The following is a 57671-nucleotide window of genomic DNA, read 5'->3' on the forward strand; positions in this document are numbered from 1 at the left end:
TCGGGATTGGCTTGTGCAGCGCTCATGCCAGCGTCTCGATGTCCGTCGTAAAGCATTGAAAGCTGTCGTATCGAGGATGTTTCGCGGCTTTTGGCTATTGGCGGTGCTCAGGGCCGTGCATCAGCGCGCCTCCCATTGGGGCAGGCCGAGCACTCACGCCACTGCTCTTTTCGCACCAGGTCACTCCAGGTAAAGCCAGTCTTTACGCTTTCTTTATGGGGCCCCCACCCCGTCGATCTCGCTCCTTTACAGGCTCCCTGCGGACAATGGCGGCATTCGCGGCAAGCGCCGTACCTCGGAGACATTCCATGAGCATTCTGGATGCAGTGTCGCTGCTGTTGGCGGTGGGCCTGTTCGTTTATCTACTGGTTGCGCTGTTGCGCGCGGATCGGAACTAGGAGCTGCGGTTATGCACAGTTATGACTATTGGCTGATCCTCGCCTTCTTGGCATTGGTATTGGTGCCTGCACCCTGGCTGGGACGTTTCTACTACAAGGTCATGGAAGGACAGCGAACCTGGCTGACCCCGATCCTCGGACCGGTGGAGCGCGCCTGCTACCGGGTGGCCGGTGTCGATCCCCAGGTAGAGCAGAGTTGGAAGAAGTACGCCCTTGCGCTGCTCGCCTTCAACTTGGCCGGGTTCGTCCTGTTGTTCGCAATCCTGCTGTTTCAGGGCGCTCTGCCGCTCAACCCGCAGCACCTGCCCGGACAGGAGTGGACACTGGCGTTCAACACCGCAGTGAGTTTCATCACCAACACCAACTGGCAGGCCTATAGCGGTGAAGCCTCCCTGAGCTACCTCAGCCAGATGGTCGGCTTGACGGTGCAGAACTTTGTCAGCGCCGCCACCGGCCTGGCCGTATTGGTTGCCCTGTGCCGGGGCATTGGCCGGCGTTCGGTACGTACCCTGGGCAACTTCTGGGTCGACATGACCCGTGCCACCCTCTATGGCCTGCTGCCGCTGTGCCTGTTGCTGGCTCTGTTCCTGGTCTGGCAGGGCGTGCCCCAGACCTTTGCCCACTACGTTGATGCGCTGACCCTGCAAGGCAATGACCAGGTGATCCCCCTGGGGCCGGCGGCCAGTCAGATCGCGATCAAGCAGCTGGGGACCAACGGCGGCGGCTTCTTTGGCGTCAACTCGGCGCATCCCTTCGAAAACCCTACCGCCTGGAGCAACCTCTTCGAACTGGTGTCGATCATCCTGATACCGGTGGCCCTGGTGTTCACCTTCGGTCACTACGTCAAGGATCTGCGACAGAGCCGGGCCATCGTTGCCTGCATGTTCGTCCTGTTCCTGATCGGTGGTGCCACCTCGCTGTGGGCGGAGTACCAGCCCAATCCGGCGCTGCAAAACGCTGCTGTTGAGCAGACCGCGCCGCTGGAAGGCAAGGAAGCGCGTTTTGGCACCACGGCCACGGTGCTCTGGGCGGTCACCACCACGGCCGCTTCCAACGGCTCGGTGAACGGCATGCATGACAGCCTGAACCCTCTGAGCGGGATGGTGGCGCTGATCAACATGATGGTGGGCGAAGTGATCTTCGGCGGCGTCGGTGCCGGTCTCTACGGCATGCTGCTGAACGTGTTGATCGCGGTATTCCTGGCTGGCCTGATGATCGGCCGCACTCCGGAGTACCTGGGCAAGAAGCTCCAGGCCAGGGAAGTGCAGCTGCTGGTGCTGACCTTGATGGTGATGCCCATTGGCGTCCTGGTCCTGGGGGCCCTGGCCGCCAGCCTGCCCGGGCCTGCCGGTGCCATCAGCAACCCGGGGCCCCACGGTTTCAGCCAGTTGCTGTACGCCTATACCTCGGCCAGTGCCAACAACGGCTCGGCATTTGGTGGCATGGGGGCCAACACACCGTTTCACAACCTGATGCTGGGCCTGGGCATGTTGATCGGGCGCTTTGGTTACATCCTGCCGGTGCTGGCCCTGGCCGGCAGCCTGGCGCTGAAGAAGGCCGTGCCCATCGGCCAGGACAGCTTTCCCACCCACGGCCCGTTGTTCGTGGCCTTGTTGAGCGTGACCATCTTGCTGGTGGGCGGCCTGACTTTTCTGCCGATCCTGGCGCTGGGCCCGATTGCCGAACACTTGAGCATGGGCTTCTGAGGACCTGATGATGAATATGCATGTTCCTGCCTCGAACAAGACCGCTGATGCGGCCGCCAAGGCCACGCATTCCCCTGTGCAGTCCTCGGGTACCGCGATCTCGGCGCTGTGGCGTCCGGCGCTGATCCAGGCCTTCGTCAAGCTCGACCCACGCCAGTTGCAACGCTCGCCGGTGATGCTGGTGGTCGAGTTGACGGCGATCCTGACCACCGTGCTGTGTTTTGTCCCGGACAACGCCGTACCAACCTTCGTTGCCGGGCAGATTGCCCTGTGGCTATGGTTCACCGTGCTCTTCGCCAACTTCGCCGAAGCCCTGGCCGAGGGCCGAGGCAAAGCCCGGGCTGACAGCCTCAAGGCCGGCAGCGAAGGCCTCAGTGCCCGGCGCAGAACGGCAGAGGGCGCCTACCAGGTAGTGCCGGCCACCAGCCTGCGCAAGGGTGATGTGGTGCGCGTTGCCGCCGGAGAAATGATCCCCGGCGACGGCGAGGTGATCGAGGGCATCGCTGCGGTCAACGAGGCGGCGATCACCGGTGAGTCGGCACCGGTGATTCGTGAGTCCGGCGGTGATCGTTCGGCGGTGACCGGCAATACCCGGTTGGTCTCCGACTGGTTGCTGGTACGCATCACTAGCAACCCTGGAGAGTCGACCCTGGATCGGATGATTGCGCTGGTGGAAGGCGCCAAGCGCCAGAAGACCCCGAACGAAGTCGCCCTGGATATCCTGCTGATCGGCCTGACCCTGATCTTCCTGTTGGTGGTGGTGACCCTGCAGCCGTTCGCTCATTTCGCCAATGGCAGCTTGCCGCTGGTGTTCCTGGTCGCGTTGCTGGTGACCCTGATTCCCACCACCATCGGCGGATTGCTGTCGGCCATCGGGATTGCCGGGATGGATCGCCTGGTGCGCCTGAACGTGATTGCCAAGTCCGGGCGTGCGGTGGAGGCCGCAGGGGATGTGCACGTATTGCTGCTGGACAAGACCGGCACCATCACCTTCGGCAATCGTCGCTGCAGTGCCATTCACCCGGCCCCCGGGGTGACTCCGCAGGAGATGGCCGAGGCTGCGCTGCTGGCGTCCCTGGCGGATGACACCGCCGAAGGCAAATCCATCGTCGAGTACCTGCGTGAACGTTATCCACAGCCCGAGCCCGGTAGCGAACTGCTGACTGCCGTGCCCTTCAGCGCGCAAACCCGTCTTTCTGGCGTCGACTACCAGGGGCGAATCTATCGCAAGGGCGCAGTGGACTCGGTGCTGGGTTTTGTCGGCCTCCAGCGCGGCGACCTGGCGCCGGCCCTGTCCCGGGAGATCGACCGGATCGCCCAGAGCGGTGGCACTCCGCTACTGGTGTGCGCAGAGGGCCGGTTGCTCGGAGCCATTCACCTCAAGGACGTGGTCAAGCCGGGTATCCGCGAACGTTTTGCCGAGTTGCGCAAGCTGGGGATCCGCACTGTCATGGTGACCGGCGACAACCCGTTGACTGCTGCCGCGATTGCCGCGGAGGCCGGGGTCGACGATGTGCTGGCTGAAGCCACGCCGGAAAAGAAACTGGCGCGCATCCGCCATGAACAGGACGACGGGCGCCTGGTGGCCATGTGCGGTGACGGCGCCAATGACGCCCCGGCGCTGGCCCAGGCCGATGTCGGCATGGCAATGAACGATGGTACCCAGGCGGCACGCGAGGCGGCCAACATGGTCGATCTGGACAGCGATCCGACCAAGCTGCTGGACGTGGTACAGATCGGCAAGGAACTGCTGGTGACCCGTGGCGCCCTGACGACCTTTTCCATCGCCAACGACGTGGCCAAGTACTTTGCCATCCTGCCGGCGCTGTTCGCGGTGATTTATCCACAACTGGGGGTGCTCAACATCATGCACCTGGCCAGCCCGCAGAGCGCGATCCTCTCGGCGATCGTGTTCAACGCCTTGATCATCGTGGTGCTGATTCCCCTGGCGCTGCGAGGGGTGCGGGTGCAGGCGGCGAGCGCTGCGCACCTGCTGCGGCGCAACCTGCTGATCTACGGCGTGGGCGGAATCGTGGTGCCCTTTGTCGGGATCAAGCTGATCGACATGCTGCTGACTGCCCTGCACCTGGTGTAACGCCCCTGGACGCGGGGCCGGGGAACCGGCTCCCGCAGGACTGAACGAACCGAGGAACTGATGATGAGCACTGTATTGCGTCCGGCCCTGAGCCTGATCGTGTTGATGACGTTGATCACCGGAGTGGCCTATCCGCTGGTGGTGACCGGGGTGGCCCAGGTGGCGTTCCCGGAACAGGCCAACGGCAGCCTGGTGCGTGACGCCGAGGGCAAGGTCCGGGGTTCGGCGCTGATCGCCCAGGATTTCACCGGCGATGCCTGGTTCCATCCACGGCCTTCGGCGGGTGCCTTTGCCACGGTCTCCAGCAGCGCCAGCAACTTGGCTCCGAGCAATCCGGCGCTGGCCACGCGGGTGATCGACGATGCCAGCAAACTCCTGGTACCCGGCCAGGGGCCGGTGCCGCTGGCGTTGCTGACCACTTCGGGCAGCGGTCTCGATCCGCACTTGCCACCGGAGGCAATTAACTATCAACTGGCGCGCGTTGCCGCGACGCGCAATCTGCCGCTGGCCAAGGTGCAGGCACTGGTGGACGCCCATATCGAACGCCCTCTGGTGGGGCCGCCGGTGGTCAATGTGCTGGCCCTGAACCTGGCGCTTGAAAGGCTTTGATGGGCTCGGTAAGAGGTTTTGCCCATTGTGCCCGGCACATCGGGTTGCCGTTGCGAGTGGCTGCTGCCGTAGTTGCCGCCATGATTGACGCTTGGCCGACTGCCGCTGTGGTAGCGGCTACAGTGTGCTCGTCAGACTGTTCAGCCCAAGAGAGATCCGCCCATGAGTGATTCCGGCCGCGCCGATGCGCTGCTCGCTGACCTGCCCCGCGATGGCCGCGGCCGGCTCAAGGTCTTTCTCGGCGCCGCACCTGGCGTCGGCAAGACCTACGCCATGCTCCAGGCCGCCCACACGCAATTGCGCCAGGGGGTCAAGGTCCTGGCTGGGGTGGTGGAGACCCATGGTCGTGCCGAGACCGAGGCGCTGCTCGGTGGCCTGCCGCAGCAGCCTCTGGTGCGTTCGGAATACCGTGGGGTGATGCTGGAAGAAATGGACCTGGACGGCTTGCTCAAGGCCGGGCCGAAGCTGGTGCTGGTGGACGAACTGGCCCACAGCAATGCCCCGGGCAGTCGGCACGCCAAGCGCTGGCAGGACATTCAGGAGTTGTTGGCGGCAGGCATCGACGTCTTCACTACGGTCAATGTCCAGCACCTGGAAAGCCTTAACGATCAGGTACGCGGCATTACCGGCGTCCAGGTTCGCGAGACCTTGCCCGACTGGGTGCTGCAGGAAGCCTACGAACTGCTGCTGGTGGATTTGCCTCCCCGCGAGTTGCTGGAGCGCTTGCGGGACGGCAAGGTCTATGTGCCGGAGCAGGCGCGGGCGGCGATCGACGCGTTCTTCACCCAGACCAATCTCACCGCCTTGCGTGAGTTGGCGATGCAGACCGCAGCGGCCCAGGTGGACAACGATCTGGCTCAGGGCTATCGCCAGTTGGGGCAGGCGGCACCAGCGGTGCGTGGGCGTTTGCTGGTGGGCATCGACGGCGATGCCCAGGCCGAGCGCCTGGTACGCCACGCCAGTCGAGTGGCCCAGCGTCGACATCTGCCCTGGAGCCTGGTGCATGTGGACAACGGGCGGCTGCGTGACGAGCAGTCGCGATTGCGACTGCAGGCAGCCCAGCAACTGGCCGAGCGCCTGGGCGGAGAGGTGGTTCAACTGCGGGCTGGCGAAGTTGCCAAGACCCTGATTCAGCACGCCTCAGAGCGTCGTGCCAGCTTGTTGCTGGTGGGGCAGTCCAGCCGTGGCTGGCGCCGTCGCTGGTTGGGGGGCGGATTGGCCGCGCGCCTGCTGCGCAATGCCGATGGCTTGGAGATCAACGTCCTGGACTGCGAGCCACAGCTCCATCAGCCGGGCGTGCGGGTCAAGCACTCGTTGGCGTGGTTTGACTATGGCCTGGCGGTGCTGGCAACACTGTTGGCCAGTGCCCTGGCCTGGGGCGTGGCCAGTGTTTTGCCGTTACCGAACATTTCCCTGGTGTTTCTCGCTGCGGTATTGCTGGTGGCGGTGCGCAGCAGCCTGGGGCCGGCGCTGGCCTGCGCCGCGTTGTCGTTCCTGAGCTACGACTTCCTGTTCATTCCACCGAATTTCTCCCTGTCCATCCAGCGTGAAGAAGATGTGCTGACGCTGCTGTTCTTCCTGCTCATGGCGGCGCTGACCGGCAACCTGGCGGCGCGCCAGCGGCGGCAGTTGCAGGCGTTGCGCGATACCCAGGAGGAAACCGGCGAACTGCTGGACCTGTCGCGCAAGCTCACGGCGGCCACCGACCGGCAGGCAGTGATCAGTGCCGCAGCGCAGCACCTGCATGGAGGGGACGAGTTGCGTATCTGCCTGCTCAACCGCGATGGGCAGGGCGACTGGAAAGTCGAGACCGGTGGTACGCTACAGTTCTCCGAGGCTGAGCGTGCGGCGGCCGACTGGGCCTGGCAGCATGATCAGCCGGCAGGGCTGGGAACTGGAACCTTGCCCTTCGGTCGTTGGTGGTGGTGGCCGTTGTCGGTGGAAGACGGTCCTCTGGGGCTGCTCGGTGTCTGTCCTCGGGAAGGTGCGGTCTTCAGCGGCCAGCGCCGACGCTTGCTCACCGCCCTGAGCCAGCCGCTGGCCCAGGCCCTGGCGCGGGCACGCCTGGCCGAGGACCTGGAAGCGGCGAGACTGCATGGTGAAACCGAGCAGTTGCGCAGCGCCTTGCTGGCCTCGGTGTCTCATGACCTGCGCACACCACTGACGTCGATGCGAGGCAGTATCGATAGTCTGTTGGCGTTGGGTGAGGCGATTCCCCTTGAGGATCGTCGTGAGTTGCTGGAGGGGACCCGCGATGAGGCCGAGCGCCTGGATCGCTATATCCAGAATCTGCTGGACATGACCCGGCTCGGCCATGGCGCATTGAAGCTGGCCCGTGACTGGGTGGCGCCGGGGGACATTGTCGGCAGCGCCCTGAACCGCCTGCGTGCTGTGTTGGCCCCCTTGCGGGTGAGTACCGATCTGCCGTCAGACCTGCCGTTGCTGCATGTGCATGCGGCCTTGATCGAGCAGGCCCTGGTCAATGTGCTGGAGAATGCGGCGCGTTTCTCGCCGGTCGAGGGCCGGCTGCAGCTAAAGGTCAGTGCCGACGAGCGGGAGTTGAGCTTCGCCGTCAGCGATGAGGGGCCTGGTATTCCCGAGGAGGAGCGAGCAAAGATCTTCGATATGTTCTACACCGCGGCCCGCGGCGATCGAGGCGGGCAGGGCACGGGCCTGGGGCTGGCCATCTGCCAAGGCATGGTCGGAGCCCACGGTGGGCGTATCAGTGTGACCGAAGGCATCGATGGTCACGGTACGTGCATCACCCTGCATCTGCCGTTGCCGACCCAGCCGGAGCTTGAGGATGAATAGCTGTAGAGTGCGGCGCTGTCTTGCCGCGCATGGAGCCCTCGGGACTCGGCATGCCTTGAGCTACTCTTTTGCCTCTTACTGATCTTGAACTGAAACCATGAGCCAGACCGCGACCATCCTGGTCATCGACGACGAACCGCAGATCCGCAAGTTCTTGCGCATCAGCCTGGCGTCCCAGGGATACAAAGTGATTGAAGCCGGTACCGGCAGCGAGGGCCTGGCCCAGGCGGCGCTGAACCAGCCCGACCTGCTGGTGCTCGACCTGGGGTTGCCGGACATGGACGGCCAGCAGGTCCTGCGCGAGTTCCGCGAGTGGTCGGCGGTGCCGGTGCTGGTGCTTTCGGTGCGTGCCAGCGAAGTGCAGAAAGTCGAGGCCCTGGACGGTGGGGCCAATGACTACGTGACCAAGCCTTTCGGGATCCAGGAGTTTCTCGCGCGTATCCGCGCCCTGTTGCGTCAGGCGCCAGGCGGAGAGGTGCAGGAGGCGGCGCTGCAAGTCGGGCCGCTGACAGTCGACTTGGCGTACCGCCGGGTGCTGCTGGACGGTGCCGAAGTGGCATTGACCCGCAAGGAATACGCAGTGCTGGCGCAATTGGCGCGGCATCCGGGGCGGGTGATTACTCAGCAGCAACTGCTCAAGGATATCTGGGGCCCGACCCATACCGAGGACAGTCACTACCTGCGGATCGTGGTCGGGCATCTGCGTCAGAAACTGGCCGACGATCCGACCCGGCCACGCTTCATCGTCACCGAGGCGGGTGTCGGTTATCGCCTGGTGGGCGCCGAACCTTGAGCCCGCCGGGTCATGGTTTCAGATACTACAGCTGTTCCTGTTCATAACGATCCAAGGTATCGCTGGCGATTTCGCGGCCCAGGGCAATCAACTCCGGCGCCTTGTAGAACTCGAAGAACCGGCACACGCGTTTTGGCACGTTGATCAGGATATCCGGCGGATAGCCGGCGATCTTGTACTGAGCCAGAGAGGTCTGCATGACCTCGAAGCTCTGGTTGACCAGATCCAGCAGCGAGGCCGGGCCGACGTTGTCGATGATGAACGAGCCGCTGGCGGATTTGGGCGCGCCATCGGCTTGCGGTGCCGCAGCCGGTTGCTGGGACTCGGGCTCCGCCCCTTCGACCCAGGGGTTGATCTCCGCGGCCTCGCTCTTGAAGGCCTCTTGCTCGAGCAGCAGCAGTTGTTCGGCCTGTTTGCGGCGGAACGGCAGGTGCGAGCCGAGGGAGTTGATCAGGCTGTCGAAGCGGCTCTTGAACGCCGGCGGGCGCTGGATCACGGGCAACTGATAGTGGCGCTGGTTGGTCGAATTGAGGTTGACCGCAATGATCAGGTCGCAGTGGCTGGAAACCACCGGCACGATCGGCAGCGGGTTCAGCAGGCCGCCGTCCACCAGCATCCGGTTGCCTTGCATCACCGGGGTGAACAGGCTGGGGATGGCGGCGGATGCCCGCATGGCTTGATGCAGGCAGCCTTCCTGGAACCAGATTTCCTGTTGATTGGTCAGGTCGGTGGCCACCGCTGTATAGGGAATGCGCAGGTCTTCGATGTTGATCTCGCCGACTATCTTGCGAATCTGGCCAAAGACCTTCTCGCCACGAATCGCCCCCAGGCGGAAGCTCACATCCACCAGGCGCAGCACATCGAGGTAGTCCAGGCTTTCGATCCATTCACGGTACAGGTCGAGCTTGCCCGCCGCGTAGATACCGCCCACCACCGCGCCCATGGAACAACCGGCCACGCAGGCAATGTCGTAACCGCGTTTTTCGATTTCCTCGATGACGCCGATATGGGCATACCCGCGGGCGCCCCCGGAGCCCAGGACCAGTGCAACACGTTTGTTCATGATTCGTCCCTTCGACAAACAGGCTGCAACAATGCACCCATAGCGCCCCAGGGTTCAATTGCTGATGCTGTCGGGTGTTTGCGCGCGGTTTTTTCTAGGGCCTTGCAGGCTGCGCGGCTATGCTCCTGCGGCTATATTTTTCCAAGGTGGGGGGCCGGCACTTTTTTCCGTCGCTACCGTCTTAACCTGTACGACTGTTTCTCTTTTTGAGGTGTGATTGATGAAAGCCTGGATCTGCTTGCCCCTGATTGCCCTGGTCCTCACCGGTTGCGCTGGCAAGACTGCCTATCGTGACAGCTGCGGTACTCAGCTGGACGCCGCCTGGCATGAACTGGACCTGGCCAAGGCCGAGGGGTTCGCCGGAACCGTGAGCTACTCCAAGGCACTGTCGCTGTTGACTGGAGCCAAGACGCAACAGCAATTCGAAGCCTTTGAAGGCTGCACCAACAAGGCCGAAAAGGCACGTTTCTACATTCGCGAGTCCCGTGCCGGGCGTTGATCCGCGCCAGCCGCTACGCTGCTGAGGCAACAATCATCACCTTGGGCCAATGACCTGACGCAATGCCGGTTACGGGCCCTCGGTACCATTCTTGAACTGGATGAGCCGAAGCTGGCTTGTAAGTCGTGTTGGGGAATCCGTGATGTCTGTCCTGGTTGATCGTTTGGTGGCTCAGATCCTGGGCCTGGAAGTGCGTTTGCTGGCTTGTCAGGCGCGCCTGGCGGCAGCAACGGATGCCGAGGCCCTGCACGATCTGCGTATTGGCGTACGGCGCTTGCGCAGCCTGTTACGGCCATTGCGTGGCTTGCCCGGGGTCGAACAGCTGGAGGCCGCAGCCAGCGAGGTGGGGCGTATGACCACGCCGATCCGTGATCGCGAGGTCCTGGCCGCCTATTTGCACCAGCATGGGCTGCATGCTGCTGCCGATCGACGCACCGCCCAGTTGGCCGACGAGTATTCGCAGGTAGCGTCGGGATCGCAGCTGGCGCAATTGTTCCTGGTGCTGGATGCATTCCCGCGGTTCCTCCGCGCATCGGCGCGTCAAGGCTTGCTCCAGGGGTTGCGCGGACGGATCGAGAAGCGTTTGGCCAAGCAGTGGAGCGCCCTGGGCGAGGCCTTGCAGGATCCTGCCCACGACCGCCATCGTCTGCGCCTGTTGATCAAGCGCGTGCGCTATGCCGCCGATGCTTATCCCCAGTTGGATCGCTTGCCGTCCCAGGCGATGAAGCGTCTCAAGGCGGCTCAGGGTGCGCTGGGTGATTGGCATGATTGCTGGCAGTGGCTGGCGCAGGCCGAACAGCAGTCGGATCTGCGGCCCTGCGTGGCGGTCTGGGAAAGCACCATGCTCAAGGCCCAGGCTCGCGCTGATGAGGTGCTGGACAAGCTGCACCGAGATTGCTTCAAGGGGTGACGGCTGCGCAGCGGCCTTTCTGTCCGCTGCTTTGGCCGGAATAGTTGCTGTAGGCCTCTGCGACGCTGGTTAAGATCCCTCAGTCAACTTTTCTTCCCCGAGGTGCTCATGCGTTTCTACGATTTGCTCGAAGCCGTTCGCAGCCAGCCCCAGGCACTGACCATCCCGGCAGAGTGGGCTCAGGGGCGCGCCAGCTTCGGTGGCCTGGTGGTGGCCCTGCAATATGAGGCAATGCGGGCCAAGGTGCCGGCGGACCGTCCAGTACGGTCCCTGGCGATCACTTTCGTCGGTCCGGTGGCGCCCGATGTAGCGGTCAGTTTTGAAGTGGATGTACTGCGCGAAGGCAAGGCCGTCAGCCAGGTGCTGGGTCGGGTCATGCAGGAGGGCCAGGTGGTGACCCTGGTACAGGGCAGCTTCGGCGCCTCTCGGGAGTCCTGTGTCAGTGTCATTGCCCAGCCTGCGCCCGAGATGAAGCCTTGGGATGATTGCCAGGAGTTGCCCTACATCAAGGGCGTGACACCGGAGTTCATGCGCCACCTGGCGATGCGCTGGAGTATCGGCGGCTTGCCATTCACCGGCAATCGCTCCCGGGAAATGGGCGGTTGGGTACGTTTGCGCGGCGACGTGAAGGAAGAGCCACTGACCGAAGCGCACATCCTGGCGCTGGTGGATGCCTGGCCGCCTGCCTTACTGCCACACCTGACCAAGCCTGCCGCCGGCAGCACCTTGACCTGGACCATCGAGTTCGTCCAGCCGCTACTGGAGCTGAGCACCCTGGACTGGTGCCGGTATCGGGTGGAAATCGAGCACGCCCGCGACGGCTACGGGCACGCTGCCGCCGCGCTGTGGAGCCCCGATGGGCAGTTGATCGCCTTGAGCCGGCAGACGGTGACCATCTTCGCCTGAGTGTTCAGCGTCGGTGGCGTTGTCGCCAGGCCCGCCACCAGGCACCGCTGAGGACAAAACGCGGGAAGGTCACGAACTGCTCGACCAGCAGGCGTTGCACTGCATCCTTGCGATCGCTGAACGGTTCGGAAGCTTGGGTTTCCAGGCTATGGCCGTGGCGCTGCAGGCCCAGGGCGGCGAGGACGCCGATCACTCCGATTGCCAGGTTCAACAGGTTCAGGGAGAACACCCCCGAGGCGATCAGCAGGAAACCGACAATGAACAGCGGCACGGCAATCAGGTGCAACACCAGGTTGGTCGGGTGCTGGTGGCTTTGCGGGTAGACGCGCCACTGCCAGGCGGGAAGGTTGGGGTGACGTTTGCCCATGTTGATCATCCTTAGTGCTTGAAAACTCGTGAACCAAGGATAGGACGCGGGCGGTGGGTCGGCGAATCAAGGCTGGCTATGGGGCCGATAGCCAGCGCAAAGGGGGTCAAAGGGGGGCGAGGTGCTCCGGTGCGAAAGACAGGAGCCGGCTCAGAGCTTCAGTTGGCCAATGGCCTTGCTCAACTCGCCCGCCAGGGTAGCCAGCTCGCCACTGGTGGTGGCAGAGGAAACGGTCTGCTGCACGGTGTTTTCCGTCACGTCGCGAATACTTACCACGGCGCGGTTCATTTCTTCCGCCACCTGGCTTTGCTGTTCCGCAGCGACCGCGATCTGGGTGTTGCTTTCACGCATCTGGGCCACGGCACTGGTGATCTCCGCCAGCGCCGCCCCGGCTTCCTGAGCCTGCTGCACGCAGTCGTCGGCCTTGAACGAGCTCTCCTGCATAAAGTCCACCGCATCACGGGTGCCAGCCTGCAGGGCGGAAACCATGCTGGTGATTTCGTCGGTGGAGGCCTGGACACGCTTGGCCAGGTTGCGTACTTCATCTGCGACCACGGCAAAGCCTCGACCCATTTCACCCGCTCGGGCGGCTTCGATGGCGGCGTTGAGCGCCAACAGGTTGGTTTGCTCGGCGATGCTGTGGATAACGTTGACCACGCCGTTGATCTTCTGGCTGTCCTCGGCGAGCTTCTGAATCATCTCGGCAGTCTGCTGCACGCCGTTGGACAATCCGGCGATGGACTTCTGCACCCGTCCGACCACTTCGTGCCCGGTGCCGGCCAACGTGTCGGCTGTCTGTGACAGATCCCGGGTCGCCCCGGCATGCTGGGCAATGTGGTAGACCGTGGCGGACATCTCATTGATTGCGGTGGCGGCCTGATCGGTTTCACTCTGTTGGCCGAGCATGCCGTGGCGTACATCGTTCATGCTCGACGCCAGGCGAGCAGCGCCCTGGTCCAGTTGCCGAGCGGTATTGGCCACGGTGTTCACAACTCGCTGGTAACCGGCTTGCATGGCATTGAAGGCGCTGGCCATCTGGCCGACCTCATCCTTGCAGGACAGGGGGACGCGAGCAGACAGGTCGCCGGTTTTCTCCACGTGCAGCATCACGTCCTTGAGGGTGTTGAGCTGACTGAGAAGAAAGCGGATCAGCAGTTGCGAGGCGCACAGCATGGCGAACATCAGGATGAATACGGCGACCGCGTAGTTGGTGAAGCGATCGCTGAAAACCTGCGCCAGGCTGGGGGCGTAGGCCAGAACCGCAAGTTGCTGGCCATCGGCGCGCTGGATGACCTGTGCGCCCAGCAATGGATTGTCACCGAACAGTGGCAGGTGATTGATCTCGACCCAGCCATTGGCGCCGCTGAGTTGCGGCAGTGGTTGCTGGTCGAGGCTTGGGGTCTGTCCCTGGGTAAAGGTCAGCAGGTGTTCGACGCTGGGCAATGGCTGGCCGGGCGGCCAGGCGTCGAGCAGGCGAGCCTGGGCCTGGGCGCCAGCTTGTGCTGCCTGGCCACGTGCCTGTTGCTCCAATTGCACCGCATACAGCACCAACAACAAGGTGGTGACGAAGGCGACCGCATTGACTGCCCAGAATTTATATTTCAGCGAGATGTTGCTAAGCCAGGCACCCATAGAAGGTCTTCTCTGATTGAGCGAAACAGTATTGGCAAGGTGCCATTATTGTGCCGCTATGATCTCGGAAAAATCTTGATATGGGTCAAGCAATTTCTGACAAATTGAAGAAGGCTCTGGAGCAGGCGGTACTGTGGCTGGCCAGGTCTTCCGGAGTTTCCTCGCGGTGCCGTGCCACTTCGCGCAGCACCTCCGGCAGGTAGGCCGGTTCATTGCGACCGTTTTTGGGTTTTGGCCGCAGGCTGCGCGGCAGCAGGTACGGTGCGTCGCTTTCAAGCATCAGGCGCCCGCGGGGAATGTTGCGGACCAGGGGATGCAAGTGGGTACCGCGGCGTTCATCGCAGATCCAGCCGGTAATGCCGATGTGCAGATCCAGATCCAGGTAGCTGAACAATGCCTTTTGTTCACCGGTGAAGCAGTGCACCACAGCGGCCGGCAGACGGTCACGAAAATCTCGCAGGATGTTCAGCAAGCGCTGGTTGGCGTCGCGTTCGTGGAGGAACACCGGCAACTGCAGTTCGGCAGCCAGGGCCAAGTGTTCTTCCAGGACCTTCTCCTGTTGTGGGCGAGGCGAGAAATCCCGATTGAAATCCAGCCCGCATTCGCCCACTGCGCGGATTCGTGGGTCGTTGAGCAGGGCCCGCAAGCGGCGGGCGCTGTCGCTGTTCCAGTCGCTGGCGCAGTGTGGGTGCAGGCCCGCGGTGGCAGCCAGTCGTTGTCCACCGGGATCCAGTTGCTGGCACAATTCCAGGGCCTGCTCGCTGCCCTCGACACTGGTTCCGGTCAGGACCAGTTGGCAGACGCCGGCGGCATAAGCCCGATCGAGAACGGCCTGGTGTTTTTCGGCAAAACAGGGATTGGTCAGGTTGACGCCGATATCGATGAGTTGCATGGTGCTTTATCTCCGCCTGCGGCTGGAAAGCATATCAGAGCTCCAGATTTATAAGAAAAATCAAGAACTACAACGAGTTAAAGCTGTCTTTTGCTGCCGGAAGAACGTTGCGACCAGGGCTGTCTCCGTCGTTGCGCTTATCTTTCGCACCTTGCCAGCGCTCAAAGCGCTCTGTTTCTGTCGATCAATTCTTCAAAAAGCGACGAAGGGTTGAACAGCACCCTTTGCGGAGAACGGATGACCCGATCCTCGATATTGCTCGCACTGTGCCTGTCGTTGCTGTTGCCCTTGCCGGCGATGGCACGCTTGGCCGGGCCGCCGGAAACCCATGCCTCCGGCAAGGTGCGGGATCTGGCGGAAATTCGTGGCAGCCAGGTACTGCGGGTGCTGGTCAATCAGAGCCGCAACAGTTCCGGTGAAGTCCAGGGCCAGCCCATAGGTGTCGAGTACCATCGTCTGCGAGCATTCGAGCAGTACCTCAATGGCCATGCCCGTGACGGCCAGGAAATCAGCCTCAAGATCATTCCCAAAGCCAAGGATCAGTTGCTGGGCGCCTTGCAGCGTGGCGAAGGGGACCTGGTGGCTCCCGGCGAATTGCTTGAAGCCCAGCCCGGGCACGCCGTCAGCGCCAGCGATCCGATTGTCAGCAACGTGCCGTTGCTGCTGGTGGGGATCAAGGGCGAACGCCGCTACACGCGGATCGAGCAGTTGTCAGGCAAGACCCTGACCCTGACCACCGGCAGCGCGGCGGGAGAGGCGGTGAGCCAGATCAATCAGAAGCTGGCGCTGCACAAGCTGGCCCCGATCAAGGTCGAATGGGTCGATCCCAGCCTGGCGGTGGAGGATGTGCTGGAGATGGTCCAGGGTGGGATTTTTCACCTGACCATCGTCGAACAGCCGATAGCCGAGCGCTGGAGCAAGATCCTGCCCAAATTGCGCTTCGATAAGCAGTTGAAAATCAGTGAGCCGGGTGAAGAGCACTGGTTTGTCCGGCGCGATGCGTCGATGCTGCGGGCCAGTATCGATCGATTCCTCAAGACCTATAAGACCCCGTCCGATCAGGACGTGGCCTTCCTGCGCATCTATCGGCGCCAGTACCAGGTGCATTACCCCCTGGCCCGAGCCGATCGCCAGCGCCTGGAGAAATTGCGCCCGGTGTTGCAGAAGCACGCCGGGGAGCAGGGCATGGACTGGCTGAACCTGGCGGCCCTGGCATTCAAGGAATCGGCTTTGCAACCCCATGCCAGGAGTGGCAGCGGGCCCACCGGCTTGATGCAGATCACGCCGTCGGCGGCGCAGCGAGTCGGGGTCAGCAACATCCAGTCCGTGGACAGCAATGTGCAGGCCGGGGCCAAGTACCTGGCGTTGATTCGGCGCAAGTTCTTTTCCAGCCCCAAGCTCAACGAGCGCGAGCGCATGGCGTTTGTCCTGGCGGCTTACAACATGGGGCCGGAGCGGGTCCAGGGGATGCGCAGCGAGGCCCGGCGGCGGGGGTTGAATCCCAATCAGTGGTTCTTCCAGGTGGAGCGTATCGCCATGGAGCAGGTGGGAATGGGGGCGGTCAGCTATGTTAATAGCGTCAACAAATACTACCTGGCCTTTGACCGTGAACGAGACTCCCTGGAGCCTCGGGAGCGGAAAGTTGCGTCACGGAAATAATCGAAAATATTGATTGTTATCTAGGATTATTTCCGCTTTTTGTCAGCTAAAAACTGATTAATATGGCGACCAACTTCCCCACCTTACACAGGACTACACAGCATGAGCACACTGATCAAAAACCTACTGGGCACCCGCGCAGGCTATGGCTTGACTGTTTTGCGGATATTTGTCGGCATCATTTTCGCTGCCCACGGCTCACAGAAACTCTTCGGCTGGTTCGGCGGCGGCGGCCTGGCGGGAACGGCTCAGTGGATGGAAAGCATCGGTCTGGCCCCTGGCTACCTGATGGCACTGTTGGCGGGGGGCACGGAGTTCTTCGCCGGCCTGGCACTGGTCATTGGCCTGCTGGCACGTCCAGCGGCGCTGGGCCTGTCGTTTACCTTGCTGGTGGCGATCTTCTCGGTGCATATCAGCAATGGCCTGTTCATGGCCAATAATGGTTACGAGTTTGCCCTGGCACTGTTGGGCGGTACTGTCGCTGTTCTGTTTGAAGGCGCTGGCAAGTTGTCGCTGGATGCAACTATCGCCAAGTAACTCCAGCTGTTTGCTCCAGGCAGTCGGGAACGTCCCGCAGGCTCTGGATCAGCTACCGGAAAGAGTTCCAAGGCCTGCGAATGCAGGCCTTTTTCGTTGCAGCTGAATCTTGACACCCAGAGGCTGGCTTCTCTAGGATGCTGCTCATGCGCCGATTTAAACAGCTACTTGCGGGGCGCCAGGTGAATCGAAAGATCACTGATAGAAGCTATAGTCAGGCTTCGAAATACCGCTAAAGCGCTGGTTCGGTGTTGCCTCTCACCTGCCCGGCAGAAACTTGAGGCAGAGACACATTAAGATGAATGCACCACGCCCCCTTGTACGTCTTGCGCCGATCACGGCGAGCCTGTCCCAGCGCAACCCGAAAATCCTCCTCGGTGGTAAACACCAACCTACCTTGCTGCGTTACCTGGACGGCTGGCCACGACGCAGCCCGGGCCCGGCGGCGTTTCTGATTCAATTTGTCGAAGACGGCGAATCCCTGGCGCGTTTTGCCAGCGACAGTTTTGACCTGGCGGTCATTCCCGCGCCCAGTGCCGAAAACGCCGCAGAAGTCATCAAGCAACTGACCCGTGTCGCCCGCCAAGGTTTGATCATCCGCCGCTAGTGGGGCAACCGGGACAATGGCGCTGTACAAGCGGTCGCTGAGCTGCGCGCCTCTCAGATCATCTCCCCAATGAACAGATTCCGACCGGCAAGACTGGCTGCAGCGGCTGCCTGTGCAGTGCTGGCGGCATGCTCCTCAAACCACAGCATTGCGTTTTGCCAGTTCAGCCAGGGCCACCAGATTGGAAATATTGAAGCGCTTGAGCAAACGAACCTTGTAGGTGCTGACGGTCTTGTGGCTGATCAACAGCGCATCGGCGATCTGTTGGTTGTTGAGGCCGGTGGCCAGTAGTTTCAACACCGTTATCTCGCGATCGGTAAGGCGGGAAATCAACACGCTTTCCTGGCTGGCGGCATTGGTGTTCTGCTGCAGGATGTTGATGGTGTCTTCCGGGAAGTAACTGTATCCGGAGAGGATTGCCTTTACCGCATTGGCCAGTTCGTGAAGGTTTTCGGTCTTGCACAAAAAACCCGCCGCTCCGGCTTGCAGGCAGCGTAGGGCGAAGTTCTTCGAGTCGCTGGAGGTGAGTACCAGTGTTTTGACGTGTAGCTCGGCGGACTTGATATGGGCAATGACCGAAAAACCGTCGAGGTTGGGAATACCCAGATCGAGGATCAACAGGTCCGGCATGTGTTTGCGCACCAATTGGACGGCGTCCGCTCCGTTGTCGGCCTCGGCGATGATGGTGTGATGATGAGGTTCCAGCACTGACCTGATGGCCAGTCGGATCAGAGGATGGTCATCGACGATGATGATGTTGCCCATTTGGTACATTCCCTTTGGTTTTGTTTGCGGTGTAAGTGGTGGTCGGCAAGCTCTTTGGGGAGGTGGGTTTCAAGCGGTGAGATCGCAATGAGTGCAAACTGGGTTGCTGAAAATGTGTCCGAGGCCGTATGCCGCGGCTGTTTGGCCCTATGATTGGCTGACCTCTCTGAAATCTAAATCGGACAAATCTGATAGTGATATGCGCAGGAGACTAAGGAGGCGCGGTTTCACCGGCATGGCAGGGAAGGCCCCTGAATGGGGGCGGGGCACGCTTTATTGACCGGCCTGATGTTTGGGCTTTTTCGTATGGCAGGACAGCGTGTAGAAGGCTGGGAGGCGATTAGCCAATTGAGTACCAAACTCATCACACAGGATGGTTACGACGCTCTGAAACAGGAGCTGGATTATCTGTGGCGGGAAAAGCGCCCGGATATCACGCAGAAGGTCACTTGGGCTGCGTCCTTGGGCGATCGGAGTGAGAATGCGGACTGGAAGGAAGAACCCCAAGCTTGTGTACTATTCTGTCATACACAATGATTTTGCTGGTTTTTCGGAATAGTACTGTACTTTTGCGTTGTACTATTCATTGTCGGCCATCACTGCATCTGGTCTTGACATAGTGGTGGCTGATTTGGAGGCGCCTCAGGGTTTAATGACCCGGGGTGCGTCTTCCGCCTCACAGTACTCAATTTCGGTCACTTCCCAGTAGGCATCACCAGTTGGAGTCCGTACAACAATATCATCACCTGCACACTTACCAATACATGCGCGTGCCATCGGAGAGTCGATTGAGATAAAGTCTTTTCTATCGTAAATTTCATCAGCACCTACAATGCGGAATTTCTTGCTTGTATCTTCCTCGTTGACAATAGTTACCCAAGCCCCAAAAAATACTTTGCCTTCCTGAGTAGAAGAATAAGGAACTACCCGAAGATCTTCGATACGCTTACGGAGGTATCTTACACGCCGATCTATTTCCCTTAGCCTCTTTTTATTGTACTGGTAGTCAGCATTTTCACTTCTGTCGCCCAAAGACGCAGCCCAGGTTACTTTTCTGGTGATCTCCGGCCGCTCTTCGCGCCAGAGCCAATCTAGTTCATCCTTCAACGACTGATAGCCAGCTTCAGTGATGAGATTAGTATTCATTTTTGCCTGTTATTGATTCAAGGACCGATCACAATGCCCTTAGAGCCTTCTGTATCGCATCAAGTGTTCCTGGGCGAAACACCTTTGCTCCCTTCTTGTCAATCAAGTCGCCGTGCTTGCCCAGTGTGCAGCCCCATTGTAGCCTGAACTCTTCTGACATTAAATACAAAAGAGCTCTGCGTTCTATCTCTGATAATTTATTCTCGGATGAAAACGGAGTGCGATCATCAACACGGATCTCGAGATTAGGCGGCGTAATTTCTCTTAGGAGGCTTCGGAGGCGGTGGTTCTCAGCCTCTTGGGCACGCGCTAAGAATTTAGCCTTACCATCTTTTATCGCGTCTATCCAATCTGACGGTGCTCGGTCATGGTGTGCTGGGCCTGCCGCTTCTTTAAATGCTTGTATTAGCACGCGATATACTTGGCCCGAGTTATTTCGCATGCTTTGAGCGTTTGGTACACCACAATCAATTCCGAGGCGTGCAATAGCTGAAAATGAAAAGTTCTTTTCACCGTTCGATAGCATCTTAGTGCATACCTCGTACACTGCGTCTAGAGTCCGATTTTTTTTTAAGCTGCAGTTCTGCTTAAGTTTATTCAGTGTTTCAGATGGCGTCATGATTTTAAACCGGAGGCAAATTTTTTCTGTTGCTTGTAAAAGCGTCACTAATTTCCTTAAGGGAGATGCTCTCAAGTCCAATCAGTTCGGCTAGCCTAAATTTTCCTTCAATTAGTGAGTCGATACGTTCCCAGCTTCTGAGTCGTGATATCAACAGTCTTGCGATCTGATTGCCAACCAAAAGCTGCTGCTCCTTGTTGAGCCTGAACATTCGTTGCGGAGAGTTATTGTCTTCAAGCATTTTGTCCAATAGCTGGGATCTTGCGGTCAAGGCGGAGTGGGCAGAGGCGCATTCATAAATCTCGGCATTTTCACAAATCTCGCTTAATTGATGGAAGTGAGTGGTTTCTTCTAGCGCGAGCCTGAGTTCATGACCCTCTTGCACAATAAGCATAAGTGAGCCTTGAGGCTTGGAATTGGACTTTGTAAGGGTCGCCTGCTCGATTTGTTTTATAAGGCTTGCGCTTGCCTGTACATCACAAATCAAAACATCAAGCTTTTTAGCTGCGCTCTCAGCTTCGGCCAGCAGTTTTCTATGCTTAGCTTCTAGACCTGGATCTCGGCTTTCAAAGTCTTTTCCGCATTCATTTAACTCATACTCCCGCTCATCACGATTGTCAATTTCGGATCTCAATTCTTCAGCTTTGGCTTGGAGGTCGTCGTATTTTGTGAATTGAAGATTCACTTCTAAAGATATTTCATTGCCTAGAGCTAGTAGGCCACCTATGAATGCGGGACCGGTTACGAAGTGGCGACATCTTATACAGTTCTGACTGCCTAGATACCCACCTACCACTGGCAACCAAACATCACCTTTGCCGAGCGATCCTCCGTCATCACACCTAGCACCTGCGTATGGACAAAAACCGTAATCTCGAAACAAATAGCTACCAGGAGATTTTTTCTTATATATAAAGTCGAGCGCATCTTGGTTATTTGCGACTAGCTGCCCCTGAATTTGATCGATTCTGCCTTGTTCGATCATGCTCTGTGCAACAAAGACTTGATTCTGGAGCGCGCGCTTCTCACCTTCTGAAAATCGACGTTGAAATTCAATGCTGCCGATCTTTACATAGTACAAATTCATTACGATTGAACTGTGCCCAGCAATCTTCATGGTAATTTCAATGGGAAGCCCGAACTCATGGACGTATGCCGTGATAAGGCTTACCCTCATGCTGTGTGGAGTATATATAGACGAATAGCAACTTAGTTTTTCTCTGGGGCCTGTCAGCGTTGCTAATGGTAAGTCCCGAGGCTGTGAGTAATATAGTGCGGCTGCCAGTCGGGGGGTTAATATATTTGTTGGCGATCCAGGCTCTTCAGCTCCGAAGAGTCGAAACAAGAAGCAATTAGTACCTTTGGCTTGACGCTGGCTTTCATTTAGGTTAGTGCGAATACATTCAATCCATGGCATTGGGCGAATTATTGGATTATATTTTTCCTGCCACTGACGGAGCTTAATGATCCATCGGACCAAATGAGGGGGTATCCATGGCACGCTGTAACCTCTATATCCAATGCTGGTTTTATTGCTCGTAACAAACATGCCGCAATTGTCACCAGGGTATCGCTTTATGAAGCCTTGGTTTTTGGTTGTGCCTGAAAGTGGAGTTTCATTTTTAGTCCATACGACCTTGCAGTCATTATGTATTGGGATGTACTCATCGCCTTCCCCAGAATCGCAGTATGCAATTTGTCTACCTCTGGCTGGCACAGAAATTAGGGTAAGTACCTGTATCCAATACATTGGAAACCACGCTTTAAATTTCCCGCCAACCCAGCGTGTGACGAGATCAGGATCGTTGTGGTCTAGCTTAAAAATATTTAGATCGATCTCTACCCAATCAGCGTCGAAATGATGGAGATGGATTAAGTCAGAGAAGCTGGTTGCAGTATCAGGGACTACCCATTTCTGCATGGCTGCAACATATTGATAGGCCAAAGCTGGTTTAGATGTTTCGCCTGGGCCGCTATTACTTGTCGTGCCTGAGTATTCTATTTCGCTGCCGCGTAACGGATTGCTTATTCCGTCTGCGATTATTAATTCACCAGTCTCGTCATCTTCAAGCGTGAATTGTTCTCGGATAATGAATCGCATAAATTCGTTAATGGCCATGACGAAGCTTCGTCTAAGATATTCTGGGGTCGTGGCTGTTACGTAATTTTTGAAATTTTGTAACTCTATAGAGTTGTTTGAGAGGAACTCTAACGGTGTGGTGCCATATGCGTTTGGCTGCACATAAGTTGCCAAAAAACGGAAAATTGCTAGCTGTTTTCCCCGTCCGCCACGAGCCTCTTTCATGAAACTATTCAGATCTTCTAGCCACTTCGAATGGTCAGCATTTATCGAGTTTTCTGAAAATGGCTCCGTCTTTCCGAGAAATGCATACGAGGTGGTCCAGTCTCTGTAATATACTTTATCCGGACTGTACGGTAATCTACCGTCTCCTGAGGATTTCACATGTTCTCTATATTCTCTTAAGGAGTTAAAGTTAAGAGGTTGAATGAGTTTTATTGTTTCATTGAAAGTGTAGAATGTTCTGATGGAACATAAGTCATACCAGCTTTTCCATTCGTCTCGGAATACCCGTTCAGGGTGGGCTGGCAATGGAGGGTAGAGTTTATAGCGGTTGCGGTAATCTTGACTGTCTTTTATGTCAAGCCGAGTTACTGCTATTCTAAGGTCATCGAGGCAAATGTAATTGACGGGTAAGAGAAAGTTGATCCACGACTTCCATTCATTTTTGAATTGTTCCGGGTTGCTTGGAAGGCGTGGGTCGTTGTGGTAATTTAGTTCATACTGTCGCTTTGTGGTGATGCCTAATCTCTGTGCAGCTATACGCACTTCATGTAGCGTGTCATATTGCTCTGTTAGGTCTAAATAGTCCTTCCATGACGTCCATTGATTCGTGTAAGCACTTGTTGGATCTTTGCGTAGACGCCAGTCCTCCTTAAGCCTTATATAGTAATCTTTTCGTGACTTGCATTTCAGGTTGCGGGCTGCAGCTCTAGCCTCTTCAAAAGTCTCATAAGCTTTTCTAGTTTTACCAGGGTGCAGGAAATTTACCCAGCCCACCCATTGTTCTTTGTAGCGGGTCTGGGGGTGAATAGGTAGTTTCGGATCTTCCTCTCGGCGAGTGAAGTATTCACGTGAATGTTGGATTCCTAAGGATATGGCGGCTGTAGAAGCCAGCTCGTAACTTTCATAAACCGGAATTGAATGATTTGTCCCGAAAAAATGCTTCCAACTCTGCCAGTCTGGATAGATGGTGCTAGGGTTTGCAGGCAGTTTTGGGTCTGCTTTGTATCTTTTTAGCGTTGTGTATTGGTGGTAGCTATTGATACCTAGCGCAAGCGCTGCTCTACTAGCTTCGCGGAGTGATTGATAGAAATCTTTATATGTGCTTTTTCCAATAAACTTTGGCCACCCTTTAAAGTCCGGGTAAAAGCGCAAGTCGCCTGGGAGCTTTGGGTCTTTATGGTGATCAGTTGAATACTGTGCCACTGTCCATATGCCGAGGCGAGCTACAGCCTCACGTGCCTCTGCAAGTGTCAGATATTTCTCAATTGGCCTTTCACTACCACAGAGGTCGTACCATGAGTGCCAGTCGCTGGCGTAATCAATATAAGGGTTGGCCGGTAGCCTAGGATCTTCTTGCCAGCGAAGTCTGTAGGCCCTGCTATTCTTTATTCCAAGCTTTCTAACTGCGGCTTTAACTTCGAGTAAGGTTGAGTATTTTCTTTTTTCTGACATGGGGCTCACCTTAAATCCGCAGCAAATAATGATTCAGTGTAGGCTGATTTTGTCGATTGTTGACATTTTTTGTCGTATCTCTTCATGTGTTGGCTGAATATAAACTAAGCATGAGTCGGGGCTTTTATGATGCATGCATTTTTGTATTTCAATTTGATTGAATCCATTTTCTCTAAGCCTATATCCATAGCTATGCCGATGCCCGTGTTCACTTGTGCCAACTATTTTTCGGTGCAGTAGGCCAACTCGTTCCACAGCCGATTTATGTAGGCGTTGGGCGTTTTTTAGAGTTTCAGGCTCTCCCTTTGAGTTGGTGAATGCATATGGGTGGTCGTGTGCTAGATCTGGGTCAGTGCGCTGTTTTTTGAGGTAATTAATCCATACGCTTAAGAAATCTGCCGCTTTATGGGGTGGGAAAAATTGAACTGAAAAGTAACCATCTTTGTTGTCAAGTACTGGGTTTTTCCATCCTAAATGAAGTCGCTCTGTTTTCAGGTATTCAGTTCGGGGTAATAGCCCGTAATGTATTGCTAGAAATTGCTTTCTGGTAGGGTATTGCTCGTCAGGTGACTTCCCGTTAGACGGATGATAGACCCTTACAATGGCCTCGTTATTTTTATCGTCTAGAATAATGTCTGATAAGTAAAGGTGCAGTGCTTCTGACTTGCGTAAGCCACCATAATGCATGAGCAGAGTTAAGGCTTGACCTTTGTAGTCAGGTGTCGATGTACCGGGATGTTTGGTGTCCGGGATGACGAAGCCCCGTTTTATTAACAGATCAATTTTGTCTTCAGGGAATCTTTTTGCTGGGGCAATATTTGAAGGGGGGCGCTGTGGTCCTTTTACTTCGCGAATGGTGCTTAACGCTTCGGCGTGTTTGTCCGGATCCACAAGGTGATTCAGGAAGATTCTATTTCGCTTATGGTGGAAGGCGCACCAGTTCATCCGCTGTTCCGTAGAGGAGGCTTGCCTGAAAGGGTTGGCAGGCTTTATTTTGAAGTCACTTTGACGTGTAAGCCAGTCCGTATAGTTTGTTATTAGGAAAAGGAGATCTGAGCAGTGTTCGCTAGATCTTGGTAGCCAAAAGAGGTGCGAGGGATCTTTTAGGGTTCTTGGATCTACGGTACCTTCTTCTAATGCTCTTGCAAATGATGCGAGAAGCTTTGTTGTCTGCCTAAATAATCCCGCGTTTGCATTGATGTACTCTATTAGTAGCTTAACAGCTTGTGTAGACTTCTCTTTCCAGGATGAACTCTTCTTACTGTTGTCAGCAAGGTAGCGAAGGTGTGAAATTAATAGTCCGCTTTCGGTAAATAATGCAGGGAGCTTTAGAAATCGGCCGGTTTGGTCGTTTTGGTAGCGAGCTTTAATCTTTATGATGTAGGCCATTGCAAATATCTGGCAGGTGTCGTTTGGATCGTAAGCAGGTTTGTATCGCGGTTTTCTAAAGCTTCTTGAGAGAGGGTGTGCACAGAACAGTGTCCATAGTCTAGACTATATCTTGATGTGTGCAATTGAGTTGGCTTGATTTGCTTTAAATATTCGGTCTCATATATGGCTATAAGATTTCCAATAGCTCGGATCGAAACTGAACCGCCCCGGGCATCTCGGAGACTCCAACCTTTGAGGGGATGGCGCAATGAAGGCATCAACGAAGTATTCCTCAGAAGTCCGTGAACGGTCCGTCAGAATGGTGTTCGAACACCTGGCTGAATATGAATCGTAGTGGGCTGCCATCAATGCCATAGCCCCCAAGATCGGCTGTACGCCGGAAACATTACGCCTGTGGATCCGGCAGGTTGAGCGCGACAGTGGCCGGCGTGATGGACTGACCACTGCCGAGCGCGAACGGATCAAGCTGCTCGAGCGTGAGAGTCGTCAGCTACGACAGGCCAACGAGATCTTGCGCAAGGCCTCCGCCTATTTTGTCCAGTCGGCACTATTAATCTTTCGACTTCGGTGAGTTTGTACTCTCCCGAACCGCGGGCTCAAGCGGCAACTCATGCAGGGAAGCCTTGATGCACTGCCGATCCAGGAGTGGCTACAGCATTGCGGATTGGCTGTTCAGTCGCACATCTGAAAGTGTTTTATTTAATTGACATTGAATGTAGTGGCTTATTAATGTCACGCTCCTTTTTTGAGCCTTGCCGCTATTTCGAAGGACCGAACATGTATTTTCCTACCCTCGGGATGAGGTTGTGTTGTGTGTTGTCCTGCCTGGTGTTTTCGCCCGGCTCACTGAACAGTGCTTCTGCTGCCCCGCTGAACAATCCTGGTGACCAGGACCTGATCCGCGACCGGCAGAACCGCCTGCTGCAAGAGCAGCAGCGGCGCCTCGAAGAACTCAAGGAGCTGCCCGGCAAGAGCGCTGCGCCGGTGGCGCCCACGGCCCCGACCGACAGCCGCTGCTTCCCGATCAAGGACATCCAGCTCAAGGGCGCCGATTCGCTGTCCGCCAGCGAGCGTGACAGCCTGCTCAAGCCCTACATCGGCCAGTGCCTGGGGGTGGCCCAGCTCAACGAATTGCTCAAGGTCATTACCGACCACTACATCGCCAAAGGCCTGGTCACCAGTCGTGCCTACCTGCCGCAGCAGGACCTGTCCCGCGGGCACCTGCAGGTGCTGGTGGTGGAGGGCCGCCTCGAAGGCCTGAAGGCGGCCGAAGGCAGCAAGCTCACGGCGCGCGAGCTGGACATGGCGTTTCCCGGGAGTGTCGGGCAACGGCTCGACCTGCGGCAGATCGAGCAGATGGTCGACCAGCTCAACCGCCTGCCGTCGAACCAGGCACAGATGGAACTGGCCCCCGGCCAGGCGGTGGGCGGCAGCGAGGTGCTGGTCAAGAACACCCCGCAAAAGCCCTGGCGGGTCGGTCTGTCCCGCAGCAACGACGGGCAGAAGAGCACCGGCGAGCAGCAATGGGGCAGCTCCTTGGAATGGGACAGCCCCCTGGGCCTGGCCGACCAGCTGGTGCTGCGCGGCGGCCACGACGCTATCAGCGACCACCAGAAGACCTCGCGCAATGCGATGCTCTACTACAACCTGCCGTTTGGCTGGTGGAACCTCAGCTACAGCTACAGCCAGAGCGAATACCGCTCCCTGGCCCAGGGCCAGGGCTTCAACTTCAAGCAGACCGGCGACAGCCAGAACCACCAGTTGCGCCTGGAGCGGGTGATCCATCGCGATGCCCTGAGCAAAACCTCGCTGAACAGCGGCCTGAGCTACCTGCGCACCAACAACTACATCGAAGACAGCAAGCTCAGCAACAGCAGCAACCGCCTCAGCGAGGCGCAGTTCGGCATCAACCATGGCCGGCGCATCGGCAGCGGCTTTCTCAACCTCGACCTGGGGCTGCAGGACGGCATCGGCGCCTTCGATGCCCAGCGTGAAAACCAGCGCGACCGTTTCGGCAACCGCCAGGCCAACGCCCGTTATCGCAAGTACAGCGCCACCGCCAGCTACCTGCAGCCGTTCAAGCTGTGGGACGAATCCCTGGTGTTCAGCAGCCTGGTCACCGGCCAGCGCAGCGAGGACCTGCTGTTCAGCTCGCAGCGCATGAGCCTGGGCAGCCAGTCTTCGATCCGCGGCTACAAGGACCAGAGCCTCAACGGCGACAGCGGCTACTACTGGCGCAACGACCTGCGCTGGACTCGCCCGGTGGGCTGGGACTGGCTGCGCCCGGTGTTCGCCGAGTACGGCACGGGGCTGGGCTATGACTTCGGCGCGATCCGCAACGACCGCTACAACGCCGAGCAGCATGGCCGGGTGTCCAGCGACTCCATCGAGCTGTTCGCCCGTGGCAAGCACCTTGCTGCCAGCGTGACCTTCGCCCATTCCCTCGAGCGGCCAGATGCCCTGAGTGAACGCGAAGCACCGATCTACTTCCGCCTGGATCTTTTTCTCTAATTTCGCTCTTTACCCGAGATAAACGACATGGACGTTCGTCAGTTTGCCTTCCTGGCCCGCCAGCCTTCCGCAACCCTGCAACCGCGTGATTCGTTCTGGGGCCTGCCCAAGCGTGGCCTGGCGTTCATCCTGGCGAATGCGATGTTCTGGCAGCCGCTGCTGGTCATGGCCGATGGCATCGTGGTCAACGGCAGCGGCACCACGCTCGGCCAGGCGGGTAATGGCGTGCCCATCGTCAACATCGCCACGCCCAATGGCAGCGGCCTGTCCCATAACACGTTCAGCGACTACAACGTCGGCCAGCAGGGCGTCATCCTCAACAATGGCATCGACCGTACCCAGTCCACGCAACTGGGCGGGATCATCCTTGGCAACCCCAATCTGGGCGGTCGCGCGGCCAATGTGATCCTCAACGAAGTCAACGGCGGCAGCCCCAGCCAGCTCAAGGGCTACACCGAAGTGGCCGGGCAGTCGGCCCATGTGATCGTCGCCAACCCCTATGGCGTGACCTGCAACGGCTGCGGCTTCATCAACACCCCGAAAGCCACCCTGACCACCGGCAAGCCGGTGATCGAGAACGGCCAGATCCAGCGCTACCAGGTGGACCAGGGCAGCGTTGCCATCGAAGGCGCGGGCTTGAATGCCAGCAATATCGACCAGTTCGAAATCATCACCCGCAGTGCCAGGATCAACGCTCAGATCCAGGCCAAGCACCTGGCGCTGGTCGCTGGCGCCAACGACGTCGACGCCAAGACCCTCAAGGCCACCGCCCGGGCCGCCAACCCAGCGGATGCCCCGCAACTGGCCATCGACTCCTCGGCCCTGGGCGGCATGTACGCCGGGGCGATCAAGCTGGTGGGCACCGAGGCCGGGGTGGGGGTGAAGCTCGACGGCAAGCTGATCGCCAGCGGTGGCGATATCCAGCTCGACGCCAACGGCCAGTTGCGCATGGTCGACGCCACGGCCGAGAAGGGCGCGGTGGCGATCAAGTCCCAGGGCCTGGAGGCCCAGGGCGCGGTGTATGCCGGAACCGAACTGAAGGTTGAAACCCAGGGCGATCTGAATAACCGCCACAACCTGGTGGCCCGGGATCGCATCACGCTCACCAGCGGCGGCGCCCTGAACAACCAGGGCATCATCGAGGCTGGGGTCAATGCCGACAACAGCCGTAATGCCCAGGGCGACCTGACCCTGCGAGCACAGAGCCTGGACAACGCCGGCAAGAGCCTGGTGGCCAGCCGTGATGTGAGCGTGACCACGGTGCAAACCCTGGACAACCAGGGCGGCACCCTCAGCGGGCAGCGCCAGGTGACGATCAACGCCGGGACTCTGGATAACCAGAACAAGGGCCGCGTGCTCAGCGCCGGTAACGCCGACCTGACTGCCGGCCAACTGCGCAATGCCCAGGGTGGGCTGGTCAACAGCGCCGGCCAGTTGAACGTCCGGGCCGCAGCCCTGGACAACCGGCAGGGCGAACTCTCGAGCCTGGCCGGCCTGAAGCTGCAAGTGGCGACGCTGGACAACGTCGCCGGGCTGGTCACGGCCGGTACCCAGTTGCACCTGAACGTCGACGGGGCCCTGAACAACCAGGGTGGCCAGCTCACCAGTTTGCAGATCCTGGACCTCAAGGCCGGGCAGGTGGACAACCGTGACGCAGGACGCATCGCCAGCAACCACAAGCTGACGGCCAGCGTCACGGCGCTGGACCAGCGCAACGGCGGACGCCTGACCAGCACCACGGCGCTGGACCTGGATCTGAACCAGGGCTTTCTGAACAATCAGGATGGCTTGATTCGTGGCCCGCGCCTGGTGCTGAACAACCTGGCGCAGGTCAGCAACCAGGACGGCGAGATCTCCAGCGCCCAGGCGTTCACGCTGAACGCCCAGGGCCTGGATAACCGCGGCGGCGAACTGCTGAGCGACCAGGGCCTGACCCTGCGCCTGGATCAGGCCCTGAACAACGTCGGCGGCCTGATCTCGGCCAAGGGCCTGACAGTCCGGGCGGCTGCGCTGGACAACAGTTCCGGCACACTCACCAGCCATGACGCGCTGAACCTGAACCTGGACGGCGCCCTGACCAACCACGAAGGAGAGCTGTCCAGCGGCGCCGATGGCGAACTGCACGTGGCCAGCCTGGACAACCACGCCGGTAAGCTGATCAGCGAAGCGCGCCTGACGGCCATCATCGCCGGCCTGCTGGACAACCAGGGCCAGGGGCAAATCAGTGCCCAAGGAGCACTGGCGATCCAGGCGGGCAGTTTTGACAACCGTCAAGGCCACCTGATTGGCCAGGACCTGCTCACTCTCGACAGCGCGCTACTGGACAACCGCCACGGCAAGGTCAGTGCCGGGCAGCGCCTGCAACTTAACGTCGGCCATCTGGATAACCGTCTCAACGGCCTGCTGCTGGGGCGCTCGGCGGTCAACTACCTGGGCACGACACTGGATAACCGGGGCGGCTTGCTAAGCGGTGCCGGGCCGGTACAGCTGGATGCTGCGCTGGTGGAAAACGCCGGTGGCCGGGTGGCTAGCCAGGCAGACCTGAACGCCAATGTCGAACGTTTCAATCAGCAAAAAGGTGAGTTGGTGGCCCAGGGCAACCTGAGCCTGGCAGGTCGTGTCCTGGATAATCGCGAGGGCGGGCTGGTCGGCGCAACAAAAGCGCTGGAACTCAAGGTCGATGACATCGACAACCAAAGCGGGAGCCTGTCTGGTTCCACCGGGGTGAAGGTCAATGGCACGCGCCTGGACAACAGCAGCGGCAAGTTGCTGACCGACACGGACCTGACGCTGCAGGTTGCGCAACTGATCAACCAGAGCCAGGGCCTGGTCTCCGGCAAGGGCCAGGTGACCGTGCAAGGCCAGCGCCTGGATAACCGCGAAGGCACCGTCTCCGGGGAGAAGGGCCTGGCGCTGTACCTGAGTGGCAAGCTGGACAACACCCGGGGCGTGCTCACCACCGAAGGCGCCTTGGGGGCCAGGGCCGCCAGTGTGGATAACTCCACCGGCAAGTTCTCCAGCGCCGGCGCCCTGACCCTGGCCAGCAGCGGAGCCCTGGACAACCGGCAGGGTTCGATCAGCAGTGCCGGAGGCCTGGGGCTGGACAGCTCCAGCCTGGATAACCGCCACGGCCTGCTCGATGCCAAGTGCCCGGCAACGGTGACCACCGGAGCCTTCGACAACACCGTCGGCGGTCGTCTGGTCAGCCTCGACAGCCTCGAACTCAAGGCCGGGCAAGTCAGCAATGGCGCCGGCAGCCGCATTGTCAGCGATGGAGCGCTGACGGCCAGCGTCAGCGGTTTCGATCAGCAGGGCGGCCAGCTGTTCAGCAAGACCTCGCTGAGCCTGGACCTGAACAACGGTCAGTTGAACAACCGCCAGGGGCTGATCAACGGCCCGTTGCTGATGTTGAAAAACCTCAATGGCGTCGACAACCGCAACGGTGAGATCTCCAGTAGCCAGGCCTTTGTCTTGGCCGCCAACACCCTGGATAACAGCGCCGGCAAACTCATCAGCCAGCAGGCCCTGACCCTGCGTATCGAACAGGCCCTGGTCAACCTCAAGGGCCAGGTGTCCGCGGCGGCCTTGCAGGTGCGCAGTGCCAGCCTGGATAACCGCGACGGCATGCTCAGCAGCCGTGGCACGACGACAGTGGCCGTCGATGGCGCGTTGCTCAACCAAGGCGGCAGCCTGATTGGCGATGGCCTGACCCGGCTCGATGCCGCCAGCCTGGATAACACCCATGGCCAGGTTTCCAGCAAGAGCGATGTGTTAGCCCGGGTGGGGCAAGCCAGCAACCACAACGGCCTGCTGCTGGCCGATGGTTCGCTCACGCTTGAAGGCGCCGGCCTGGACAACCGCAACGATGGACTGGTCCGAGCGACCCAGGGCGTGGAGCTTAGGGTCGCCGAGATCGATAACCGGGGCGGTGAAATCTCCAGCAAGGCGAATGTGCATCTCAAGGGGCGGCAACTGGATAACAGCGATGGCGGCCAGGTGCTCGCCGGGCAGGCCTTGGACCTGACGCTGTCCAGCATTCTCAACCGTCAGCAGGGCAAGCTGCAGGCGCAGACCGCGCTGGCCGTGAGCGGGACCAGCCTGGACAACACCGGCGGCAGCTTGAGCAGCCAGGAAGATGTTACCCTGGAGCTTGCCGGGGACCTGCTCAACGATCAGGGGTTGTTGAGCAGCGAGGGCCGGTTGACGGTCAACACTGCCAATCTGCATAACAACCAGGGCGTGCTGTCCAGCGCCGGGCAGCTGGGTATCACCAGTCTTGGCCTGGTGGACAACCGAGGCGGGCAACTGGTGAGCGATGCTGGCCTGGTCTTGTACAGCGCCAGCCTGGATAACACTCGACAAGGAACCTTGAGCAGCGCCCAGGCCCTGCGGATCACCACCGGGACGTTCGACAACAGCCAGGACGGCCATGTCAGCGCTCGCGATACCCTCGATATTCAGGCCGGCCAGCTGAGCAACCGCGATGGCGGCCAGCTCACCAGCAACCAGGCGCTGAGCGCTACGGTCACTGGCCTCGACCAGCAGGGTGGCAAGCTGTCCAGCAACAGTGCTGTGACGCTCGACCTGAATCACGGCCAATTGAACAACCAGGGCGGCCTGATCAACGGCCCGCTGCTGAACCTGAAGAACCTCAAGGGCGTGAACAACCAGGGGGGCGAGATCTCCAGCGCCCAGGGCTTTGTCCTGACCGCCGAGCACCTGGACAACGGTGCTGGCAAGCTGCTCAGCAACCAGGCCCTGACCCTGCGCGTCAGCCGGGAACTGAACAACCTCAAGGGGCTGATCGCCGCCCAGTCCATCGATGGCCGCGCCGCCAGCCTGGACAACAGCGGCGGCACGCTGACCAGCCGCAGCGACCTGCTGCTGAACATCGATGGCCAGTTGGGCAATCGCCAGCAAGGGCTGATCAATGCCACCCGTACCCTGACGCTCGGCAGTACCGGCCTGGACAACCAGCAGGGCACCTTGACCGCCGCCGCCATTGGTCTCGACCTCGGCGCCGGCGACCTGAACAACAATTCGGGCCTGATCAGCAGCACCGGTGTCCTGACCCTCGAGCACCTGCGGGACCTTTACAACCGCCAGGGTGAAATATCCACCACGCAGCAGCTGCAGCTGGCCGGGCGCCGGCTGGACAACGACGCCGGCACACTGATCAGCCACCAGGGCCTGAGCCTGAACGCCGGCCAGATGAGCAACCGTGGCGGCCTGATGTCTGGCTGGCAAGGGGTGAAGATCGATGCCGCGAACCTGGACAACCGCAACAACGGTACGGTCTCCAGTCGCTACGGCAAGCTCGAGGCCCATGTCGCCAACGACCTGCTCAACCGTGACGGCGGGGCATTGGTCAGCCAGCAGGACCTGAGCGTCAGCGCCGCCAACCTCGACAACAGCGAGCGCGGCGTACTCTCCAGTGCGGGCGGACAACGCCTGAGCGTCAGCGGGCGACTCGATAACAGCCAGGGCGGCCTGATCGACAGCGGCGCCGACCTGGACCTGCAGGCCCAGACCCTGGTCAATGCCGCAGGCACGATCAACGCGCAGCAGCAACTGAGCGTGACCGGCACCCACCTGGATAACAGCGCGGGCACCCTGGCCAGTAATGGCGCGGTGACCCTCGACCTGCTGGGTGCCCTGGTCAATACCCGGGGCAAGCTGGCCAGCGCCGAGCAGCTATTGCTCAAGCGCGCCAGTCGGGTCGACAACCAGGGCGGCGAGCTGATCAGCCAGGGGCTGCTGAGCCTCGCCGCCGGCAGCCTGGACAACCGCAACCGCGGTACTGTCGCGGCCAATGGCGCCTTGCTCCTGAACATCGACGCAGCCTTGCAGAACAGCACCGACGGCTTGCTCCACAGTCGCAACGCGGACGTGAAGCTCAAGGCCGGCAGCCTCGACAACGTGGCCGGTATGATCCAGGGCCAGACGGCCCTGGACCTTGACGTACTGGGCGCCTTCGATAACCGGCGCGGCAAGGTCATCGCCGAAACCGCCGACCTGAGTCTTGCGGCCGCAACCATCGACAACCGTGGCGGCACGCTCTCCAGCCTCAAGGGCGCCTTGCAAGGCAAGGCCCTGGGGGGCTGGCTGCGCAATGACTTCGAGCAGGACAACCCACGCCAGGGCGGAATCATCCAGGCCCAGGCGCTGAGCTTGAGCAGCGCCAGCCTGAACAATCATGGCGGTCGTCTCGCGGCGCAAAGTGGCGACACGACCATCACCACCGGGGATTTCGACAACCGCGACGGCGGCGTGTATGCCAAACAAACGGTCAAGGTCAACGCCGCCAGCTTCGACAACAGCGGCGATGTGCGTGGCCAGGTCGCGGGCAACCGGATCGACTTCGACCTCAGCGGTGCGCTGAACAACCAGCGAGGCATCCTGGAAAGTGCCCAGACCCTGAACATCCGCGCCGCCAGCCTGGACAACCGCGGTGGGCAACTGCGGGCGCTGGGCGCAGAGGGCCGCACCGGCTTGCAGATCGCCGGGGCATTCGATAGCCGTGCCGGCAAGCTGGAGACCGCCAACCGTGACCTGACCCTGGATGTCGGCAGCTTCCAGAACCAGGGTGGCAGTGTCTTGCACGCCGGCACCGGCACCTTCGATATCAGCACCGACAACCTGACCCGGGCCGGGGGCAACCTCGTGACCCGGGGCGGCCTGACCCTGGACACCGACACCTGGACCAACAGCAGCGTGATCCAGGCCGGCCGCCTGACCCTCAACGTCAACACCCTCAACCAGACTGCAGAAGGCCAGCTGCTGGCGTCCGAAAGTCTGGTGGGCCGCGGCGGCAACTGGTCCAACGATGGTCTGATCGCCAGTGATGGCAGCCTCGCCCTGACCCTGGCTGGGAGCTATGGTGGCAGTGGCCGGACCAGCAGCCAGGGCAGCCTGGACCTGAGCGCCGCACAGTTGAACCTGACCAGTGCCGGCAGCCTGGCGGGTGGCGGTCGGACCTCGATCGACGTACTCGGGCAAATGAGCAACCTGGGGCGCGTGACCTCTAGTAGCGACCTGCACATCAAGGCCGACACCGTGCTCAACCAGGGCACCCTGGCCGGCGCCCAGGGCTTGACGGTGAAGGCCCGCAGCTTGAGCAACGGCAGCCTGGAAACCAACGGTGGCGGGCTGCTGTTCAGCGGCGCCGACATGGACCTGCAGGTTACCGAGCTGACCAACAACCGCAGCGACATCTACAGCCTGGGCAACCTGGTGGTGGCTGGCCGTGACAGCGCACGGGCCGCCAGGATGGAGAACATCTCCGGCACGCTCGAATCCCAGGGCAACATGCAGCTCGATGTCCAGGAGCTGATCAACCGCAAGGAAAAAATCGACTACAACAAGGAGTTCGTCTCCGGAAACATCACCGTCTCCAACTACTACTCGGGGAGCAAGCACCGGCAAACCAACTACTACGCCCGGGAGACCTTCCGCAACGTCATCAAGGAGGACTCGCCGCAGTCCCTGCTCCACGCAGGAGGCAACCTGATGGTCCGGGGCGGCGACATCACCAATACCAACAGCACCCTCAGTGCGACGGGGAACATCAGCATCGATGCTGACAACCTCCTCAACAAGGGCGACGTAGCTGGGGAATCCGTCCGTACCCGGATGTGGTATTCCGGTTGGGCCAAGAAAAAGAGCGATTACGCCTTCAGTGGCGGCTACGTTGCCTCCTACAACGCGCAGACGACCCCGACGCCTATCTCCGAGCAAGCGTTCAACAACTACACCTCCGCCTGGGGCGGCGGCCTGGTCAGTGACGTCACCACCGATTCGCAGGTCGTGGGAGGCGCGATCTCCCCGGCCATCATCCAGGCAGGCGGGGCGATCTCGATCAAGGCCAGCCAGACGCTGGTGAACAGCTCGGTGACCGAATCCAAGCGCCCTGACCGAACCTCGCAGCCCGGGGCCGATACTTCGGTGCGCGGTGGTGTCGAACCGGTGGTCGTGAAGCTCAATGCACAACTGCCGCCAGACCTGGCCCAGCAGCAGGTCAACCCGCTGACCCTGCCAGGGTTCAGCCTGCCCTCGGGCCAGAACGGCCTGTTCCGCTTGAGCCAGCAAGACGGCAGCACCGCCACGGGGACCGCGCCCCAGCAGTGGAGCATGGGCAGCGCCCAGGTCAGCAATGTGCAGCACCAGAAGGCCGTGCCCACGGGCGTGGAACGTGAGGTGGCGATCACCGGCCCGACTCAGCTCCAGGCCCAGGCGCTGGAGTCACTCCAGGCCAATCGCCAGAAGGGTGAGCGCGCGACCGGCGCCACGGCGATCACTGTCGCAACGCCCGGTATCGAGACAGGTCCGCTGGGGCGGACCACGGTTGCCGATAGTCAGGCAACCGCGGCCTTGAGCAACCAGGCCTCCGACCCTGGCTTGCTGAACATCAACCGCGTGCAGGGGTTGCCGGAGCGCTCCCCGGCGGCTCAGCCGCACAAGTACCTGATCGAAACCAACCCGGTGCTGACCGACCTCAAGCAGTTCATGAGCTCGGACTACCTGTTGTCCAACCTGGGCTACAACCCCGATGAAAGCGCCAAGCGCCTGGGCGACGGTTTCTACGAACAGAAGCTGATCCAGCAAGCGGTAACCGCCCGCACCGGCCAGCGCTTCATCAATGGTCAGGACACCGACGAGAAGCTGTTCAAGTACCTGATGGACAACGCCATCAAGAGCAAGCAGCAGCTCAACCTGGCGGTGGGCGTGAGCCTGACCTCCGAGCAGGTGGCGGCCCTGACCCACGACATCGTCTGGCTGGAAAGCACTGAAGTGAATGGCGAGCAGGTGCTGGTGCCGGTGCTCTACCTGGCCCACTCCAACAACCGCCTGGCGCCCAATGGCGCGCTGATCGCCGGCAGCGACCTGAACCTGATCGCCGGGAAGAACCTGGACAACGCCGGCACCCTGCGGGCCACCCACAACCTCTCGGCCCAGGCCGGGCAAGACCTGGTCAACAGTGGTCTGATCGAAGCCGGCCAACGCCTCGACCTGTTGGCCGGCAACACCCTGGTGAACAAGGCCGGTGGCATCATCGCCGGGCGTGACGTGAGCCTTAGGGCCAGCCAGGGGGATGTGATCAACGAGCGTACCGTTACCGGCCTCGATAGCGGCATTGGCGATCATCGCTTCCACAACGATTTGCTCGACAGCAGCGCACGGATCGAAGCGGCCAACCAGTTGAGCGTGGATGCCGGTCGCGACCTCCTCAACAACGGCGGCAGCTTGAAAAGCGGCGCCGACCTGAGCCTCAAGGCCGGTCGTGACATCCGTATCGCCTCCGTCGAGAAAATCGACAGCGCTAACCAGGGCGCCCATCACCGCAGCCAGACCATCGCCCAGTCCGGCTCCACCGTGGAAGCCGGACGCGACCTCAAGGCCCAGGCGGGCCGTGACCTTACTGCCATCGCCAGCCAGATCGAGGCCAAGCGCGACATCAACATGACCGCTACCGAGAACCTGACCCTGGCCTCGGCAGCCGATGAAGAACACGCCTATAGCAAAACCAAAAAAGTCACCCGCCAGCAAGACCAGGTCAAGCAAGTGGGAACCAGCGTCAAGGCGGGTGGTGATGTGAGTTTGGGGGCGGGACAGGATTTGGCCCTGATTGCCAGCCGGGTGACGGCGGGGAATGAAGCTTATTTGTATGCCGTGGGTGATGTGAACCTGGATGCGGCCCAGAACAGTGACTACAGCTACTTCAGCAAAACCAAGAAGTCTTCGTCGAGTAAGAAGTTTCGCCTTGATGAGACCGAGAGCATTGCCAATGTGGGTAGCTTGGTTAGCGCAGGCACTAACAGTGTCTTGGTGGCCGGTAAAAACTTGCAATTGCAAGGCAGTACGGTGATTGCTGAAAAAGGAAATGCAAAATTGGCAGCGGGCAAGGATGTCCAGATCCTTGCTGTTACCGACTCAGAGAGTGATCGGCATGAGCGTAAGCAAAGCAAGAGCGGTTGGGGCGGTCTGAAGTCAAGTAAAGTTGAAGATAAAGTCAGCGAAATTCGTACTACTTCTGTCGGCAGTATGGTGTCGGGCGATACCGTCAGCGTCACTGCCGGCAGGGATACGACTGTTACTGGCTCTTCGCTGGTCAGCACGGGTGACTTGAGCGTATTGGCTGTTCGGGACCTCACTATTGACGCTGCGGCCAATACCTTCTCGCGCACAGAGATGCATAAGCAGAAAAATCGTGACCTGACAGGCATATTGACTGCCAACAAGCTAGGTGTGGACGACATCACCGGCAATCAGCATCTTTCCATCAGCAGTCGGAAGCACAATGGTACCGCTCAGGAAACGACCCTTGCTGGCACTACCATCGGCTCCAGTGCCGGGAACGTAAATCTGAATGCAGGACGTGAGCTCAAAGTTGTTGCCAGTGACTTGGTCAGTACCAAAGATATGTCCTTGAGTGGGGCAGATGTCACCATTGCGGCGGGTATTGAGACGGCCAGACAAACCAGTACAGATAGTGCGAGAAGCCTGGCAGTGGGTCGGGTCGTTGGCGGTGCGTTGGTTGACACTGCGAGAAGTATTCGTGATGCGACCAAGGCCGCCAAGGAGGCCGATGATTCACGACTCAAAGCCGTGAAATTGGCTCAGGCTACCCTTGCGGCCTACAACTTTGGGGGGCAGGCTTCCGATGCAAACGGGCAGAGTACTGGATTCCATGACAAGCAGGGGGGGAGTCCCAGCAATGGCTCGTTGATCAAAATCGGCACTGAGTTGGCGAGTGTGCATAGCAAAAGCAGTAGCGAGTACAACAGCCAGACTGCCAAGCAGAGCACCCTTAAGGTAGGTCAAGAATTATCCATTACAGCCTCGGGGGCGGTCGCCGGTTCTCGTGGCGATATCCAAGTAGTGGGTAGCAGCCTTGAGTCAGGCAACACCTTGTTGTTGGCAAAAAACGATGTGCTTTTGCAAAGTGCTCAGGATACCAGTGACCGTAAAAACAGCGGATCAAGCAGCAAAACAGCTATTGGCGCCAGCTTCAATATTGGCGAACAAAATGGCTTTACCCTGGACTTGGGCGCTCAGGGGGCCAAGAACAAGGGTAGCGGAAGCTCTGTCACACAGGTCAACACCACGCTGAAAACCAAGGAGTTGGTGCTGCAAAGCGGGCGCGATACTGCTCTTGCCGGAGCACAAGTACAGGCTGACGTTATCAAGGCGAAGATCGGTGGCGATCTTAATATCCAGTCTCGTCAGGACACCGAATCGAGCGACAGCAAGCAAAGCAGTGGTGGTGTTGGAGCAAGCATTTGCATCCCGCCATTCTGCTACGGCTCGATGGTGACTGGTTCGGCCAATATCGCTGCTGGCAAGACGAAGAGTGACTATAAGGCTGTAACTGACCAGAGTGGTTTCTTCGCGGGCACGGGTGGTTACGACATCCATGTAGGCAAGAACACCACGCTTGATGGGGCAGTGATTGCAAGTGAGGCATCTGCTGACAGGAACCATCTCAGCACTGATCGTTTGCTTGTCAGTGATATCAAGAACACCAGCGAGATACAGAGCCAGTCGGCAGGTATCGGCATTTCATCGAGTAGCGTTGGTGGTAGTTCCCTGGGTGGCAGTATTCCGGTAGCGCTTGCGGAAAAAGATCGTAGTCACACTCGTAGCGCCGTGAGTGACGGCACGATCGTGATTAGAAGCCCTGAGGGCGACAAGGACCTGGTAGGGCTCAACCGCGATACCAACAATGCTAACCAGCATCTGGACCGACCCGATGAGAAGAAGATACGTGAACGCATAGATCTGATCCAAAGCTCGGCACAATTGGCCAGTGGGGTCATCAGTGCAGTAGCCAAGGCTAAGTCCGACGAAGCCAAGAAACTTGAGCAGCAAGCCAAGGAGCAGGCCAAAGCAGGTTCTCCGGGTGCCGAAGCGACGGCACGGGCTGCTGATGCTTCGTATGCTGAAGCGCAGCGTTGGCAGGTTGGTGGTGATAAGAAACTGATGGCGGATATCGCATCTGGCCTTATTGCGGCGGGCCTGGGTGGTGCTACTGGTGGTACTGCGGTGGGGATCGTTGCCAATACTTCATCCAGTGACATCTTCAATAGGATCGGTACTTTTGCCGACGCTCAGAAGAATCGTGAAGGCATTGATAGCGCTACTAAAGCAGCCTGGGAGGAAGGAGGCGCAGCACGTGTCTTGTTGCATGCGCTGGCAGGAGCCGCTATCGGTCTTTCCAGTGGTAACGCACAGAGCGGAGCCTTAGGGGCGGGAACCTCGGCGGCGCTGATTCCATCGCTCATACAAGCGTTAGCTGACAGCGGGATGAAAGAGGCCGATCAAAAAGCTATTGCTTCGTTGGTCGCCGCGGGTGTCGGCTCGGCGATAGGGGCTGGTGGTGGTTCGACTGGTTCGATTGTTGCCGGAGGGACTGCTCTGGGAGTTGAGAAATACAACCGCCAGTTACATCCGGATGAAATCAAGTTTGCTTCCGAAGATGAGCGCGTCAAGCGTTACGCCAAAGAGAGAGGCATTACTGACGAACAAGCTCGCATGGAGCTTCTGCGAACCGCCGCAGCAATGGTTGATCGAGGATGGAGCAACGTGCTGGGGGTTGGAGAGGGGAACAGGCCTGAGGCTGTTAGATTTCTGCGTACGGAGCTTTCGCAATCGAAGAGTACTGATCTTTTTCAAGTAAGTTTGGCTGACTATAACAACGAGCGATTGGGCTTGAGCCGGCTGATGAAAGATCGGAAGTCAGTTGAAAGTCTGGTCAAGTACATTGAGTTGGTCGATCCATATACATATCTGCACGATCCTAAAAATCAGGCTGAAATCCTTAGCGCGAAAGGACAAGGTAGCGCCGAAGGTTTTGCCAATGCAGTAGAGGGAGCTGCCAGTTTCGCGTCTAAGACGACTCTTTGGTTAATGAGTACGGCAAACTGCCCGAGTTGTGGCGGGCGCCAGTTTGCTGCGGCCTTGGAGGCTGTCCAGAACTTGCCGGAGGAGTATAGGCTCAAGGGCTACCTGGACACGCTGCATATCATGCAAGGGTATGGTGCTGATGTTCTCCGGCAGAATGAAGCCGGTGCCACGTCTGCGGGTGTAGGGATTGGTCTGGGTGGCTTGGGAGCGGGCAGCGCAGGGGTAGCGGCCACGCGCTTGACGGGCGAGCTTGCTGAGGTAGTGGGAAGACGCTTTACCGGCATACTCAATGAAGCCTCCGAACAAGCATTGATCAAGAGCGGTGGCATTTTTGGTCCTGATGGCAAGCCAGTGATGGATCTGGGGATTTTGACCAGAGAGCAAAAGGGTGTCATGGGGGACTTGTTTGGTGAACGTTCTGTACAAAAGATCGTTCCCGATGGGCAGAAGCTAGCTCGGGTGCCAGGTGTAGGCGAAACTGGGATCGATGATCTGTACAAGGTCAATCGCTCGGATGTCGACTTTGTCGTTATCGAATACAAGTTCATTGGTGACAATAAAAAGTCTGGTGCTTCGGGGCTAGGTAGTACTCGGGATGGCAAGCAGGGCTCTATGGCATGGACGCTTGGGGGGGATCGTTTATTGCGAGCAGTAGGAAGAGATCAGACTCGTGAAATTCGGACAGCAGTTGAAATGAATCGTACTGAAACTTGGGTAGTAAGAACTCGACCAGACGGCTCTACAGAAGTAGAGGTGCTAGACGCGCGTGGTAAAGTCAAAGCAGTAGATACCTCAAAAATATTACCTTCCAAGAATTTGAGTGGAGCACTTCCATGATTCGTGCACCGTTGGGCGATAAAAACTATTGGGACAACCGTAGAGCAAAGGATCTGGAGTGGATTGAACGTGCCAGTAAAATCTTGGCAGAGCCCTCAGAAAATCCGATTTATAGGCCTCAATTTGCGTTCGATTTTGCTAAAGATAACTTGACCTCAGGAGTCAGGGGCTATTCGCAGGGAGGAAGTGTGCTGGAGATAATCACCTACTTTCCTCGCCTTTTAGATGCATGGGAGCTTTCCAATCGAGTCTCTGCTGAAGTTTGTGCCGAGTACGACCTTCAGACTTGTCGCGATTGGGTCTTTGAGCTGGCTGATTTGAATCACTACATCTGGTGTTTCTGGTTGGTGGGACTGGCGCTCGCCCTGGAGCTTCCCGATGACCAATGGCTACGACTGGTGACGCTGATAGGTGCGGAAGGCCAGGATATTCTATTGGATCGGATCATTGCCTTTCGTCAGCCTGGGCGAGTGATTGGAGAACAGCTGTTGCATGCCAAGCCCTACGCCCGGCTGCTCAGGGCCATAGATGCGCCAGTAGCTCAGCAGGCTGGTCTGTTACGTGCATTTGTTGAGCATTGGTACCCAGATTTGAATCGACGGGGCCGGCAGCAGCCCTGGTGGTATCTCTATGGGGACCCGGTAAAGCATCCTCTTGAGATGGGAGGGTATTTTGGTCGCTGGAGCTTCGAGGCGGTTGCAGCGGTGAAGGCGTTTGGGATCGACGATAGTGCCTGTATAGGGCATGAACACTACCCTGGTGATCTATTGCACCCGCGTGAGGCGGAAGCGGTCGCAGCCAACCCAGGTATCAAACTTGGATGGTGGTCGCGGCTTCTCGGGAAGTGAGGGCAAGAGAGGGTAGCTATAAGATTAATTTAGGTGAGAAATACTACATTGAAGCCTTCTGCTACCTAATTTCGTTTAAATTCGGATTCTTTGTCAGAGGCTTTTTTTCAGGGGATTTAGTCTATCTTTGTCGAGCATCGTTAGTTATGAAAGAAAGTATCCTTGTTTCATTGGGCTTGGCCATTGTCTTGACGGGATGCCACTCCAATATCAGGGACTCTTCTCCAAGTTTTCTCAAAGATGGCATTCAGTTGCAGCAAAGTAAGTTCGCCATCGACGCGGAGCATGCCAAGATCATTATGAGTGCAACGGGTTTTACCTACCCAGTACAGTTCTCTTTACGGCGTAGTAGCGATACCGACCAGCGTCCAGAGATCTTGGGGACTGTAGTGGACTCTGGTCGAGGCAAGGTTTTTGGCTGGATTGCAAAATTGGGGACTGTCAGAAATTTTGTGTTCGGGCATAACATGCGAAAAAAGGTGCATGTATGCCGACTAAGGATGGTCTGAAGTAATCCGATATTTTTGATCGACTTCCGAACCTGCCGTTTTTGAAAGCAGGGAGTCGATCTAAAACGACCAAATCACCCGCTCACTTCTGTGTTTTTAGCCGCCGCGAGCACCTCGCGACGGCTAATACCTGCATCACCGGCACATCTCTCCCGTATTCGTCAGCAAGTGCCGGCGCGCCATCCACAGATTTGAAAGAGCGAATAGCGTGACCAACTGCGCGGTATTTTTTGGGTTATCGGTTTTTCGTGTTGGTGCAGGCAAAGCGCAGCGTTAAACCATATTGGCATTAGCTTCAGTTTTACGTGTTGTTACACTGTAAGCGTCCGCCCGACACCCTCTTGTTGATCAGGCCTTCACCTGCTTCTTCAGCCATTGGTTGACCCACTCGCAGTCAAATGCCGTCGGATCAAATCCATCATCCCCATACCACTCCGACATTGCTTCATGCTCAGGGTGATTCGGATCCACCAACGCCGCCAAAAACTCTTCATACCCAGGCGCACCACCAACGTCTTCCGGCGGACGTGCATTGGCCCCTTCAATGCAACATGGCACTTGCGGGAAAATAATCGCAGGCAAAGTTTTCTCGACTTTAATACGCAGCTCCCAGTTGTCGCCGAAGTCATAGACATAACGAAACGTCTTCTTCCCGTACAACACGCTGATCAGCTTTTTGCGCTGCTCCGAAATCACCGGCGGGCCCCAATCCGGGTCCGGCACACCATAACTCTCGCCATCGATTTCAAACTCGTGCAGGTGCGTGTCGCTCCAGCCAAAAACAGCCTGGATCACGTGATGCAACTTGCTTAAGGTGATGTTTTCAGGCACCGCCACCCGACGCCAGATCGAAGGTTTTATCCATTTAAATTCGATGTGCAGTATTAGGACACGGTCGATTTCTACTACGGACAGATGAGATGTTTTTTGCATGGATCAAGCAGCCTCGCAGTGTTCGATAGGATTAAGAGAAACGTTCCAGGGCAGCAGTTCATCCACCCGATTGATCGGATGGTCGGCGATCCGCTCCAGCACATGAGTCAAATAGGCTTGTGGGTTCAAGTCATTGAGTTTGGCTGAACCCACCAGGCTATAAATCGCAGCAGCACGCTCTCCACCGGCATCGGAACCGACGAACAGATAATTTTTTCTGCCCAAGGCAACGGCGCGCAGCGCTCGTTCGGCAGCGTTGTTGTCGATTTCGATCCGCCCATCATCGCAGTAGCGCACCAGAGCCTGCCACCGATTAAGGGCATAGAGAATCGCGCCGCCCAAGGCCGATTTTTTCGACAGTTGAGTCAGCGTTTGGTTGAGCCAGGTGTGCAGTTGCTCCAGCAGCGGGCTAGCTCGGCTCTGCCGAGCCGCTTTTCGCCGGTCAGGCGGTTGGCCGAGAACCTCGCTTTCAATGGCGTATAGTGCCGCGATTCGTTGCAGCTGCATCGGCAGCGAGCGGTGAAGATTGGTCTTTGTACACGTCGTAAAACTTACGCCAAGCGTGAGCCCAGCATGCCGCTTCCTGAACACTGCCCGAGCTATACAGTTGAGCGAAACCAGCGTAGCCGTCCGCCTGCAAGATCCCGCTGAAGTTTTCGAGGTGAGTACGAGGATGCAACCCTTTGCGATCCGGCGAGTAAGCAAACCACACCGCCGCCGGCGTCGTGTAACCGGCGGGCCGGTCGTCGCGCACATACGTCCACAGTCGCGCCGTTTTGGTTTTACCGATGCCGGGTGCGAGTGCACCAATCGGCGTGTCGTCGGTATGGACTTTATGGCCACTCATGACGTGGCTTTTGAGGGCGTTGATCAACGGCCTAAGCAACTGGCTGCTCTGGCCGACCCAATCGGCCAAGGTCGAGCGCTCCAGATCCACGCCCTCGCGGGCGTAGATCTCGGACTGCCGATACAGAGGAAGATGGTCAACGAACTTGGAGACCAGTACATGGGCCAGCAGCCCAGGCCCAGCCAAGCCCCGAGCTATCGGACGGCTTGGTGCAGGTACTTGAGCAATGTGCTCGCAGCAGCGGCACACCAGCTTGGGGCGAACATGGCGAATCACCTTGAAACGCGCCGGGACGTACTCCAGCACCTCAGACACATCCTCCCCCAACTGGCGAAGCGTCCCACCACAACCGGAGCATTGCGGTTCGGGCTGATGGACATGAATTTCGCGAGGCAGATGTTCAGGCAATGGCTTACGACGGGAAACGGTACGCGGTGTTGGCTCAGCGACTGCTGTCGCTTCAGCCTGGCTGACCTCCAGTTCTTCAAGGCTCAACTGGAGTTGATCGATCATCGCATCCAATTGCTCGGAACTGCGCCCGAACTGCGTGCGACGCAGTTTGGCGATCATCATTTTCAGGCGCTCAATCTCTGCCCGCTGGGCAGAGACCAGCGCCTTCAAGGCGTGAAGATCATTCGGCAAGGAGTCGGTCATGTGAGTCATGGCCGAATGTTACTAAGGATTTTCAGCGCGTAAAGTCAGACCGCAAGGACGGGTGCTGTACGAATTGGCCTGCGCCAATCAATGCCTTCCAACAGCATCGACAACTGCGCCGCCGTCAGCGCCACGCGGCCATTGGTTACTTGCGGCCAGATGAAGTGACCTTGTTCCAAGCGTTTGCAGAACAGGCACAACCCGTCGCCGTCCCACCACAGCAATTTGATCCGATCACCGCGCCGTCCGCGAAAGGCAAAGATCTGGCCGGAGAAGGGATCGGCTTCCAGCTGTGTTTGCACCAGTGCCGCCAAACCGTCGAAGCCACGGCGCATGTCGGTGACACCGGCGGCGATCCAGATACGGGTTCCAGCAGGAGGGGCAATCATCGCAGGAGCTGCTGCACGATAAGTTGCAGGGTTTGTGGATCAGGTGTGCCGGTGATACGCAGTTTGGCTTTTCCCACTTCAATCACGATCTCGGAATCACACGCTGGCTGTGGTTGAACGACTGGCGGCAGCTCCATTGGTGTTTCGATCACCTGGACTGGCAAAAACGTTGCACTCTGATCAACCGGGCCAAACGCCCCTTCCTGATATTGCTGCCGCCAGCGAAAGACCAGGTTGGCATTGACGTCATGCTCGCGAGCGATCAGTGACACGGAGGTGCCAGGCTGAAAGGTGGCTTCGACGACCTTGCGTTTGAACGCTAGCGGGAAGTTGGGGCGGCGACCGGGTCGACGGGGTGGCGCTGTATCCAAGATAGTGTCCACTAAAAAATGATGGACACTATTTTTGCTAATTCTGGAGGCTGTCAGGAGTGGGTACTGGCCGGACGGTTACGTTACACTGGGGCCCCAACGCTAGTTTTTGAGGTGCTTGATGAGCGCAATAATCAGTCCATGCGGAAGATACCGTTACCGTCTTGAACGCGAGTTCGGCATGCCGCTGGAGGGGAGCAAAACGTTCGCCTTTTTCGGGCTTAACCCAAGCACTGCAGACGCCATGATCGATGACACTACAGTGCGGAAGTGGCACGGCTTCACGATCCGAAACGGCGGACACCGCTTCATCGTGGGCAACATTTTCGCTTACCGCTCTACGGACCCGCAGGCATTGACCCTTCAAGACGACCCATTTGGTCCTGAGTGGCTGCCGAACCTGAATCTGATCATCGCCGACGCAGATGTTCTCGTGCCGTGCTGGGGGAGCTTGTCCAAGATGCCGCGTGACCTTCGTGGTGCGCCAGCGCAGGTCCTGGCAAGCCTGGTGCGTAGCGGCAAGCCAGTGATGCACTTCGGGGTAACTAGCTGCGGCCAACCCAAGCACCCACTTATGCTGGGTTACGACACGCCGCTCGTTGAATGGCCCGCCCAGGGAGGTGCTCAGTGAGCCTGTTTCAGTGCTATGAATGCGGCTGTTGCGGATTCCACGGCATCCGGCCACCCGTTCCACGCTCATCCGGCCAGGCAGTCGGAGCGCAGCGACGCAGGTTTGCATTGTTAGTCTGAAGCCCCTACCGCCGTCAATTTCGTTGCTCGCCTACGCATCGATTCACCCTTCAGTTCGATCCGATAGGCGTTATGCACCAGCCGGTCGAGGATCGCATCGCCCAGGGTCGGGTCGCCGATCAGTGCATGCCATTTGTCCACCGGCATCTGGCTGGTCACCAGCGTCGAGCGGTTGCCGTAACGGTCGTCCAGCAGCTCAAGCATGTCGCGGCGTTGCGCAGCGGTAAACGGTGCCAGGCCCCAGTCGTCCAGGATCAGCAGATCGGTCTTGGCATAGCCGGCCATCAGCTTGGCGAAGCGGCCGTCGCCGTGGGCTAGACCCAGTTCCTCCATCAGGCGCGGCAGGCGCAGGTAGCGCACGCTGTAGCCGTCCGGCATGCCTTGTGGGCCAGGGCACAGGCGAGCCAGGTTTTGCCCACTCCGGTCGGGCCGCCGATGATCAGGTTCAGGCCGTCGCGCAGCCATTGGCCGCTGCCCAGTTGCAGGATCAGGGACTTGTCCAGGCCGCGTGGGCTGCGGTAATCGATGTCTTCCAGGCAGGCGTTGTGGCGCAGTCGGGCCGCCTTGAGGCGCGTGGTCAGGCGGGCATCCTCACGTTCGGTCAACTCTCGATCGACCATCAGGCCGAGGCGTTCGTCGAAGCTCAGGTCGTTGATGTCGGGCGTTGTATGTTGCTCGCTGAGCGCTTTGATCATGCCATGCAGGCGCAGGGTTTGCAGCTTGTCCAAGGTCGGGTTCGGTAGCATTTCGATGTTCCTTCGTCTGGTCAGTGGTAGTAGCCGGGGCCACGCAGGTTGATGTGCTCGTCGGGCAGCAACGGCAGGTTTTGCTGGGCCAGCGGCAGGCGCTCCAGCCCTTGGCGCAGGATTGATTCGAGACTTTTGTAGCTGCATGCGCCCAGTGCCAACGCACGCTGGCACGCGGCTTCCAGCCGCGCTTCGCCGTGCTGTTTGCTCAGGCGCAGGATGCCCAGACAGACGCGGAAGCCGTGTTGCGGATGGATGCGGCGTTCGAGGATGTAGGCGATAACACCAGCAGTGTTCGGCCCGGTCTGCTCGGTCCAGCGGATCAGCCGTTGCGGTGTCCACTCGGCGTGCTCGCGGTGGCTCTTGGGCATGTGTTCGGTTTGCGTGGTGTGGTGACCTTTGTGCTGCGAGCGAAGGTGGCTGGCCACGCGTTGGTTGGCGTGGAAGCACTCGACGGTCTGGGCTGTGAGCCGCACTTCGAGTTGATGCTTCACCAACTGGTATGGCACCGAGTAGAAGTGGCCATCGACTTCGACGTGGTAGTCGATGTGCACCCGTACTTTCTTCCACTCGGCGTAGACGTAGGGGGGCTCTGGCAGCGCTTGCAGCGCCGGTTGGTCAATGCTTTCGAAGGCTGACCGGCGCGAGCCGGGCAGCTTCTTGAAAGGCTTTTGGTTGAGCCGATCCAACAGCAGGGCGATGGCGGTGTTGAGTTCGTCCAGCGAGAAGAACTGGCGGTTGCGCAGTGCCGCCAGGATCCAGCGCTCGACCACTTGTACACCGACTTCGACCTTGGCTTTGTCCTTGGGCTTGCGCGCGCGGGCCGGTACGACGGCAACGCCGTAATGCTCGGCCAGGTCGCGGTAGCTGGGGTTGATGTCGGGCTCGTAGCGATGCGCCTTGGTGACGCCGCTGCGCAAATTGTCGGGCACCAGGAGCTGTGGGGCACCGCCGAAAAAAGCAAGGCAGCGGGCGTGTGAGCCCAGCCAGTCGGGCAATGTCTGCGACCAGGTGGCCTCGGCGAAGGTGTAGCTGGAGGCGCCGAGGACGGCGACGAAAATCTGCGCTTGGCAGATTTCCCCGGTCTGCCGGTCGATGACGGGCGCGGTCTGGCCGGCGTAATCGACGAAGAGCTTTTCGCCTGCGCGATGCTCCTGGCGCATGGCCACATCGACCTTGGCGGCCCAGAGGTGGTAGTGCTCGCAGAACCAGCTGTATTGAAAGCCCTGTGAGTGAGCGAGTCGGTACTCTTGCCAGAGCAAGGCCAGGGTCACGCCGGGACGGCGTAGCTCGGTGTGAGCCCATGCCCAGTCAGGTTGTGGGCGCTGCTCGCTGGGAACAGCCGGCGGCGGGAAGAGGCACCGTTGCAGCTCGGCGTCGGTAGAAGTACAGGGCCAGATCAGCCCGCTAGCAGCAAAGCGATTGAGGTAATCGCCGATGGTTGCTCGCCATACTTGCAGGCTGACAGCGATCTGGCGTGCGGACAGGCCGACCTCAAACTTGAGACGTAACATTTCCCTGATTTTACGCATGGATAACCGCTCCACGACGACCTCTTCGCTTCGAAAAAAGAGGCCGATGGTAGTGATATTTTCCTGCGTCGCTGCCTGCCTTAGGGGTGGCCGGATGGTCGTGGAATCCGCAGCTGTCGTGAGAACGGGTTCTACCCCCATTCCAATAGACATTTTCCGACCTCAAAGGCAAAGAGGTGTCTACGAAACCCGGGGTGATTCACTAAGCCCTGTGAATAGTATGTTTTGGTCTGGGGCCCTAATATCAGTACAACAAGAAGCTCCTGCGGGAGATCGACCGTCGAGTGCGTTACATACGCAAGCGCCTTGAAGACATGAAAGTGGTGTCCTACGCACCGGAACAGGAGGGCCGGGTGTTCTTTGGCGCCTGGGTCGAGGTCGAGAACGAGGCCGCTGAAATCAAGCGCTTTCGTATCGTCGGTTATGACGAGATCTACCAGCGCAAGGATTACATCTCCATCGACTCACCCATGGCCAGGGCGTTGTTGAAGAAGGAAGTGGGCGACGAGGCGGTGGTCCACACTCCGGCCGGCGAGATGTGCTGGTGGGTCAACCAGATCGACTATGTGAAATAGGCTCGCCAGCGAAGGGCGCGCGCCTGCCGTCTTCAGCCTTCGCGCAGTACGCTCAACGGGCTGGCGTTCAGCGCCCGACGAGTGCCGAACACTCCGGCCCCGCCCACCAGCAGTGCGCCGATCAGCGGCAGTAGCAACAGCCCCGGGTGCGGGTGCCAGGGCAGGTCGAAGGCGAATTGATAGAGCACCAGGCTGATCAGTTCGCAACCTACTGCCGCCAGCAACCCGCTGACCGCACCCAGCAAACCGAACTCGATCCTGCGTGCCTTGACCAGCAACTTCCGTTCCGCACCCAAGGCGCGCAGCAGTGCACCTTGGCGGATGCGCTCGTCCAGAGTGGCTTGCAAGCCGGAAAACAGCACCGCCATTCCCGCCGCCAGAACAAACAGCAATACATATTCCACCGCCAGGGTGACCTGGGCGAGGATGCTGCGCAGCTGTTCCAGCAGGGCCTCGACCTGCAGGATGGTCACCGCTGGAAAGGCCCTGGACAGTTCCACGATCTGCTGGTCGTGCCCCGGGCTCAGGTAGAAGCTGGTCAGGTAGGTCGCAGGCAGGTCCTTCAAGGTGCCTGGTTGGAAGATCATGAAGAAGTTTGGCTGGAAGTTGTCCCAGTTGATGCTGCGCAGGCTGGTGACTCGGGCTTCCCGATTGACGCCGGCAACCGTGAAGGTCAAGTGGTCCCCCAGCTTCAGCTTCAGGCTTTGCGCCACTTTGGATTCCACCGAGACGCCAGGCAGAGGGTCGTCAGTGGGGGGCGACCACCAATGGCCTTCGGTGATGCGGTTGCCGGTGGGCAAGTCGGCGGCCCAAGTCAGGCTCAAATCACGCTGTACTGCGCGATCACCGCTGGAGTCCTTGCTGACAATTTCCCTCACAGGTTCGCCGTTGATGCTGACTAGGCGTCCGGGAACCACAGGGTACAAGGGCGCAGAAGGTGCAGAGAGTTGCACCAGGCGTTCAGTGAAGGCCTGTTTATCGGCCGGCAGAATGTTCAGTGCGAAGTAGTTGGGGGCATTTTTCGGCAATTGATTCTGCCAGGTGTCCAGTAGCTCGCCCCGCAGCAAGGCAATCAGCGCCATGGACAGTAGTATCAGGCCGAATGCCAGGGATTGTCCGGCCGCTGCCAGGGGATGGCGCAGCAACTGGCCCAGGCCCAGGCGCCAGGGCAGCGAAGAGCGAGCCAGCAGGCGGCGCAGGCTTTGCAGCACCAGCAGTAACAAACCGCCCAAGGCCAGCGCCGCTACCAGGCCGCCGCCGAGCAGGGCGAAGGTCAGTACCAGGTCCAGGCTCAGGCGCCACATGATCAGGCCCAGGGCCAGCAGTGCGGCACCATAGATCATCCAGGTGCTGGAAGGCATCGGTAGCAGGTCGCGACGCAGCACCCGCAACGGCGGCACCCGTCCCAGGGCGGCAAGGGGCGGCAAGCCAAACCCGGCCAGGGCAACCAGGCCTGTGCCGATGCCGGCAATAGCGGGCAACAGGCCTCCGGGCGGCACGTCGCTGGGCAGCAGGTCGTGCAGCAGATAAAACAGGCCAAGCTGGGCCAGCCAGCCCAGCAGTGCTCCGCTCAGGCTGGCAAGCAGCCCAAGCGCCGCCAATTGCACGCTGAACAGCAGCAGGGCTTCTCGGCGCGACAGGCCCAGGCAGCGCAGCAGGGCGCTGGCATCGAAACGCCGGGCGGCAAAACGGTTGGCCGAGAGGGCTACGGCGACTCCCGACAGCAGCACGGCTACCAGGCTGGCCATGTTCAGGTAGCGTTCGGCCTTGCCCAGGGCGCCGCCGATCTGTTGGTTGCCATCCCGGGCATCCTGCAGGCGCTGGTTGGCCGCCAGGTCTGGCTTGATCTGTTGACGATAGGCCTCAAGCGAGGCGGCGGGGCCGCGCCAGAGCTCCTTGTAGCTGACCCGGCTGCCAGGCTGGACCACGCCCGTGGCTTGCAGGTCATCCAGGTTGATCAGTACCCGGGGCGTCAGGCTGTAGAAGTTACCGGCCCGATCAGGCTCGTAGGTCAGCACCCTGGCCAGGCGCAGGGTCTTCATGCCAACGTCGATGCTGTCGCCGATCTTCAGGTCCAGGGCGCTCAGCAGGCGTGGCTCGACCCAGGCCTCTCCAGGTTTGGGCCCGCCCCCGGGTTCTTCAGTGCCATAGGGTTCGGCGGCGCTCTTGAGTTGCCCGCGCAGCGGGTACGCCGCGTCGACCGCCTTGATGCTCGAGAGCTGGATGCCATTGTCGGTGGCGATGACGCTGGAGAACTCGACGATGCGTGCATGCTCAAGCCCCAGCTTCTGCCCGCTGCCGAGTTGCTCCGGGCGTGCTGGCGAGCTGCCTTCCAGGAGCAGGTCGGCACCGAGGAACTCGGTGGCGCGCAGCAGCATGGCGCCGTTCAGGCGTGCGCCGAAGTAGCCGATGGCGGTGCTCGCCGCGACGGCTACCAGGAGGGCAAAGAACAGTACCCGCAGCTCTCCGGCGCGGGCATCGCGCAGCAGTTGACGCAGGGCGAGGCTGAACAGGCGCAGCAGCGGCAAGCGTGCCATCAAGGCTCCAGAGGGGCGACCAGCAGGCCCGCTTCAAGACGGATCAGGCGCCGGCAGCGATGGGCCAGGCGTTCATCATGGGTCACCAGCACCAGAGTGGCGCCGCGTTCCTTGTTGAGTTCGAACAGCAGGTCGCTGATGCGTTCACCGGTATGGCTGTCGAGGTTGCCGGTGGGTTCGTCGGCGAACAGTACATCGGGTTCGGCGGCAAAGGCCCGGGCAATGGCCACTCGTTGCTGTTCGCCGCCGGAAAGCTGGCGGGGTGAATGGCTCAGGCGCTGTCCGAGGCCGACCCGTTGCAGCAGCTCGGTGGCACGTTCGCGGGCATCGCGACGGCCGTCCAGTTCGAGGGGTAGCATGACGTTTTCCAGGGCATTGAGGCTGTCGAGCAATTGGAAGGATTGAAAGACGAATCCCACGTGCTCGGCCCTGACGCGTGCCCGCTGATCTTCATCCAGTTGGCTCAAGGCCTGGCCGGCGAGGGTGACTTCGCCGCTGCTGGGCAGGTCGAGTCCGGCAAGCAGCCCGAGCAATGTGGATTTGCCGGAGCCGGAAGCACCGACAATGGCCAGGCTGTCGCCCTGGTTAAGCTCCAGGCTGAGTTCATGGAGGATGGTCAGTTCACCTTCCGCGCTGGGAACCACTTTGCTAAGGTTCCGCGCAGTGAGAATGCTTGCGCCCATGGAGAATCCGATGCGTGTATGGTTTTTGAGTGCCGGCCTGGCCTTGATGTGCATGGCCCAGAACGCAGCGGCGGGTACGATCCTGATCGTTGGCGATAGTATCAGTGCGGCTTTCGGCCTGGATACCCGCCAGGGGTGGGTAGCCCTGCTGGAGAAGCGCCTCAAGGACCAGGGTTTCACCGACAAGGTGGTCAATGCCTCGGTCAGTGGAGATACCAGTGCCGGAGGCCTGGCGCGGCTGCCGGCGCTGCTTGCAGAGCATCAGCCAGAAGTCATGGTCCTCGAGTTGGGGGGTAATGATGGCCTGCGTGGTCAGCCGCCCCAGCAATTGCAACAAAATCTTGCGTCGATGATCGACAGCGCCCAGGCCGGTGGTGCCAAGGTCCTGTTGCTGGGCATGCAATTGCCACCCAACTATGGGGTGCGCTATACCAAGGCTTTTGCCCAGGTCTATGGCCAGTTGGCCAGTGACAAGCAGGTGGCCCTGGTGCCGTTTTTTCTTGATGGGATCGGTGGCCATCCGGAGCTGATGCAGGCCGACGGTCTGCACCCCGCAGCGGCGGCTCAGGGCAAGTTGCTGGAAAATGTCTGGCCGACGCTAAAACCGCTGCTTTGACGCTTTTCTCGTGGCAGTGTTTCGGCTAATGTGGCGCCCCCGATTTGGAGCCCCCGATGCCGCGTCCCGCCTGGTCCCTGTTTGCCTATCAACTGATCGAGCCTGATGAACAGCTTGACCTGTTCGCCTGCCAGGAAGTTAAGGTGCATCTGGTGACGCGTCAGCTGGAGTTGGGGGGCTCCGCCGACCGGACCTTGTGCGGCACCTTGCTGCCCGCACAGCCGCGCTGGTCGAGTGTGGATCGAACGATTTTCCAGGACCAGCGACTCTGCCCGTTGTGCCGGGCGATTCTGGAGTCGCAAAAACGTGGTACTCCGCCGATCTGGCCTGAGTTGCGTTTCGAGCTGTAGACGGTTGATAGCGGACCGTTTCGACAGGGATTTCACATGTCTGCGCTTGTCTCCCTTGCCTGGCTCCCGTAGCCAGGGGGCGGGGTGTACAATCGTGCTTCTTTCATTCGTTGTTCATGCGAAGGATTATCCGGATGTTGCCGCGTCTCCCCGTCGTCACCCGCTGCCTGACACTTGCCGCATTGTGTGTGGCCGGTCCCGTTGCTGCGTTGGAACTGCCTCTACCGCCGCCTGGTGAAGACATCGTTGGCCAGGTGCAGGTGATCAAGGCCAAGTATGAGGACACCTTCGCCGACCTGGGCACCGCCTATGACCTGGGTTACCTGGAGATGGTGGCAGCCAACCCGGGTGTCGACCCCTGGTTGCCCGGAGCGGGCACCGAGGTGGTCCTGCCCACGCGCTTCATCCTCCCTCCGGGGCCTCGCGAAGGCATCGTGATCAACCTCGCGGAGTATCGCCTGTACTATTTCCCCAAGGGCCGGAACGTGGTCTACACCTTCCCGCTGGGTATTGGCCGTGAAGGCTGGGGATCACCGATCGCCCATACCAGCATCACCGCAAAAACGCCTAACCCGACCTGGACACCTCCGGCGTCGATCAAGGCCGAGCACGCGGCTGATGGCGATCCGCTGCCGAACGTCGTCCCTGCAGGGCCGGATAACCCGTTGGGGCCCTTCAAGTTCACCCTGGGCACACCGGGTTATCTGATTCACGGCTCGAACAAGAAGTTCGGCATTGGCATGCGCACCAGCCATGGTTGTTTCCGCATGTTGAACAACAACGTGCTGGAAATGGCGGGCATGGTTCCGGTAGGGACTTCTGTGCGCATCATCAATGACCCGTACAAGTTCGGCGTCAGTGGCGGCAAAGTCTATCTGGAGGCTCATACGCCGTTGGATGACAAGGGCAATCCTTCGGTGGTCGACAAACACACAGCGGTGATCAATGCCTTGCTCAAACGGGAAGATCTGGCCAACAACCTGCGCATGAACTGGGATGTGGTGCGTGATGTAGTGGCGGCCGAAGACGGCTTGCCGGTCGAGATTGCCGTGCCGACGGCAACGCCTGCGACCTCACTGTCCAGCACACCTTTCGATCTGCAGCAGTAAGCGCTGCAACTGAACCCGCGGATACCGCTTGGCATCCGCGGGTTTTTTATTGTCGGTGGAAAACACCGGGCAATAAAAAAGCCGACCCATAAAATGGGGCGGCTTGATAACAATCCCGAGGGACTATTACTTGCGGCTAGCTTTTTCCAGCATACGCAGAGCGCGCTCGTTAGCTTCGTCAGCAGTCTGTTGTGCTTTTTGAGCAGCAGCCAGAGCTTCATCAGCTTTACGATAGGCTTCGTCTGCACGAGCCTGAGCACGAGCTGCTGCGTCTTCAGTAGCAGTCAGACGAGCTTCGGTTTCTTTGGATACGCTGCTGCAACCGGTAGCCAGAACTGCGGCCAGAGCCAGAGCAGAGAATTTCAGAACGTTGTTCATCGTGTTCCCCTTCAAGGACTTTCTATTAGTAGCTATCACCTCAGAGTGAGGAAATAGCCGGCGTACATACTACCCATTACTTGTAGTAAGTAAACTGACGTAGCGCAAGAAGCAAAAAAAATTCTAGGCGTTGAATCTTTTTCGAGCAACTTTTTAGCAGGTTGTATAAAAAATATTCAGCGGCAAGGCCCTGCCAGGGGAATGCTGTTTGTTTGCCAGCATGGCTCTCGGACTTTTCCAGGCACTGTTTCAGAGTCTAGGCTAAAGTCGATCTATATTGTGTCAGTGACACTTTTCTTCAGATTCTCTGCAGGCCCAAGCCTATCTTTGTCCATCTTGGCGGTGACTTTAAAAGGCGGCGTTCGTCTCAAGTTTCAGCATCCGGCGATGTATAGCCTCAGGGCCTTCTTGCCTTGATCGTGGCGACGCTTCCTCAAGCGATGCGGGGGGCATAGCTGCTGATCTGTGACGAGCGTAGCTTGAGCATTTATGCCAATGGCGCCTACTATTTTGTAACGTGCTCATGGTGCAAGAGCGAAAGCAGTTGCTTGGCGTCAGACAGGCACGAGGTGGCGTAAGTTGTTCCTTCGCCGGAAAAACATCGGTAAGGTAGGGGTCGGTATTCCAGACCCGCAAGGAGTAGTGATGAGCGAGGCGTTGTCCATCCACCATGACCAGGCTGGTCATCAGTTCGAGACCAATGTGGACGGTCATCGTGCCTACCTGACCTATATGGACCTGGGTAAGCAGACCCTGGATATCTACCGCACCTTCGTGCCCAACGCTTTGCGTGGGCGTGGAATTGCCGCGGCACTGACCGAGCAGGCACTGGAGTACGCCGAACGCATGGGCTACACAGTGATTCCGTCCTGCTCCTACGTTGAGCGCTACATGGAGCGTCATCAGCGCCACGCCGCGAAACTCTGACTGGGGCGACCATAAAAAACGCCGGGCTTGGCCCGGCGTTTTTGTGTCCGTCGAAAACAATCAGCTGCGATTGCGTTTCGGCAGAACGTCCTTGAGCTTGGCATGCATGCCACGCAGGGTCTTCTCGGTGCTTTCCCAGTCGATGCAGGCATCGGTGACCGAGACGCCGTACTGCAGTTCCGAGAGGTCCTTCGGAATAGCCTGGCAGCCCCAGTTCAAGTGGCTCTCGACCATCAGGCCGATGATCGACTGGTTGCCTTCGAGGATCTGGTTGGCGACGTTCTCCATGACCAGAGGCTGCAGGGCCGGATCCTTGTTGGAGTTGGCATGGCTGCAGTCGATCATGATGTTCGGCTTGATCTTGGCCTTGGTCAGCGCCTGCTCACAGACCGCGACACTGACCGAGTCATAGTTGGGCTTGCCGTTGCCGCCCCGCAGCACCACGTGACCGTAGGCGTTGCCTTTGGTGGTGACGATCGACACGCCGCCCTGTGGGTTGATCCCGAGGAAACGGTGCGGGCTGGAAACCGACTGCAAGGCGTTGATCGCCACGGTCAGGCCACCGTCGGTGCCATTCTTGAAACCTACTGCCGAGGACAGGCCCGAGGCCATTTCCCGGTGGGTCTGGGATTCGGTGGTACGCGCGCCAATGGCCGACCAGCTGATCAGGTCCTGCAGGTACTGCGGGGAGATCGGGTCCAGCGCTTCGGTGGCGGTGGGCAGGCCCATGTCAGCCAGGTCCAGCAGCAGTTGGCGGCCGATGTGCAGGCCGTCCTGGATCTTGAACGAGTCATCCAGGTAGGGGTCGTTGATCAGGCCTTTCCAGCCGACAGTGGTCCGGGGCTTTTCGAAGTAGACCCGCATGACCAGGTACAGGGTATCGGACACTTCCGCCGCCAGGGCCTTGAGCCGCTCGGCGTATTCGTGGGCCGCCTTGATGTCGTGGATCGAGCAGGGCCCAATGACGATGAACAGACGATGGTCGGTGCCGTCGAGGATATTGCGAATGACCTCGCGACCCTTGGTCACGGTGCGCAAGGCGGTGTCGCTCAGCGGGATGTCTCGTTTGAGTTGATCAGGGGTGATCAGGGTCTCGTTGGAGGCGACGTTAAGGTCGTTGATCGGTAAATCAGCCATCGTGTTACTCGTCAGGTCACGGGTGCCGGCCGCCAGCGATCCCCGCGCGGCGGAGCACAGCGGATTTGAGCGCGTCGGGGAGCGGAACCTTAGCGCGTTACCCGGTGACTCTACAATGGGCAGGCGGCGGTTTTATTGGGCTATGGCTGCATAAAAGCCTGGTGCACGCTGTCTTCGGAATAGTCCTGGGCATGCTGCTCGACCCAGTCCAGGGCCAGTGCTTCGATGCATTGCTGTTCGCTTTGCGGTTCATGCAGGCGACAGTAGCGGGCGATCTGGCACACCTGCTCACCCATGCGTGCCCCGAACAGGGTCTGCTCATCGACGAAGGCGATGCCCACCAGGTAGCCGCGCTTGCGTTTCAGG

At 59.1% G+C, this 57671-nt stretch carries 38 protein-coding genes and 6 pseudogenes (1 of these 44 cut by a window edge); 24 read left to right on the forward strand and 20 right to left on the reverse strand.

The features are described 5' to 3' along the window. The first annotated feature begins 308 nt into the window (after positions 1-308). From kdpF to U873_RS0104770, 6 genes are all read left to right on the forward strand, one after another. Positions 309-398 (forward strand): K(+)-transporting ATPase subunit F, encoded by a 90-nt coding sequence (gene kdpF / locus U873_RS34220; protein ID WP_043274482.1) that lies wholly within the window; start codon positions 309-311, stop codon positions 396-398. Between the two features lie 11 nt (positions 399-409). Next, the gene (kdpA, locus tag U873_RS0104750; protein ID WP_025127140.1) at positions 410-2104 is read left to right on the forward strand and encodes a potassium-transporting ATPase subunit KdpA; all 1695 of its coding nucleotides are present in this window, start codon (positions 410-412) and stop codon (positions 2102-2104) included. 10 nt (positions 2105-2114) lie between these two features. Beyond that, entirely contained in the window at positions 2115-4199 is a 2085-nt protein-coding gene (gene kdpB / locus U873_RS0104755; protein ID WP_025127141.1) for a potassium-transporting ATPase subunit KdpB, read from the forward strand. Positions 4200-4262: 63 nt separating this feature from the next. Continuing rightward, positions 4263-4808 (forward strand): potassium-transporting ATPase subunit KdpC, encoded by a 546-nt coding sequence (kdpC, locus tag U873_RS0104760; RefSeq protein ID WP_025127142.1) that lies wholly within the window; start codon positions 4263-4265, stop codon positions 4806-4808. Positions 4809-4970: 162 nt separating this feature from the next. Continuing rightward, positions 4971-7619: a sensor histidine kinase KdpD gene (locus tag U873_RS0104765; RefSeq protein WP_025127143.1), complete on the forward strand. Its 2649-nt coding sequence runs from the start codon at positions 4971-4973 to the stop codon at positions 7617-7619. 97 nt (positions 7620-7716) lie between these two features. Further along, positions 7717-8412, forward strand: coding sequence for a response regulator (locus U873_RS0104770; protein WP_025127144.1), 696 nt, complete (start codon positions 7717-7719; stop codon positions 8410-8412). Between the two features lie 25 nt (positions 8413-8437). Here the strand turns inward: U873_RS0104770 and U873_RS0104775 are convergent, their stop codons facing one another. Then, the gene (locus U873_RS0104775; RefSeq protein ID WP_025127145.1) at positions 8438-9475 is read right to left on the reverse strand and encodes a patatin-like phospholipase family protein; all 1038 of its coding nucleotides are present in this window, start codon (positions 9473-9475) and stop codon (positions 8438-8440) included. Positions 9476-9695: 220 nt separating this feature from the next. Here U873_RS0104775 and U873_RS0104780 point away from each other — a divergent pair, with 220 nt between their 5' ends. From U873_RS0104780 to U873_RS0104790, 3 genes are all read left to right on the forward strand, one after another. Then, positions 9696-9974, forward strand: a complete 279-nt coding sequence (locus U873_RS0104780) for a hypothetical protein (RefSeq protein WP_011062563.1) — start codon at positions 9696-9698, stop codon at positions 9972-9974. 142 nt (positions 9975-10116) lie between these two features. Next, positions 10117-10884 carry a CHAD domain-containing protein gene (locus U873_RS0104785; protein WP_025127146.1) on the forward strand — a complete coding sequence of 256 codons (768 nt, stop codon included), beginning with the start codon at positions 10117-10119 and terminating at the stop codon, positions 10882-10884. Between the two features lie 108 nt (positions 10885-10992). Continuing rightward, on the forward strand, positions 10993-11790 hold the full coding sequence (locus tag U873_RS0104790) for an acyl-CoA thioesterase II (RefSeq protein WP_025127147.1): 798 nt from the start codon (positions 10993-10995) through the stop codon (positions 11788-11790). A gap of 4 nt (positions 11791-11794) precedes the next feature. Here the strand turns inward: U873_RS0104790 and U873_RS0104795 are convergent, their stop codons facing one another. The 3 genes from U873_RS0104795 to U873_RS0104805 form a co-directional block, all read right to left on the reverse strand. Then, positions 11795-12157, reverse strand: a complete 363-nt coding sequence (locus tag U873_RS0104795) for a terminase (protein ID WP_025127148.1) — start codon at positions 12155-12157, stop codon at positions 11795-11797. Between the two features lie 150 nt (positions 12158-12307). Then, positions 12308-13789 carry a methyl-accepting chemotaxis protein gene (locus U873_RS0104800; protein ID WP_025127149.1) on the reverse strand — a complete coding sequence of 494 codons (1482 nt, stop codon included), beginning with the start codon at positions 13787-13789 and terminating at the stop codon, positions 12308-12310. A gap of 85 nt (positions 13790-13874) precedes the next feature. Then, complete coding sequence (locus U873_RS0104805; RefSeq protein ID WP_025127150.1) at positions 13875-14681, reverse strand: TatD family hydrolase; 807 nt, start codon at positions 14679-14681, stop codon at positions 13875-13877. A 237-nt stretch (positions 14682-14918) separates the two neighbouring features. Here U873_RS0104805 and U873_RS0104810 point away from each other — a divergent pair, with 237 nt between their 5' ends. The 3 genes from U873_RS0104810 to U873_RS0104820 all read left to right on the forward strand — a co-directional run bounded on the left by U873_RS0104810 (position 14919) and on the right by U873_RS0104820 (position 17484). Then, complete coding sequence (locus U873_RS0104810) at positions 14919-16340, forward strand: transglycosylase SLT domain-containing protein (protein ID WP_025127151.1); 1422 nt, start codon at positions 14919-14921, stop codon at positions 16338-16340. A gap of 102 nt (positions 16341-16442) precedes the next feature. Continuing rightward, positions 16443-16877 (forward strand): DoxX family protein, encoded by a 435-nt coding sequence (locus U873_RS0104815; protein ID WP_025127152.1) that lies wholly within the window; start codon positions 16443-16445, stop codon positions 16875-16877. A gap of 298 nt (positions 16878-17175) precedes the next feature. After that, on the forward strand, positions 17176-17484 hold the full coding sequence (locus tag U873_RS0104820) for a hypothetical protein (RefSeq protein ID WP_025127153.1): 309 nt from the start codon (positions 17176-17178) through the stop codon (positions 17482-17484). A gap of 135 nt (positions 17485-17619) precedes the next feature. Here the strand turns inward: U873_RS0104820 and U873_RS0104825 are convergent, their stop codons facing one another. Continuing rightward, on the reverse strand, positions 17620-18249 hold the full coding sequence (locus U873_RS0104825; RefSeq protein WP_025127154.1) for a response regulator transcription factor: 630 nt from the start codon (positions 18247-18249) through the stop codon (positions 17620-17622). A 348-nt stretch (positions 18250-18597) separates the two neighbouring features. Between U873_RS0104825 and greB (U873_RS0104830) the strand changes: the two are divergent. Continuing rightward, positions 18598-18744 (forward strand): annotated as a pseudogene (greB, locus tag U873_RS0104830) (transcription elongation factor GreB); the annotation flags it as partial. A 147-nt stretch (positions 18745-18891) separates the two neighbouring features. Here the strand turns inward: greB (U873_RS0104830) and greB (U873_RS35015) are convergent. From greB (U873_RS35015) to gmtY, 4 genes are read right to left on the reverse strand one after another with little or no spacing between them, the layout of a single operon-like run. Continuing rightward, positions 18892-19395: a transcription elongation factor GreB gene (gene greB / locus U873_RS35015; RefSeq protein ID WP_081818608.1), complete on the reverse strand. Its 504-nt coding sequence runs from the start codon at positions 19393-19395 to the stop codon at positions 18892-18894. A 28-nt stretch (positions 19396-19423) separates the two neighbouring features. After that, positions 19424-20062, reverse strand: a complete 639-nt coding sequence (gene gmtX / locus U873_RS36580; protein WP_157838061.1) for a gamma-mobile-trio protein GmtX — start codon at positions 20060-20062, stop codon at positions 19424-19426. Next, positions 20019-23771, reverse strand: coding sequence for a VPA1269 family protein (locus U873_RS34860; protein ID WP_081818609.1), 3753 nt, complete (start codon positions 23769-23771; stop codon positions 20019-20021). The genes gmtX and U873_RS34860 overlap by 44 nt, the downstream gene beginning before the upstream one ends. A 33-nt stretch (positions 23772-23804) precedes the next feature. Further along, positions 23805-25160: a gamma-mobile-trio recombinase GmtY gene (gmtY, locus tag U873_RS34225; RefSeq protein WP_043274483.1), complete on the reverse strand. Its 1356-nt coding sequence runs from the start codon at positions 25158-25160 to the stop codon at positions 23805-23807. A 250-nt stretch (positions 25161-25410) separates the two neighbouring features. On the opposite strand from gmtY, the pseudogene U873_RS34730 reads away from it, so the two are divergent. From U873_RS34730 to U873_RS35020, 5 genes and pseudogenes are all read left to right on the forward strand, one after another. Continuing rightward, positions 25411-25698: pseudogene (locus U873_RS34730) on the forward strand (transposase); the annotation flags it as partial. A 242-nt stretch (positions 25699-25940) separates the two neighbouring features. Continuing rightward, positions 25941-27674 (forward strand): ShlB/FhaC/HecB family hemolysin secretion/activation protein, encoded by a 1734-nt coding sequence (locus tag U873_RS0104845; protein WP_025127157.1) that lies wholly within the window; start codon positions 25941-25943, stop codon positions 27672-27674. A gap of 27 nt (positions 27675-27701) precedes the next feature. After that, entirely contained in the window at positions 27702-41414 is a 13713-nt protein-coding gene (locus tag U873_RS0104850; RefSeq protein WP_025127158.1) for a hemagglutinin repeat-containing protein, read from the forward strand. Beyond that, on the forward strand, positions 41411-42262 hold the full coding sequence (locus U873_RS0104855) for a PoNe immunity protein domain-containing protein (RefSeq protein WP_025127159.1): 852 nt from the start codon (positions 41411-41413) through the stop codon (positions 42260-42262). The genes U873_RS0104850 and U873_RS0104855 overlap by 4 nt, the downstream gene beginning before the upstream one ends. Positions 42263-42408: 146 nt before the next feature. After that, a pseudogene (locus U873_RS35020) lies at positions 42409-42711 on the forward strand (hypothetical protein); the annotation flags it as partial. A gap of 408 nt (positions 42712-43119) precedes the next feature. Here U873_RS35020 and U873_RS0104860 read toward each other — a convergent pair. From U873_RS0104860 to U873_RS35025, 4 genes and pseudogenes are all read right to left on the reverse strand, one after another. Further along, complete coding sequence (locus U873_RS0104860) at positions 43120-43704, reverse strand: plasmid pRiA4b ORF-3 family protein (protein WP_025127160.1); 585 nt, start codon at positions 43702-43704, stop codon at positions 43120-43122. A gap of 3 nt (positions 43705-43707) precedes the next feature. Further along, positions 43708-45214: pseudogene (locus tag U873_RS34230) on the reverse strand (IS66 family transposase). Positions 45215-45249: 35 nt separating this feature from the next. Then, positions 45250-45594 (reverse strand): IS66 family insertion sequence element accessory protein TnpB, encoded by a 345-nt coding sequence (gene tnpB, locus U873_RS0104870; RefSeq protein WP_025127163.1) that lies wholly within the window; start codon positions 45592-45594, stop codon positions 45250-45252. Beyond that, entirely contained in the window at positions 45591-45977 is a 387-nt protein-coding gene (locus tag U873_RS35025; RefSeq protein ID WP_256244276.1) for a transposase, read from the reverse strand. The genes tnpB and U873_RS35025 overlap by 4 nt, the downstream gene beginning before the upstream one ends. A 109-nt stretch (positions 45978-46086) precedes the next feature. Between U873_RS35025 and U873_RS0104880 the strand changes: the two genes are divergently transcribed. Then, positions 46087-46596, forward strand: coding sequence for a DUF1643 domain-containing protein (locus U873_RS0104880; RefSeq protein WP_025127165.1), 510 nt, complete (start codon positions 46087-46089; stop codon positions 46594-46596). Between the two features lie 110 nt (positions 46597-46706). Here the strand turns inward: U873_RS0104880 and istB are convergent. Then, positions 46707-47461: pseudogene (gene istB, locus U873_RS34235) on the reverse strand (IS21-like element ISPsy14 family helper ATPase IstB). 20 nt (positions 47462-47481) lie between these two features. Beyond that, positions 47482-48993 (reverse strand): IS21 family transposase, encoded by a 1512-nt coding sequence (gene istA / locus U873_RS0104890; protein WP_025127166.1) that lies wholly within the window; start codon positions 48991-48993, stop codon positions 47482-47484. A gap of 242 nt (positions 48994-49235) precedes the next feature. On the opposite strand from istA, the pseudogene U873_RS0104895 reads away from it, so the two are divergent. Beyond that, positions 49236-49568: pseudogene (locus tag U873_RS0104895) on the forward strand (GreA/GreB family elongation factor); the annotation flags it as partial. Between the two features lie 32 nt (positions 49569-49600). On the opposite strand, the gene U873_RS0104900 reads toward U873_RS0104895, so the two are convergent. Together U873_RS0104900 and U873_RS0104905 are read right to left on the reverse strand one after the other, a co-directional pair. After that, positions 49601-52105 carry an ABC transporter permease gene (locus U873_RS0104900; protein WP_025127168.1) on the reverse strand — a complete coding sequence of 835 codons (2505 nt, stop codon included), beginning with the start codon at positions 52103-52105 and terminating at the stop codon, positions 49601-49603. Beyond that, positions 52105-52788 carry an ABC transporter ATP-binding protein gene (locus U873_RS0104905; RefSeq protein ID WP_025127169.1) on the reverse strand — a complete coding sequence of 228 codons (684 nt, stop codon included), beginning with the start codon at positions 52786-52788 and terminating at the stop codon, positions 52105-52107. The genes U873_RS0104900 and U873_RS0104905 overlap by 1 nt, the downstream gene beginning before the upstream one ends. Before the next feature lie 10 nt (positions 52789-52798). On the opposite strand from U873_RS0104905, the gene U873_RS0104910 reads away from it, so the two are divergent. The 3 genes from U873_RS0104910 to U873_RS0104920 all read left to right on the forward strand — a co-directional run bounded on the left by U873_RS0104910 (position 52799) and on the right by U873_RS0104920 (position 54863). Further along, a complete protein-coding gene (locus U873_RS0104910) occupies positions 52799-53404 on the forward strand; it encodes an arylesterase (protein WP_025127170.1) in 606 nt (201 codons plus the stop codon). A gap of 56 nt (positions 53405-53460) precedes the next feature. Beyond that, positions 53461-53754 (forward strand): hypothetical protein, encoded by a 294-nt coding sequence (locus U873_RS0104915; RefSeq protein WP_025127171.1) that lies wholly within the window; start codon positions 53461-53463, stop codon positions 53752-53754. Between the two features lie 134 nt (positions 53755-53888). Further along, complete coding sequence (locus tag U873_RS0104920) at positions 53889-54863, forward strand: L,D-transpeptidase family protein (protein ID WP_025127172.1); 975 nt, start codon at positions 53889-53891, stop codon at positions 54861-54863. Between the two features lie 126 nt (positions 54864-54989). Here U873_RS0104920 and oprI read toward each other — a convergent pair whose 3' ends face one another. Next, positions 54990-55241, reverse strand: a complete 252-nt coding sequence (gene oprI / locus U873_RS35030; protein WP_003448337.1) for an outer membrane lipoprotei OprI — start codon at positions 55239-55241, stop codon at positions 54990-54992. A gap of 645 nt (positions 55242-55886) precedes the next feature. Between oprI and U873_RS0104930 the strand changes: the two genes are divergently transcribed. Beyond that, on the forward strand, positions 55887-56168 hold the full coding sequence (locus tag U873_RS0104930; RefSeq protein ID WP_011062548.1) for a GNAT family N-acetyltransferase: 282 nt from the start codon (positions 55887-55889) through the stop codon (positions 56166-56168). A gap of 60 nt (positions 56169-56228) precedes the next feature. On the opposite strand, the gene U873_RS0104935 is transcribed toward U873_RS0104930, so the two are convergent. Together U873_RS0104935 and U873_RS0104940 are read right to left on the reverse strand one after the other, a co-directional pair. Then, positions 56229-57305, reverse strand: coding sequence for a 3-deoxy-7-phosphoheptulonate synthase (locus U873_RS0104935; protein ID WP_025127174.1), 1077 nt, complete (start codon positions 57303-57305; stop codon positions 56229-56231). 140 nt (positions 57306-57445) lie between these two features. Beyond that, positions 57446-57671: the 3' portion of a PilZ domain-containing protein gene (locus U873_RS0104940; protein WP_025127175.1), read on the reverse strand. The gene runs 209 nt beyond the window's last position; the window shows 226 of its 435 coding nt (coding positions 210-435); the start codon falls outside the window, past its right edge — the gene reads right to left on this strand; its stop codon occupies positions 57446-57448.

Origin of the sequence: Pseudomonas sp. PH1b (assembly GCF_000633395.1) — a bacterium.
In the GTDB taxonomy this organism is placed as follows: domain Bacteria; phylum Pseudomonadota; class Gammaproteobacteria; order Pseudomonadales; family Pseudomonadaceae; genus Aquipseudomonas.

Excerpts from the sequence above, each read along its gene's own strand:
- U873_RS0104900 (WP_025127168.1), bottom strand. The coding sequence starts at position 52,105 with ATGGCACGCTTGCCGCTGCTGCGCCTGTTCAGCCTCGCCCTGCGTCAA.
- kdpA (WP_025127140.1), top strand. The coding sequence starts at position 410 with ATGCACAGTTATGACTATTGGCTGATCCTCGCCTTCTTGGCATTGGTA.
- U873_RS0104860 (WP_025127160.1), bottom strand. The coding sequence starts at position 43,704 with ATGCAAAAAACATCTCATCTGTCCGTAGTAGAAATCGACCGTGTCCTA.
- U873_RS0104820 (WP_025127153.1), top strand. The coding sequence starts at position 17,176 with ATGAATGCACCACGCCCCCTTGTACGTCTTGCGCCGATCACGGCGAGC.
- U873_RS0104845 (WP_025127157.1), top strand. The coding sequence starts at position 25,941 with ATGTATTTTCCTACCCTCGGGATGAGGTTGTGTTGTGTGTTGTCCTGC.
- U873_RS0104780 (WP_011062563.1), top strand. The coding sequence starts at position 9,696 with ATGAAAGCCTGGATCTGCTTGCCCCTGATTGCCCTGGTCCTCACCGGT.
- kdpB (WP_025127141.1), top strand. The coding sequence starts at position 2,115 with ATGAATATGCATGTTCCTGCCTCGAACAAGACCGCTGATGCGGCCGCC.
- istA (WP_025127166.1), bottom strand. The coding sequence starts at position 48,993 with ATGCGTAAAATCAGGGAAATGTTACGTCTCAAGTTTGAGGTCGGCCTG.
- gmtY (WP_043274483.1), bottom strand. The coding sequence starts at position 25,160 with ATGGCCTACATCATAAAGATTAAAGCTCGCTACCAAAACGACCAAACC.
- U873_RS0104815 (WP_025127152.1), top strand. The coding sequence starts at position 16,443 with ATGAGCACACTGATCAAAAACCTACTGGGCACCCGCGCAGGCTATGGC.
- U873_RS0104795 (WP_025127148.1), bottom strand. The coding sequence starts at position 12,157 with ATGGGCAAACGTCACCCCAACCTTCCCGCCTGGCAGTGGCGCGTCTAC.
- U873_RS0104935 (WP_025127174.1), bottom strand. The coding sequence starts at position 57,305 with ATGGCTGATTTACCGATCAACGACCTTAACGTCGCCTCCAACGAGACC.
- U873_RS0104880 (WP_025127165.1), top strand. The coding sequence starts at position 46,087 with ATGAGCGCAATAATCAGTCCATGCGGAAGATACCGTTACCGTCTTGAA.
- U873_RS0104765 (WP_025127143.1), top strand. The coding sequence starts at position 4,971 with ATGAGTGATTCCGGCCGCGCCGATGCGCTGCTCGCTGACCTGCCCCGC.
- U873_RS34860 (WP_081818609.1), bottom strand. The coding sequence starts at position 23,771 with ATGTCAGAAAAAAGAAAATACTCAACCTTACTCGAAGTTAAAGCCGCA.
- U873_RS0104905 (WP_025127169.1), bottom strand. The coding sequence starts at position 52,788 with ATGGGCGCAAGCATTCTCACTGCGCGGAACCTTAGCAAAGTGGTTCCC.
- U873_RS0104805 (WP_025127150.1), bottom strand. The coding sequence starts at position 14,681 with ATGCAACTCATCGATATCGGCGTCAACCTGACCAATCCCTGTTTTGCC.
- U873_RS0104800 (WP_025127149.1), bottom strand. The coding sequence starts at position 13,789 with ATGGGTGCCTGGCTTAGCAACATCTCGCTGAAATATAAATTCTGGGCA.
- U873_RS0104775 (WP_025127145.1), bottom strand. The coding sequence starts at position 9,475 with ATGAACAAACGTGTTGCACTGGTCCTGGGCTCCGGGGGCGCCCGCGGG.
- kdpC (WP_025127142.1), top strand. The coding sequence starts at position 4,263 with ATGAGCACTGTATTGCGTCCGGCCCTGAGCCTGATCGTGTTGATGACG.
- U873_RS0104930 (WP_011062548.1), top strand. The coding sequence starts at position 55,887 with ATGAGCGAGGCGTTGTCCATCCACCATGACCAGGCTGGTCATCAGTTC.
- greB (WP_081818608.1), bottom strand. The coding sequence starts at position 19,395 with ATGAATACTAATCTCATCACTGAAGCTGGCTATCAGTCGTTGAAGGAT.
- oprI (WP_003448337.1), bottom strand. The coding sequence starts at position 55,241 with ATGAACAACGTTCTGAAATTCTCTGCTCTGGCTCTGGCCGCAGTTCTG.
- U873_RS0104920 (WP_025127172.1), top strand. The coding sequence starts at position 53,889 with ATGTTGCCGCGTCTCCCCGTCGTCACCCGCTGCCTGACACTTGCCGCA.
- kdpF (WP_043274482.1), top strand. The coding sequence starts at position 309 with ATGAGCATTCTGGATGCAGTGTCGCTGCTGTTGGCGGTGGGCCTGTTC.
- U873_RS0104810 (WP_025127151.1), top strand. The coding sequence starts at position 14,919 with ATGACCCGATCCTCGATATTGCTCGCACTGTGCCTGTCGTTGCTGTTG.
- tnpB (WP_025127163.1), bottom strand. The coding sequence starts at position 45,594 with ATGATTGCCCCTCCTGCTGGAACCCGTATCTGGATCGCCGCCGGTGTC.
- U873_RS0104785 (WP_025127146.1), top strand. The coding sequence starts at position 10,117 with ATGTCTGTCCTGGTTGATCGTTTGGTGGCTCAGATCCTGGGCCTGGAA.
- U873_RS0104825 (WP_025127154.1), bottom strand. The coding sequence starts at position 18,249 with ATGGGCAACATCATCATCGTCGATGACCATCCTCTGATCCGACTGGCC.
- U873_RS0104790 (WP_025127147.1), top strand. The coding sequence starts at position 10,993 with ATGCGTTTCTACGATTTGCTCGAAGCCGTTCGCAGCCAGCCCCAGGCA.
- U873_RS0104770 (WP_025127144.1), top strand. The coding sequence starts at position 7,717 with ATGAGCCAGACCGCGACCATCCTGGTCATCGACGACGAACCGCAGATC.
- U873_RS0104915 (WP_025127171.1), top strand. The coding sequence starts at position 53,461 with ATGCCGCGTCCCGCCTGGTCCCTGTTTGCCTATCAACTGATCGAGCCT.
- U873_RS0104910 (WP_025127170.1), top strand. The coding sequence starts at position 52,799 with ATGCGTGTATGGTTTTTGAGTGCCGGCCTGGCCTTGATGTGCATGGCC.
- U873_RS0104855 (WP_025127159.1), top strand. The coding sequence starts at position 41,411 with ATGATTCGTGCACCGTTGGGCGATAAAAACTATTGGGACAACCGTAGA.
- U873_RS0104850 (WP_025127158.1), top strand. The coding sequence starts at position 27,702 with ATGGACGTTCGTCAGTTTGCCTTCCTGGCCCGCCAGCCTTCCGCAACC.